This window comes from Prosthecobacter fluviatilis (assembly GCF_055388355.1).
In genome coordinates this window covers 5,109,778-5,167,448 of the sequence record NZ_AP043782.1, presented here as the reverse complement: position 1 = coordinate 5,167,448, position 57,671 = coordinate 5,109,778, and the positions used below count along the sequence as shown (strand labels likewise).

General features: G+C 60.9%; 41 protein-coding genes, 1 tRNA gene and 1 other RNA gene (2 of these 43 only partly in view). 16 read left to right on the top strand and 27 right to left on the bottom strand.

Annotation, left to right across the window (positions count from 1 at the left end; all coding sequences use genetic code 11):
* The 3 genes from ACZ5WW_RS20210 to ACZ5WW_RS20200 all read right to left on the bottom strand — a co-directional run.
* A protein-coding gene (locus ACZ5WW_RS20210) for an alpha/beta hydrolase fold domain-containing protein (RefSeq protein ID WP_377162230.1) crosses the window boundary here: on the bottom strand, positions 1-154 show its start. It extends 704 nt beyond the left edge of the window; only the first 154 of its 858 coding nucleotides appear in the window; it begins with the start codon at positions 152-154; its stop codon lies beyond the left edge, outside the window.
* A gap of 121 nt (positions 155-275) precedes the next feature.
* The gene (locus ACZ5WW_RS20205) at positions 276-566 is read right to left on the bottom strand and encodes a hypothetical protein (RefSeq protein ID WP_377162228.1); all 291 of its coding nucleotides are present in this window, start codon (positions 564-566) and stop codon (positions 276-278) included.
* Between the two features lie 14 nt (positions 567-580).
* Complete coding sequence (locus ACZ5WW_RS20200; protein WP_464694182.1) at positions 581-883, bottom strand: hypothetical protein; 303 nt, start codon at positions 881-883, stop codon at positions 581-583.
* Between the two features lie 197 nt (positions 884-1,080).
* Here ACZ5WW_RS20200 and ACZ5WW_RS20195 point away from each other — a divergent pair, with 197 nt between their 5' ends.
* Positions 1,081-1,386 (top strand): hypothetical protein, encoded by a 306-nt coding sequence (locus ACZ5WW_RS20195; protein ID WP_377162224.1) that lies wholly within the window; start codon positions 1,081-1,083, stop codon positions 1,384-1,386.
* Between the two features lie 414 nt (positions 1,387-1,800).
* A complete protein-coding gene (locus tag ACZ5WW_RS20190; RefSeq protein WP_377162223.1) occupies positions 1,801-3,648 on the top strand; it encodes a serine/threonine-protein kinase in 1,848 nt (615 codons plus the stop codon).
* A 24-nt stretch (positions 3,649-3,672) separates the two neighbouring features.
* Here ACZ5WW_RS20190 and ACZ5WW_RS20185 read toward each other — a convergent pair whose 3' ends face one another.
* The 5 genes from ACZ5WW_RS20185 to ACZ5WW_RS20165 all read right to left on the bottom strand — a co-directional run bounded on the left by ACZ5WW_RS20185 (position 3,673) and on the right by ACZ5WW_RS20165 (position 8,763).
* On the bottom strand, positions 3,673-4,305 hold the full coding sequence (locus tag ACZ5WW_RS20185) for a hypothetical protein (protein WP_377162221.1): 633 nt from the start codon (positions 4,303-4,305) through the stop codon (positions 3,673-3,675).
* A 145-nt stretch (positions 4,306-4,450) separates the two neighbouring features.
* On the bottom strand, positions 4,451-4,603 hold the full coding sequence (locus ACZ5WW_RS20180; RefSeq protein WP_377162219.1) for a hypothetical protein: 153 nt from the start codon (positions 4,601-4,603) through the stop codon (positions 4,451-4,453).
* Positions 4,604-4,765: 162 nt separating this feature from the next.
* The gene (locus ACZ5WW_RS20175) at positions 4,766-4,969 is read right to left on the bottom strand and encodes a hypothetical protein (RefSeq protein ID WP_377162217.1); all 204 of its coding nucleotides are present in this window, start codon (positions 4,967-4,969) and stop codon (positions 4,766-4,768) included.
* Between the two features lie 82 nt (positions 4,970-5,051).
* A tRNA-Ile gene (locus ACZ5WW_RS20170) sits at positions 5,052-5,127 on the bottom strand.
* 114 nt (positions 5,128-5,241) lie between these two features.
* A complete protein-coding gene (locus ACZ5WW_RS20165; protein WP_377162215.1) occupies positions 5,242-8,763 on the bottom strand; it encodes a DEAD/DEAH box helicase in 3,522 nt (1,173 codons plus the stop codon).
* Positions 8,764-8,911: 148 nt separating this feature from the next.
* Here ACZ5WW_RS20165 and ACZ5WW_RS20160 point away from each other — a divergent pair, with 148 nt between their 5' ends.
* The gene (locus tag ACZ5WW_RS20160; RefSeq protein ID WP_377162213.1) at positions 8,912-11,566 is read left to right on the top strand and encodes a DEAD/DEAH box helicase; all 2,655 of its coding nucleotides are present in this window, start codon (positions 8,912-8,914) and stop codon (positions 11,564-11,566) included.
* A 9-nt stretch (positions 11,567-11,575) separates the two neighbouring features.
* Positions 11,576-12,349 (top strand): SWIM zinc finger family protein, encoded by a 774-nt coding sequence (locus ACZ5WW_RS20155; RefSeq protein WP_377162211.1) that lies wholly within the window; start codon positions 11,576-11,578, stop codon positions 12,347-12,349.
* A 65-nt stretch (positions 12,350-12,414) separates the two neighbouring features.
* Here ACZ5WW_RS20155 and ACZ5WW_RS20150 read toward each other — a convergent pair whose 3' ends face one another.
* From ACZ5WW_RS20150 to ACZ5WW_RS20135, 4 genes are all read right to left on the bottom strand, one after another.
* Positions 12,415-15,606, bottom strand: coding sequence for a PVC-type heme-binding CxxCH protein (locus tag ACZ5WW_RS20150; protein ID WP_377162209.1), 3,192 nt, complete (start codon positions 15,604-15,606; stop codon positions 12,415-12,417).
* 147 nt (positions 15,607-15,753) lie between these two features.
* The gene (locus tag ACZ5WW_RS20145; protein WP_377162207.1) at positions 15,754-20,223 is read right to left on the bottom strand and encodes a PVC-type heme-binding CxxCH protein; all 4,470 of its coding nucleotides are present in this window, start codon (positions 20,221-20,223) and stop codon (positions 15,754-15,756) included.
* 89 nt (positions 20,224-20,312) lie between these two features.
* Complete coding sequence (locus ACZ5WW_RS20140; protein WP_377162205.1) at positions 20,313-21,806, bottom strand: sulfatase family protein; 1,494 nt, start codon at positions 21,804-21,806, stop codon at positions 20,313-20,315.
* Between the two features lie 13 nt (positions 21,807-21,819).
* A complete protein-coding gene (locus ACZ5WW_RS20135; protein WP_377162203.1) occupies positions 21,820-22,611 on the bottom strand; it encodes a 3-keto-disaccharide hydrolase in 792 nt (263 codons plus the stop codon).
* Positions 22,612-22,712: 101 nt separating this feature from the next.
* Here ACZ5WW_RS20135 and ACZ5WW_RS20130 point away from each other — a divergent pair, with 101 nt between their 5' ends.
* From ACZ5WW_RS20130 to ACZ5WW_RS20120, 3 genes are all read left to right on the top strand, one after another.
* Positions 22,713-24,035 carry an alpha/beta hydrolase gene (locus tag ACZ5WW_RS20130; RefSeq protein ID WP_377162201.1) on the top strand — a complete coding sequence of 441 codons (1,323 nt, stop codon included), beginning with the start codon at positions 22,713-22,715 and terminating at the stop codon, positions 24,033-24,035.
* 65 nt (positions 24,036-24,100) lie between these two features.
* A complete protein-coding gene (locus tag ACZ5WW_RS20125; RefSeq protein WP_377162199.1) occupies positions 24,101-25,372 on the top strand; it encodes a DUF1552 domain-containing protein in 1,272 nt (423 codons plus the stop codon).
* A 5-nt stretch (positions 25,373-25,377) separates the two neighbouring features.
* Positions 25,378-27,864, top strand: a complete 2,487-nt coding sequence (locus tag ACZ5WW_RS20120; protein WP_377162197.1) for a DUF1592 domain-containing protein — start codon at positions 25,378-25,380, stop codon at positions 27,862-27,864.
* Positions 27,865-27,923: 59 nt separating this feature from the next.
* On the opposite strand, the gene ACZ5WW_RS20115 is transcribed toward ACZ5WW_RS20120, so the two are convergent.
* The 10 genes from ACZ5WW_RS20115 to ACZ5WW_RS20070 all read right to left on the bottom strand — a co-directional run bounded on the left by ACZ5WW_RS20115 (position 27,924) and on the right by ACZ5WW_RS20070 (position 40,221).
* Entirely contained in the window at positions 27,924-28,814 is an 891-nt protein-coding gene (locus tag ACZ5WW_RS20115) for a ThuA domain-containing protein (RefSeq protein WP_377162195.1), read from the bottom strand.
* Positions 28,815-28,873: 59 nt separating this feature from the next.
* Positions 28,874-29,977, bottom strand: a complete 1,104-nt coding sequence (locus tag ACZ5WW_RS20110; RefSeq protein ID WP_377162193.1) for a hypothetical protein — start codon at positions 29,975-29,977, stop codon at positions 28,874-28,876.
* A gap of 15 nt (positions 29,978-29,992) precedes the next feature.
* Positions 29,993-31,291, bottom strand: coding sequence for a DUF1552 domain-containing protein (locus ACZ5WW_RS20105; protein ID WP_377162191.1), 1,299 nt, complete (start codon positions 31,289-31,291; stop codon positions 29,993-29,995).
* 20 nt (positions 31,292-31,311) lie between these two features.
* The gene (locus tag ACZ5WW_RS20100; RefSeq protein WP_377162189.1) at positions 31,312-34,002 is read right to left on the bottom strand and encodes a DUF1592 domain-containing protein; all 2,691 of its coding nucleotides are present in this window, start codon (positions 34,000-34,002) and stop codon (positions 31,312-31,314) included.
* Positions 34,003-34,379: 377 nt separating this feature from the next.
* Complete coding sequence (locus ACZ5WW_RS20095; protein WP_377162187.1) at positions 34,380-34,748, bottom strand: hypothetical protein; 369 nt, start codon at positions 34,746-34,748, stop codon at positions 34,380-34,382.
* Complete coding sequence (locus ACZ5WW_RS20090; protein ID WP_377162185.1) at positions 34,748-35,401, bottom strand: RNA polymerase sigma factor; 654 nt, start codon at positions 35,399-35,401, stop codon at positions 34,748-34,750. The genes ACZ5WW_RS20095 and ACZ5WW_RS20090 overlap by 1 nt, the downstream gene beginning before the upstream one ends.
* A 45-nt stretch (positions 35,402-35,446) precedes the next feature.
* Positions 35,447-36,268, bottom strand: coding sequence for a hypothetical protein (locus ACZ5WW_RS20085; protein WP_377162183.1), 822 nt, complete (start codon positions 36,266-36,268; stop codon positions 35,447-35,449).
* A gap of 127 nt (positions 36,269-36,395) precedes the next feature.
* Positions 36,396-38,768: a serine/threonine-protein kinase gene (locus ACZ5WW_RS20080; protein ID WP_377162181.1), complete on the bottom strand. Its 2,373-nt coding sequence runs from the start codon at positions 38,766-38,768 to the stop codon at positions 36,396-36,398.
* Positions 38,769-38,810: 42 nt separating this feature from the next.
* The gene (locus tag ACZ5WW_RS20075; RefSeq protein ID WP_377162179.1) at positions 38,811-39,521 is read right to left on the bottom strand and encodes an RNA polymerase sigma factor; all 711 of its coding nucleotides are present in this window, start codon (positions 39,519-39,521) and stop codon (positions 38,811-38,813) included.
* A gap of 226 nt (positions 39,522-39,747) precedes the next feature.
* Positions 39,748-40,221: a methylated-DNA--[protein]-cysteine S-methyltransferase gene (locus tag ACZ5WW_RS20070; protein WP_377162177.1), complete on the bottom strand. Its 474-nt coding sequence runs from the start codon at positions 40,219-40,221 to the stop codon at positions 39,748-39,750.
* 171 nt (positions 40,222-40,392) lie between these two features.
* Between ACZ5WW_RS20070 and ACZ5WW_RS20065 the strand changes: the two genes are divergently transcribed.
* The 3 genes from ACZ5WW_RS20065 to ACZ5WW_RS20055 all read left to right on the top strand — a co-directional run bounded on the left by ACZ5WW_RS20065 (position 40,393) and on the right by ACZ5WW_RS20055 (position 44,360).
* Positions 40,393-41,856 (top strand): AlkA N-terminal domain-containing protein, encoded by a 1,464-nt coding sequence (locus tag ACZ5WW_RS20065; RefSeq protein ID WP_377162175.1) that lies wholly within the window; start codon positions 40,393-40,395, stop codon positions 41,854-41,856.
* A 229-nt stretch (positions 41,857-42,085) separates the two neighbouring features.
* Positions 42,086-42,904 carry a helix-turn-helix transcriptional regulator gene (locus ACZ5WW_RS20060; RefSeq protein ID WP_377162173.1) on the top strand — a complete coding sequence of 273 codons (819 nt, stop codon included), beginning with the start codon at positions 42,086-42,088 and terminating at the stop codon, positions 42,902-42,904.
* A 229-nt stretch (positions 42,905-43,133) separates the two neighbouring features.
* Positions 43,134-44,360 (top strand): Gfo/Idh/MocA family protein, encoded by a 1,227-nt coding sequence (locus ACZ5WW_RS20055; protein WP_377162171.1) that lies wholly within the window; start codon positions 43,134-43,136, stop codon positions 44,358-44,360.
* 138 nt (positions 44,361-44,498) lie between these two features.
* Here ACZ5WW_RS20055 and ACZ5WW_RS20050 read toward each other — a convergent pair whose 3' ends face one another.
* On the bottom strand, positions 44,499-45,581 hold the full coding sequence (locus ACZ5WW_RS20050; RefSeq protein ID WP_377162169.1) for a Gfo/Idh/MocA family protein: 1,083 nt from the start codon (positions 45,579-45,581) through the stop codon (positions 44,499-44,501).
* Between the two features lie 211 nt (positions 45,582-45,792).
* Here ACZ5WW_RS20050 and ACZ5WW_RS20045 point away from each other — a divergent pair, with 211 nt between their 5' ends.
* The gene (locus ACZ5WW_RS20045; protein WP_377162167.1) at positions 45,793-46,284 is read left to right on the top strand and encodes a GNAT family N-acetyltransferase; all 492 of its coding nucleotides are present in this window, start codon (positions 45,793-45,795) and stop codon (positions 46,282-46,284) included.
* 166 nt (positions 46,285-46,450) lie between these two features.
* Here ACZ5WW_RS20045 and ACZ5WW_RS20040 read toward each other — a convergent pair whose 3' ends face one another.
* A complete protein-coding gene (locus tag ACZ5WW_RS20040) occupies positions 46,451-48,229 on the bottom strand; it encodes a CocE/NonD family hydrolase (RefSeq protein ID WP_464694181.1) in 1,779 nt (592 codons plus the stop codon).
* Between the two features lie 204 nt (positions 48,230-48,433).
* Between ACZ5WW_RS20040 and ACZ5WW_RS20035 the strand changes: the two genes are divergently transcribed.
* The 4 genes from ACZ5WW_RS20035 to ACZ5WW_RS20020 all read left to right on the top strand — a co-directional run bounded on the left by ACZ5WW_RS20035 (position 48,434) and on the right by ACZ5WW_RS20020 (position 53,128).
* A complete protein-coding gene (locus ACZ5WW_RS20035; RefSeq protein WP_377162163.1) occupies positions 48,434-49,888 on the top strand; it encodes a cytochrome c in 1,455 nt (484 codons plus the stop codon).
* Between the two features lie 11 nt (positions 49,889-49,899).
* Positions 49,900-51,222, top strand: coding sequence for a c-type cytochrome (locus tag ACZ5WW_RS20030; RefSeq protein ID WP_377162161.1), 1,323 nt, complete (start codon positions 49,900-49,902; stop codon positions 51,220-51,222).
* A 146-nt stretch (positions 51,223-51,368) separates the two neighbouring features.
* Positions 51,369-52,607, top strand: a complete 1,239-nt coding sequence (locus tag ACZ5WW_RS20025) for an ATP-binding protein (RefSeq protein WP_464694261.1) — start codon at positions 51,369-51,371, stop codon at positions 52,605-52,607.
* Entirely contained in the window at positions 52,604-53,128 is a 525-nt protein-coding gene (locus ACZ5WW_RS20020) for a response regulator transcription factor (RefSeq protein ID WP_377162156.1), read from the top strand. Before ACZ5WW_RS20025 ends, ACZ5WW_RS20020 begins: the two co-directional genes overlap by 4 nt.
* A 47-nt stretch (positions 53,129-53,175) precedes the next feature.
* Here the strand turns inward: ACZ5WW_RS20020 and rnpB are convergent.
* An RNA gene (gene rnpB / locus ACZ5WW_RS20015) (RNase P RNA component class A) lies at positions 53,176-53,599 on the bottom strand.
* A 111-nt stretch (positions 53,600-53,710) separates the two neighbouring features.
* On the opposite strand from rnpB, the gene ACZ5WW_RS20010 reads away from it, so the two are divergent.
* The gene (locus ACZ5WW_RS20010; protein ID WP_377162153.1) at positions 53,711-54,178 is read left to right on the top strand and encodes an EF-hand domain-containing protein; all 468 of its coding nucleotides are present in this window, start codon (positions 53,711-53,713) and stop codon (positions 54,176-54,178) included.
* A 13-nt stretch (positions 54,179-54,191) separates the two neighbouring features.
* Here ACZ5WW_RS20010 and ACZ5WW_RS20005 read toward each other — a convergent pair whose 3' ends face one another.
* Together ACZ5WW_RS20005 and gcvP are read right to left on the bottom strand one after the other, a co-directional pair.
* On the bottom strand, positions 54,192-55,715 hold the full coding sequence (locus tag ACZ5WW_RS20005; RefSeq protein ID WP_377162150.1) for a sulfatase family protein: 1,524 nt from the start codon (positions 55,713-55,715) through the stop codon (positions 54,192-54,194).
* A gap of 25 nt (positions 55,716-55,740) precedes the next feature.
* Positions 55,741-57,671, bottom strand: the 3' portion of a protein-coding gene (gene gcvP, locus ACZ5WW_RS20000; RefSeq protein ID WP_377162147.1) for an aminomethyl-transferring glycine dehydrogenase. The gene runs 898 nt beyond the window's last position; the window shows 1,931 of its 2,829 coding nt (coding positions 899-2,829); its start codon lies beyond the right edge, outside the window — the gene reads right to left on this strand; it ends in the stop codon at positions 55,741-55,743.

Genomic DNA, 57,671 nt, shown 5'->3' with positions numbered 1-57,671 from the left:
GGCCGTCCGGTGCCGCAAAGAGCACATCGCGATATATGGATTCGCCAGGACGCGCCGGCCCGTAAGTGGTGCAGCCCGCCAAAGCCAAAAGGAAGGCGACGAGGCCGCACAGTCTGCGGAGGCCTGAGGCGGTTTCTCCATTGACCGATGTCATTTGAGTGTCTGGTGCACGTGTGAGATGGAGTGAGATGCAGGCAGACCGGGCACTTGTGGGCCCTGGCTGTGCAGGCTTGCTGCAAAGCTGCCCTTGGAAGCTGTGCTGTGCAAACCTGCAGTCAGCGAACTTTGGGGCCAGTGCTGGATTGCTTCTGGGACTCGCCCTCCGCCTTCTGACTGTTTTGTCCGACCTTGGCCATTCCCAGCACTGCTCCGACACTTTGCTTTGCCGCCAGCGCCCGGTCAGAGGCGTCGATATCGTTGTCAGCATCGATGTCCTGCCCCTCACGATCTTCACCCTCGATACGCCCGTTGTGATCAAGATCGAGCGAGGGATCGTCTGCAAGATCGATGTCGCCATCTCCATCGAGATCGCGTCTGCCATTGGCCGGCTTTCTGGGTTCGGGCATGGCTGAGCGGATCGTTACTTGATGCTGTGCCCCTGCTTGCCAGCGGCCTGTTTGGGGCCGAGGTCCACGCCCTGTGCGGCCAGCGTGTCACGGACACTTGTGATACCGGAGCCGGCTTTTTTTCCGAGTTCCTTGCCTTTGGCAGCGCCTTCCTCCCCAGCAATTGCTCCACCGATGGCACCGCCGATGTTTCCGCCGATACCGCGTGCGTGGTCGATGGCCACATTGGCCGCCTGACCGGCTGCATTGCCAACGACTTTGCCCAGCATCTGGCCCACGGACTTGCCCTTTTCACCCATGGCGGCGGCACCGAGCATGCCGCCCACTTTTTTGCCGAGGCTGCCACCGACATCGAGACCGCCAGCTTCCTGGCCTTCCTGCTTGGCGGCCTGTTCGCGGTGACCGCCGATGACAGGACCACTTTCAAAAAATGGTGAGAAGATGCTTCATGGTCTGGACTTGGATTTTATCATTTGTTCACCGCGTCTGCGCCAGGGCTCGCCCCAGCGGTGGTATGCATAGAGAAGCGGGATGGCCGCAAAACATGCGGCTGCAGCCGCACTGCGCCCGGTACCTAGGCAAGCTCAAGGGCGACCAGGCGAAACTCCTGCAGGATTTTCGCGACAGCCAACAGGCCCTCGCCGCCGCCTTGAAGCCCGAACGCGTCCAAGGACAGGCAAACAAAGTGAATGCCCAGCTCGTGGCCCCAAACACCCCCATGGACGTCAGGAGCGCCTTGAAATCATCTGCCAACGCCGCGCCCTCAAAAACGAAGTCACAAACCAAGCCCTCAGGCACCCGCCCCATCCAGCCTGGATGATGGTGCGGATGTGGACATCGACTCAAATGCTGAAGGGGCCCAGTGCAAGCCGAGTGTGTCGGAGGCGGTCAAGCAGCCCGCCAGCGGTCCCCGCTTCAGTGGCCAGCATGAGGCCCATGAAGGCAGCAACCTGCGGAGCACCTGGAAGCCCGCCACCCCCTCCTCCCCCCAAAAAACCGGCAGTTCGTTGAGAAACTCCGGCTGATCTCGCGCTTCCTTAGCCATCAAAAAAACATTCATCTGCATGATGAGGCACCCCCATGCGCTCTTAAGGAAGGCCTTGGCAGGCAAGCCCGATGCATAAATCCTCCAACAAAAAAGCCCGGCAGGCGGTCAAAGCAAATACGCCACAGCAAAAGTTAAATGACACACCCGCTCAGCGGCTTAAAATAGCCGCTCGCTCCACCCTCTTTCATGGACCTTTCCCACTCCAGCAATCAGGCTTCAGACGCAGCGGCTGATTTTGATCAAACAGTCAAGGTTCGCACTCCCTCTGCAGGTGCTGTTTATTTCAACCGCTACCGCCTGTCCCGCGTTTTGGGACGTGGCGGCATGGGAGTGGTCTGGCTGGCAGACGATTTGAAGCTTGAGCGGCCTGTGGCGTTGAAGTTCCTGCCCAGCCTGATTGGCCTTGATCCGACCGCCATCAAAGAACTCAAAACCGAGACCCGGCGCGGCCTTGAGCTTTCCCACCCAAACATCGTGCGAATCTACGATTTCGTGGACGATGACGATGAGGCGGCCATCTCGATGGAGTTTGTAAACGGCAAGACACTTTCTGAGCTGCGCGCCACGACGGACCATGGGGTGTTCACCACCGAGCAGGTGGCCAAATGGCTACCTGGCGTCTGCGATGCGCTCGACTACGCGCACTTCCAGCGCAAGGTCGTGCACCGCGACCTGAAGCCCTCGAACATCATGGCCATGAGCATGGATGACACGGCCAAGATCGCCGACTTCGGCATCGCACGCAGCATCTCTGACACCATGCAGCGGCTGTCCATTTCCCAGCTCGGTGTCAGCGGCACCCTGCCCTACATGAGCCCACAGCAGGCCATGGGAGAGCGCCCCGCACCTACCGACGATGTGTACTCGCTGGGTGCGACGATCTATGAGCTGCTCTCAGGCAAACCGCCGTTTTACCGTGGGGACATCCCATCCCAGCTCACCTCGAAAATTCCTTCCACCATGGTCGAACGGCGTGAGGAGCTGGAGATCAAGGCCAGCGACCAGATTCCAAAGGAGTGGGAGGCGGTGATTGCCGCCTGCCTTAACAAAGACCCAAATCTACGCCCACCGAGTGCCGGCAAGCTCCTTGAGCTGCTAGGTTTAAGATCTACAACCAACGTCACCACTCAGCCCTACATCCAGCCAGCGGTTCAGCACAAGAGTCGCGTCCCGGTTTATGCCGCTGCGGCGGTCGCAGTGCTGGCAGCAGGTGCCGCATATTATTTCAGATCGACCACTCCGCAGGCTTTACCCGCCACCAGCCCAGCGCTGGCTAGCACAGCAGCGCCTGCCCCCGCTCTCACGCCCCCTCCTCAAACGAATGCACCTGCGGCCACGGTAACACCTGCGCCCCATCCAAATCCAGCTGCTGTCCAGGCAGCGCCTCCCGCGCCTGGGCCTGCGGCGGCCATGCCGACGACAGCTGATCCTGCACCCGCAGTCATCGCAGCGGCCACACCACCTGCGGCAGGTCTTGCACCAGACGCCCCTGCAGCCGCCGCCATGCCGACCCAGCAAGGAGCGCCCGCGCCACCGGCACAACCTGGTCAGCCAGCAGCACTGGCCATGCCTGCAGCGGCAGGCCCCGCACTTGTGACATCACCGGCACCGGGGACGATGATCCAGCCTCCCGTGTCTGAGCCTCCCGAAGGCTACTGGTCCATCGAGCGCATCTTTCCCACTCCGCCACAGGCCGGCTACTCTGAAGCTGGCCGCCGCCACCTGCTGTATGAAGTGCAGCGCATCCTGAAAGAGAAATCCCTCTACAGCTCCACTCAGGACGGCAAGGAAGGCAAGGGCACGCACAATGCCATCATTCTCTACCAGGCCAAGAATGGACTTCTTCCGAACGGCCTGCTGGATGGCCCAACCCTTGCCTCAATGGCTTTGATGGACAAGCCAGATGCGCCGGAATGGAAGTCACCTGCACCGGCAGTGTCATCCACATCCCGCAAAAGGTCCTCTCCAAAAGAAGAGCCCAACTTGTTTCAGCGTGCCGGCAAATCTATCGGCCGCCTGTTCAACCGGGACTGAGCCTCTCGCTCCTGCAGCACTTCCTTACCCCCGCGCAGGCGCAGCGGTTTGACGTGTTGCCTCCCATTCCTCCTGCCTGCGCTCCCACTCAGCCAGCTTATGCTCGTCTGCCAGGGGCGAATTCGCCTCGGCAGCCAGTTTCCAAAAGCTGATGAAGCTCACAAAAATGAGCCTTTCCTTCTCAGGCGGTCGTCCCGATGAAGGTTTGTCGAACCACCCATGGGCGGCCGTTTCGCACTCGGCCAGGGCTGAGGCGAAATCACTGCGGGCTGTGAGCAGATCTCCCAGCCGCCTGTGGAGCTCCAGCAAACGCCAGGCCATCAGCGCCGCCGCATCCTGCCGCTGGCCGCAACGCGAAAGCGCTCGTGCCAGTTCCTTGCGCACCCGCAGCATTTGGTCACGCACCTGCGCTTGGTTTGCGGGCAATGTCCGGTAGCCTGCCAGCGCTTCACGAAGTGCCTTCATCGCGTTTTCCGGCTCCACCTCTCCAAGCCACCTCCATCCCAGGGTGTACAGTGCATGCAGTACCTCCTCTAAATTCTCGCCCTCGGTCTGTTTCAGCAGCTCCCACTGCCGCTTCAGCCAGGGCTGGTTCGTGAAACGCGCCATGCCCGCGGCATAATCGTCTGCGAGCTTGCGCAGCAGCTGAGTGTTCATGCTTGCGAGCGTTGGTGATCAGGTCTTTCAGCTGCGCGCTGACCTGCATTGCCAGGTCGGCCTTGCTATGCGCCTCCAGCATCTGGCGCTGGACCTCCCGCCGCTGTGCCGCCAGTCAATGACACAGCCACTGCCACCGCCGTGCTCACTGCAACGCGGTTTCTGACCAGCCATTTTTTTTGAGCTGGTACGTGATTCCGGGCGGCCCGGCGGACACAGGCTCATTGCGCAGGTAGTGCTGCACATCCTCGGCCAGATTCAGCACCGTCGGGTAGCGCAACTCGCGGTTCTTCTGCAATGCCCGAAGCGTTATCCAGTCCAGTTCGATTGGAGCCTGGCGGCTTGGGCAGGCGCATCACACGCAGGCTGGGCTTTTCGGTTTCGTGGCGCCGTACCTGATCCAGCAGTTCGGACAGAGGCGGTTCATTGCCCTCGTCGGCTGGAATCGGAGTAGTCCCCGTCAGCAGTTCATACAGCAGCCCCCCCCCAGCGCATACACATCCGCGCGGATGTCCACACCATCGCTGTTCAGCCTCGCCTGCTCCGGACTCATGTAGCGCGGAGTGCCCAGTACCATGCCGCACAGAGTCGCATCCTCGATGGCCAGATTAAAAAATCCGACGGCAGTCTTTGGAGTCAGAGGCGTGTCACCAGGGGAGGCCATGAGAAGCCAGATCAGGAAGTGTGCTGCGACGGGGCTGTAACATCATGCATTTTCTACGCCGGCTGGCGCAGGTCTTGTGCCGTGGTGCTCCCGGTGGGATTCGAACCCGCAACCAAGGGATTATGAGTCCCCTGCTCTAACCGTTGAGCTACAGGAGCGTGCGCACGGAGGGCGCACACTATGCATCGCCCTGAGCGTGCGGCAACTGGTGGTCTTGACTAAATGGGAGGGAGGACCAAGGACATGTTCAGGCATTGATACTCCTGATCTGTTTAAACAGTCCGTTCCGCCTCGATATCAAACAGGAAGTCGAAGTCTTCCTTCTGCAGCAGGTTGGTGAAGCCGCCTTCGCCCAGGACGTTGCTGATCATCAGGTTCTTCTTGTGCTGCAGGGTCATGATTTTCTCCTCGATGGTGCTCTTTGTCAGCATTCGGTAGGCCATGACCGGCTGCGTCTGGCCGATACGGTGCGCACGGTCGATGGCCTGATTTTCCACAGCGGGGTTCCACCAGGGATCGTAGAGGATGACGTAGGACGCAGAGGTGAGGTTCAGACCGCTGCCACCCGCTTTGAGGGAGAGCAGAAACACGCTGGCGTTTTCATCCTCCTGGAAAGCTTTGACAATGCCTGCACGGTCAGTGCTGGCCCCGGTGAGCCAGTGATAGGGCAGCTTCATCTCCTCCAGCTTGTTGCGGATGATTTTCAGCATGGAGACGAACTGGCTGAAGAGCAGCACCTTGTGCCCTTCGTCGTGCAGCCCCTGGATGAGCTCCAGCGTGGAGGTGAGCTTGGCGCTCTCCTCATTCTCGGCACTTTTGTCAATCAGGCCGGGGTGGCAGCAGATCTGGCGCAAGCGCGTCAGCGCCTGCAAGATGGCAAACCGGCGGCGGTTGACCATGTCAAAGCCGGAGCTGTTCAGCACCATGTGCTGCGCGCGGGCCAGCTCTTCTTTGTAGAGCTCAGCCTGACGGCCGCTCATTTCGCTGAGCAGGTTTTCCTCGCTGCGGGAGGGCAGATCGCGGGCCACCTGGGATTTTGTACGACGCAGCAGGAAAGGACGCAAACGTGCGGCAAGCCGCTCCGAGGCACGTGGGTCTTTGCGGCGGTCAAAGTGGCGGTGGAAGTAGGCGCGCTCACCCAGCGCCCCAGGCGTGGCAAAGGTCATGAGGCTCCACAGGTCCAGCAGCCGGTTTTCCAGCGGCGTGCCGGTCAGCACCAGACGGTTGTCTGCGCGGATCTGACGTGCGGATTTTGCGGCCTTGGAGTCCGGGTTCTTGATGTGCTGGCCTTCGTCGAGGATGGCGGCAAGCCAGCGCACGGCGGCCAGTTCTCCATCAAAGCCACGCATCTGAGCGTAGTTCATCACCACCACGTCTATCTGGGTCATCACCAGATTGATGTCAAAAAGGTCGCGGTCATGCAGCACGAGCACGCGCAGGTCTGGCGAGCCCTTCTTGAATTCCAGCGCCCAGACATCCAGCACGGACTTCGGGCAGACGACGAGCACGGGCAGATGCGGGCCGTCAGCTTTTTTGCGCGAGCGCAGCCACAGCACCCACGTGATGGCCTGCAGGGTTTTGCCCAGACCCATGTCATCTGCCAGGATGCCGCCAAAGCGGTTTGAAGTGAGGTAGGTCAGGAAATGAAAACCCTCAACCTGGTAGGGGCGCAGCGTGACATTCAATCCCTCGGGCACCGGCGGACGCGCATCCAGCTTCGCCTCTTCCATGCGTTCGACGATCTTGCCCCATGCCTTCGGATTGACGATCTCAGCCGCATTTTCCTGCGCGAGCTGCCTCCAGTGCATGCGGTGCGCCTCGTCGCTGTGCTCATTGAGGTCGATCCCCAGGCGGTCGAGCATTTCCTGCTGCTCTTCACTCAGCTCCAGCTTCACACGGCGCCAGGAGCCGTCTGCCAGACGCACGAAGTCACCTTTCGCAGCGATGAGGCGGCGAATGTCAGCCGGCTTGAGGTCCATGCCCTCGATGTCAAACACAAGCCGAAGGTCCAGCCAGTCAATGCTGCCTGCCTGTGTGGCCTCCAAGCGCACGCGAGCGATGAGCGGATCTGCCAGGATGGTCTGCAGGCTTTCATCTGTCTTGAGGCTCACGTTTTCAGGCAACTGGGCCGCCCAGTTGTGAAACATGTCAGGAAAATCTTTCGCCATGCGCACACGCCAGGCGTCATTTTCCATGTCCCAGGTGCGACGGAGCTGGTTCATGAGCTCCTCGGCTTCCCTCAGGGCACGGCGGTCACGGCAGACGATGGTGTCGTCTCCCTCAGCCGTTTTTTTTTCATCTGCAGGCTGCCAGCCAGAAAAGCGCAGCGTCTCGCGCACCCGGCCTTCGGCATCGACGGCCTCGGCCTTGAAAGTGACGAACTCTGCACCGCTGGAGTGTGAGGTCTTGGCCTGGCAGGCAGCGGAAATCTTCACATGCAGGTCTTCATGACGCACACGGCTTTTGATCGCATCCGGCACCGGAATGTCGATCTCGCGCATGAAGGAGATGCCCTCTGCCGTGGCCAGCGCCTCCAGCGGCATGGTGATGCCCGCGTCAACCCTGGACTCATCATGAAGCCAGACGGGGCCGCTGAACAGGGTGTCAGCGCTCAGGTAGAAGGTCTGCACCCCGCGGAGAATGCGCAGAGGCAGAGGCGCGGGCGTTCCGTCCGGCCTTTCGAGCTGCAAGGTGAGGTTCAGCCCGTTTTCGCTCAGGCGTGCCGCCCAGATCAGAGGCTCAGCCACACGGTGAAACGGGGCTTCATCCAGAGTGATCATTCGTTCCTGAAGAGCCGGCTGCTGGAACAGTGTCGCAAGCCACTGGGCATGGTGCTTGCTCTCCAGACGGAAGGAGTCGTTCCAGTTCTCATCACTCTGAGCCAGACAGGAGACAAACAGCAGCTCCGAACTGCCCGAAGTCACAATGCGTCCGTCGCGATGTTCGCGCCGCAGATTGTCAAGCAGCGCGGCGTCAACCGTGATGTAAGGCGAAGGAATTTCACCTTCCTGACGAAGTTGCAGACGTGCATCATTGACGGTGATGAGCAGCCTGAAATCGCACACGCGTGGCGGCTGGCGGTGGGTGTGACGGTCATCCTGCCGTGCGTCGATGAATTCCCGAATGCGCTTCTGCCAGGTGGGCACAGTGCTGGCATGCCGCCATTCGCGCAGAGCTTCACGTGTGCCTTCGATGTCGGACATGCCGCGAAGAAATGCCGGAACGGCCAGGCCCTTGTCAGCCAGCGCCAGTGCGATGTAGTTCCAGAACTCACGCAGGGACTTGGGGGCTTCCGGCCACAAAGCCACGGGCTCAAGGCTCTGGATCGCCCATTTCGGGTGCAGGCGAACCATGTCCTGGTCAAAAATTTTCCCGGTGAGGCGCACGCGCTCATAGCGCTTCTCCATCTTGCTCAGGTAATTTTCCTCGTCTGGCGTCAGCGGGCGCTCGAGTTTGGCGGTGAGCTGCTGCTCAAAGTCCTCTTCCTCCACTGGAACCATCGGCAGTGTTCCCCGGGCTTCGCGGCGCTGGACTGCCACCAGCGTGGTGCACAGGGCCAGGTTTTCCAGCGTCTCGTCATCATCGACGTCAGTCTCACCGTGCCAGCCATGCGCTCCCCGCAGCCAGCGCACCTGGGCGGGGCGGTCATCCAGCCGGACTTCGGCCATCATTTCATCCTCCAGCAACTCCAGCCCCCTTACGGCATCGTCATCCACCAAGCGCTCCGCCTCCTGGCGGGTGCGGGCATCAAACGGACGGAGCAGGATGGGAAGATCAGTGATGAGGCTGGACATGCGTGGTGAAAAACACCCGCGCCGGATTGCGGCGGGGGAACCGGGACGTTAGCAGGCCGAACCCCGTTGAAAAGCGCTGTTGCGACGTTTTTTTCTGAATCATCGCCGCTTGTGCACGGTAGATCATTCGTCCAGAGAAACCTGCCTCATGTTTGCCCCAGCCCTCACCCCGGAAGGATTTCTCACCTGCGCAGGTGAGGCCGAGTCGGCATCGGTGAGAAAACTCGCCGCAGCGGGCTTGCCAGCCGCCATTTTGCAAATGCTCGGCACCGACCTGCTAACGGCTGAACTGGAGCCGCCGTGGCGCTGGCTGCGGAGCTATGCCGGGCAGTTTTTCACCCGTCTGTGCCAGACCAGGGATGCCCTGGCCACACCGCCGCCCTCAATAGAGGAGCGCAAGGCCTTAATCTCAGCCGCTCCCCCCTTCCCTGGAGCGGAATATCTCACCGCCGAGGGATTGGAACGCTGGTGGCTGGATCTGGCGCAGCACATTGGCCAGCAGTCTGAGGCGCAGGGGGTGGAAACCTGGCTGCGGGAGACCTGCCCAGCGTGGCATGCCGTGGGACGTGTGACCTTCCATCTCGCCGAAAACAAGACGGACACGCAGCGGCCTTTCGCCTTTCTGGCCACCTTTACGGAAAAGCTCAGTGCTACTGGCCAGCCTCAGCATCTCCCCTTGGCGCGAGCCCTCCAGCTTTATGCCGGGCAGAAGGATCAGGCGGCGCTGAACGCCCTGCTGGAGCCGGTGCGTACTGCAGCGGAGAAATCCAAGCTGCTGCGCGAGTGGCTGGAGACGAAGCGGCTCTTTCAGCCCATGGCGATGTCTCCGCAGGAGGCCTTTCGCGTGCTGCGAGACACGGCCGTGTTTCAGGAAAGCGGCATCGTCATGAAGCTGCCGGACTGGTGGCGCAGCGGCAAAGGGCCGCGCCCGGCCGTGGCGGTGACGATTGATGCGCCCAAGCAGGCCTCCCTCCATGTGGGTGCGCTGATGAGCTTTAAGATCAGCGCCAGCATGGATGGCGAGCCGCTGACTGATGCGGAGTGGGAGAAACTGCTGAGTGCAGACACTGGCCTGGTTTCCCTCCGTGGCCGCTGGGTGGAAGTGGACGGTGCACAGCTCCAGCAGGTGATGTCCCACTGGGAGCGGGTGCAGCATGCCACCGGTGAAGGGGGCATCGGCTTTCTCGAAGGGATGCGCATGCTGGCGGGCTTTGATCCGCGACTGCAAGCCGTGGAAGAGGAAAGCACGCAAAGGGTGCATGAGTGGAGCGACATCGTGGCGGGCAAGAATCTCGCAACGATGCTCGAGCAGATGCGCGATCCTGCTGCCTCGCCGCCACCGCCGAATCTCTGCGCCACGTTGCGCCCGTATCAGCTCAAGGGCTTTTCATGGTTGCAATTCATGACGCGACTCGGGCTCGGCGCCTGTCTGGCGGATGACATGGGGCTGGGCAAAACGCTGCAGGTCATCGCGCTGCTGCTGGCACGGCAAAGAGAAGCGAAGGCACCGGGGCTGCTGATCGTGCCCGCCTCTCTGGTGGGCAACTGGAGGGCTGAGGTGGCGAAGTTTGCGCCTGATCTGAGGCTTTTCATTGCACACCCGTCGCAGACCGCCCGCGAGGAGCTGGACTATGCGGTGAAGCGGCCTGCCGAGGCTCTGCGTGGGTATGATGCCATGCTGACCACATATCAGTTTCTGCAACGTAACGACTCCTGGCAGCAGCACGCGTGGAGCATGGTGATTCTGGATGAGGCGCAGGCGATCAAAAATCCCGGCAGTGGCAGCGCGAAGGCAGTGAAGAACCTGCAGGCCCCGGCACGCGTGGCTCTTACCGGCACGCCGGTGGAGAACCGACCGGGCGATTTATGGAGCCTCTTTGATTTTCTCAATCCGGGACTGCTCGGCAGTTCCGGCGCTTTTGCGGATGCGGTGAAGCGATGCGCCCAAAGCAGCGAGGGCTATGCACCCCTGCGGCGACTGGTGCAGCCCTACATCCTGAGGCGCATGAAGACGGACAGGAGCATCATCACCGACCTGCCTGAGAAGATTGAAACGAAGGCCTTCTGCGGACTCACTAAGCGGCAGGCCACCATTTACGCGAAGCTGGTGGATCAGCTGGCCAAGATGCTGGTGGACAAGAGCATGGAGCCCATCAAGCGACAGGGGCAGGTGCTGGGCTTTCTGCTGAAGTTTAAACAGATCTGCAATCACCCCAGCCACTGGAACGGCGATGGTGCCTGGAATCCGGAAGACAGCGGCAAGTTTGCGCGACTGGCGGAGATATGCGGCGAACTGGCGGAGCGCCGTGAACGGGCGCTCATCTTCACGCAATTTCAGGAAACCTGTGATCCTCTGGCGAGATTCCTGGCGAAGATCTTTGGCAGAGAAGGGCTGATCTTGCATGGCGGGACGGCGGTGAAGAAGCGCCCGCAGCTGGTGGAAAGCTTTCAGCAGCCCGAAGGGCCGCCCTTCATGGTCATCAGTGTGAAAGCCGGTGGCACCGGGCTGACGCTCACGGCAGCCAGCCACGTCATCCACTTTGACCGCTGGTGGAATCCTGCGGTGGAAAATCAGGCGACGGATCGCGCTTTCCGCATCGGACAGAAGAAGAATGTGATGGTGCACAAATTCGTCTGCCAAGGGACGATCGAGGAACGCATTGACGCATTGATCGAGAAAAAGATGAGCCTGGCGCATGACCTGATCACCGGGGATGGCGGAGCGGAGAAGCTGCTGACGGAGATGGGAGCCGAGGAACTGCTGGATTTGGTGAGGCTTGATGTGAATGCGGCTGTCGTTTAGAAACAGCTCATGTCCTGGGACTACGAAGATGCGCAGGAGCGCAAAGAGCGGCTGCAACGAGAAATCGAGAAGCGGAAGAAGCGCGGGGAGAAGTTTCAGGCGCTGGAAGCTCCGGCTGGGCAGAAGAAACTGTGCACGACTTTCTGGGGGCAGGCCTGGTGCCGGAATCTGGAGGCTTATCAGGTCTATGAGTCGCGGCTGCCGCGTGGCCGCAGCTATCTGAGGCAGGGCAAGGTTTACAATCTGGAGATCGAGCCCGGAAACCTGAGTGCGGTAGTGGCGGGATCGGAGCTGTATGACACGAGTGTCACCATCAAACCGCTGCCCAAGGAACAGTGGATGCAGATCGTGGAATCAAGCGCCGGACAGGTGGGCTCCATGCTGGATCTGCTGGCGGGTAAGCTGGGCGACGGCCTGATGAAAGTGCTGACGGCTCCTGATGAGGGGCTGTTTCCCAAGCCGAAGGAGATCCGATTTAACTGCTCCTGCCCTGACCATGCGGACATGTGCAAGCATGTCGCCGCCGTGCTGTATGGGGTGGGTGTGCTGCTGGACACAAAGCCGGAGCTGCTTTTCACCCTGCGTGGCGTGGATCAGGCGGAGCTGCTTTCCAATGCCAGCAATGCGGCGATCACCGAACTCTCGGCGGATTCAGGCGAGCTCACTGGAGCTGATTTGTCGGCCATCTTTGGGATTGATCTCGCGACAGAGATCCCCATCGAAGAACCAGCCCTCGTCAAAGCGAAGCCCGCCAAAAAAGCAGCGAAGAAGAAAATGAAGTAACCGGGCTATTCCAGGCCCGTCTCTGCTTCGCCGCTCCATGTCCAGACGGGGCAGGAATGCCTCGGTTACTTGACGAGCATGACTCCGCGCATGATGACCCAGTGACCGGGGAAGGTGCAGAGGTAGGGATAGTCTCCGGGCTCCTTGGGGGCGGTAAAGCGCAGTGTTTCGGCTGCGTTGGGATTCAGAAGCTTGGTGTGGTGGAGGATCTTGTCCGTGGGGGGAATGAAGTCCTTTTTGATGCCTTCGGGATCTTTGGCCATTTCGTTTCCGGCGAGGCCGATCTCCTCCACGCTGCCGGGTTTGCAGATGGCAAGATTGTGCGCAGTGGCGTCGGGGTTGTTGAAGACGAGGCTGACGGGCTGGCCTGCTTTGACGCTGAATTCGGTTTTGTCGAAGAGCATGCGCTCGCGGACGCAGTTGATGGTGATTTTGGCGACGCCAGGTTGTTTGTCGAAGGTGGTTTCCTCGACGGTCTTTTTCTTTTCGAAGGCGCTTCGCTTGTAGCTGGCAGCAAAGGCGTTCATGAACGCGGTGATTTGGGGATTCTCGCCGGCCTTCCAGTGGCGTGAGAGAGCCTCGCTACCGAGCGAAGTGCGCACGGCGTAGGTCAGGTGCTCGCCCATGGGTTTGTCGAGCACTGGCAGAACGGCATCGAGTGCTTCGGCGGTGCCGATGTAGCTGGCGGCAATGACGGCCTCCATGCGGACGAGGGCGTTTTCATCATTCGCACGGGCGCGAAGTTGCGCGATGCGATCTGGCAGATCGACATAGCGCAATTGGGTCGTGGCAGCGGCACGGGCGTGGTGCTCTTCGCAGTTGAGCAACTCCTTGAGCAGACCCCTGTCTTCGGTGCTGATCGTGCGGTTCGTCCACAGCGCCTCAAGCTGATGATGACGGAAACGTGCGTCCTTCGGATCAAGCTTGGCCACCCATGCATCGAGTGCCATTTTCACATCGTGGGCATAGCGCTCATGGAGCTCACGTTTGGCCTGGTAGCGCCAGCGGTAATGCGGGCTCTTCAAAAGTTCCAGCAGCGCCGGAATGGGTGCGCCCGCCACCGTGGGTGGCTCAGCCAGCTTGGCCCCCTTTGGCACGATACGCCAGATGCGGCCGCTGGTGCGCAGGCGGCGTGGATCACGCAGGGAGTACTGAGCGTGGCCTTTGATGGGGTTGTACCAATCGCAGATGTAGAAGTCTCCGCGTGGCCCCACCTTTACGTCCGTGGGGATGAAGCTGAGGTTGGTGGAGAAGATGAGATCGCCGAGCTTCTTTTCCTCATAGTGGTCGTCCATCTCGACCCACTGATGCATCTCGATGTTGTTGGTGGGCTTGTAGCGCGCCTTGATGAATCCTCCCTGAAGCTCCTGCGGCCAGAAATCGAAGTCCACAAACTCCTGGCCGCAGGTGCCGGAGTAAGCAGGCATTTTGCCGGCGCCGGGATGCTGCTCGGGATAGGGCGGATTGGTGGCGTGGAAGGCGCTGGCGAAGATGGGATGGCTGGCCATGTGGTGGCCCCAGTCGTCGAAGGTTACACCCCAAGGATTGGTGCTGGGGTAGCTGCCGAAGGTGCTGAGCTTTTGAGTATCGGTGCGCAGGCGGAACCAGCCGGAGTTGTCCAGACGCACGGGGCCGTAGGCGGTCTCAATTTGGGAGTGGAGGAAAATGGAGTCGCGGATGATGAGATCGCCATCGGGGCTCCAGACAAAGTCATGCAGTGCGTGGTGGGAGTCTTCCGTGCCGAAGCCGGTGAATACCTGACGGGAGAAGTCCGCTTTGCCATCGCCATCGGTGTCCTTGAGAAAAGTGAGGTGTGGCTCGTCGGAAACATAGACGCCGCCGCCTCCAAACTCGAAGGCCAGAGGGATGTAGAGGTTGTCTGCCCACACGGTGGATTTGTCGGCTCGGCCGTCGTTGTCCGTGTCTTCAAGAATGATGAGGCGGTCCTTGGGTTCCTGGCCGGGGTAGAGATGCGGGTAAGCCTGGGAGGTGCTGACCCACATGCGCCCGCGCGTGTCCCAGCGGATCTGAATGGGATTGGCAATTTCGGGGAACTGCTCTTCGCTGGCGAACAGGTTCACTTCAAAGCGCGGGTCCACTTTGAAGGCGGCGAGTTCGTTCGCGGGTGTCATCCATTCATTCGCCCCCTTGCTCTCCTTGGTGGCGGGCATTTCGGGCACGTTGGCATCATCCACTTTTTTGCCGGCAAAGCTCTGACCTTTAGCAATGGCCCAGATGCGCTGGTCGCGATTGGCCACCATGATGTCAAAGCTGCGCATGGCGGGCAGGAAGTCGAGATAGCCGTAGTCCTTGTTGCGATCGCCAGTGTAATAGAACCCGTTTAATGGGCGGTAACGCTGAAAAAACTGCCGGTTGCGATCTGCGATGGCGGCGCGCAGTTCTGGGGTTGTCTCGGGTGCGCTGACATCGAAGGTGGCGCGATACAGAGCCTCGCCAAGCACTGCGTAGCCTGCATCCTCCAGATGAACCCCGTTAAAGGTCAGGCCCTTCATCGCAGGCAGCATGGGCTCAAACACATTGGCAAAGCCCACCTTCTCAGCGGCAGCCACTTCCCCCATCGCCTTGGTGTAGGCGGCGAGGCGTGTGTTGTTCATGTCTGCCGCTGGCACGCCTTTGACATTTTCATTCGCGATCGGTGACACCAGCACCACACGCGGTGCGAACCTGCCATTGTAGGCATGCGTTTTGAGCTCCTGAACAAGAGCGGTGAGGCGCAGTTTGAAGTCTGGCAGTTTTTCCAGACCGCTGAAGGATTCATTGAAGCCAAAGGCGGCGAAGATCACATCGGCCTTCTGCGCATGCAGGTGCTGGTTCAGTGTGCCGAAGTTCGTGGGGCGTGGCATGAGATCAACCTCGTCTGCGGACCATGCCAGGGTGCGAACCACGAGCTGCTTGTCTGAGTGCCCCTTGAGGAGCATGGCCTCAAAATGTGGGAACTGAGCGCCGCGATCAAACAGCGTGTTGCCGATGAACACCACATGGTCGCCTTTCTGCAGCGTGAGAGGCAGCGTCGTGTCTACCGCAGTCGCAACCGGGGGCAACGGAGCGGTCTTTTCCTCCATGTAATATTTGGCCAGCGCCGGATCTTCAGGCGGCGCAGGTTTGCCGGTGTCCGTGTTTTTGGCGTCCAGCGGATTGAGCGCCATGATCGGATTACGGGCCGCCTTTGTGTTTTGAGCTACAGCGCACGTTGAAACAAGTGCGAGGGCGAGAAGGAAAGCGGCTGGCTTGGTCATAAGGCGGATGCAAAGGAACGTGGGACGGCAGTTCTTTTATCTCCCATGAGGAGGTGTGACCGGACAAAAAAGGCGGGCCATTTCTGGCCCGCCTTGTTTCTAGATTCCTGACGGGGCAGCAATGCCCCGATTACTTCCGAGCGCGCCTTACTTCACATGCAGCACACCGCGCATGATGAGGTAGTGGCCGGGGAAGGAGCAGATGTAGGGGTAGTCGCCGGGCTTGGCGGGTGCGGTGAACTCGATCACCTGCTCCTTGCCGTTGTCCAGCAGCTTGCTGTGCCAGAGGATGTCCTTGTTGTCGGGGATGAAACCGGTTTCGAAGCCTTTGGCTCCGAGAGCCATGGCCTGTGTGGCGACTTCATCGGCTTTGCCGGGATTCACCAGCAGGATGTTGTGAGGCATGAAGTCGGGGTTGGCAAAAGTGAGCTTCACCTTCTTGCCGGACTTCACCGTGAGCTCTTTCACATCATACATCATGCGCTCCGGCACGGTGGCGATGCGGATGGTGGTGAGTTCGGGGGTATCGCTGAGGATGCCTGACTTCTTGGCTTTCTCCTCGACCTCGGCGGCGATGACGCCGCCATGCATGGAGGCCTCAACATTGAACCACAGGTGCTGCACCACATTGGCCGCGTTGCGGGCATGCAGTTCGGGGGATTTCTGAAGCTGGCCCAGCAGCTCCAGATTTCGCACGTTGTGCTGCTGATGAATCCACAGCGCTTCGAGCAGGTGATGCGCGTCTTCTTTTTTAGCTGGGTCAAACTGCTTCATCCAAGCCTGCGTGGCAGCGATGACTTCTTTCGTGTCGCGCTCGCTCAGCTCGATGTGGGTGCGATGGCGGATGCTGTCCGTGGGATGCTTCAGGTTTTCCAGCAGCGCGGGAATCGGCTGTCCGTCGATGGGCACGATCTTCTGCAGCGGACGGCCGGTGGCGGTGATGCGGTAGATGCGGCCGTGGGTGTGGTCGCGGTTCGGATCACGCACGTTGTGCTGCATGTGGCCGATGATGACGTTCTGCCAGTCGCTCAGATAGAGCGAGCCATCGGGCGCAAACACGGCGTCGCTGGGGCGGAAGTTTTTGTCGCCGCTCATGAGGAAGCCGCGTGAGGTCTCAGTGGTTTCGCTGCCGTCGGCCTGGGTGACTTTCACGGTGAGTTCATCGCCTGCAGGTTCGCCCCAGACGGTGCCTTTCTCGGCATCGCGCTCGAGGTGGTAATGCTTCACCCCAAGGAAGCCGATGACGTTGCAGATGAGGAAGTCTCCCTGCATTTCATCCGGGAAGTGCGTGCTGCTGACGACCTCGCTCGCGGTCACTGGGCGTACTTCCTTTTTGAGGAGCTCGTACATTTTGAAGCCGCTGCCTTCAGGACGCACCTGGTAGGCGCGACCACCGGTGCCGTCCGTGGCGTACTGGTAGCCCCAGTAGTCAAAGGAGGTGCCATGCGGATTCGGAGAATTCATCGCGTGCAGGGCGATGGTGAAGCGGCGCGGATCGAAGCGATACATGGCCGAAGCTCCGGTGTTCAGCGAGGGGCCCCAGGGGTGCTCGTAATTGTGCTGCATGAAGACCCCGCTCTGCCAGTAGATGCCGCCATCCGGGCCGTAGATGAGATTGTTGGCGCCGTGGTGGGTGTCGGAGCTGTCCAGTCCCATGAGCATGATGGTCTGCACGTCCGCCTTGTCATCGCCATCGGTGTCCTTGAGGAAAAGGATCTCCGACTGACGTGTGACTAGCACGCCGTCGTTCCAGAACTCAAAGCCCAGCGGATTCTGCACACGGGCAAACTCCGTGGCGCGGTCGGCTTTGCCGTCGTTGTTGTCATCGTGCAGGATGACCAAGGCGTCGTTCATCTCCTTGAGCGGTTCCCACTTCGGATAGGTGGGCCAGGCGGCCACCCACAGGCGACCTTTGGTGTCGAACTGCATCTGCACCGGATTGGCGATCTGCGGGAAGCGTGACTCCTCTGCGAAGAGGTGAATCTCGAAGCCCTTTCTAATGGCGATGTTCTTGAGCTCCTCCTCACCGCTGATGTATTTCAGCGTGCCTTCCTTCTGAGCACTGCTGCTCTTGCTGCCGCCGCCCACGTTGGAGATCACGGGAACGGGCTTCGGCACATTGCTGTCGTCGATCTTCTTGTCGCCGCCGTTGATGCGAGCCCACACGCGCTCGTCGCGGTTGGCGGTCATCACGTCCAGCATGGATAGCTCGTGCTGCAGCACCACGGCGTTGTTTTGGTCATTCACAAAGCTCAGCGTGGAGCGGCTGCCCCAGACGTCATTGCCGTCGGAGGCATGGTAGCGGTTGTACCAGTGCAGGTCTTTGTCCATCACGGCTTCGCGCAGCGGTTCCATGGAGGCGGAGGCGCTCACCGGCTTGCCGAGCAGAGCCTTGGCAATCACTTCCGCGAGCTGGCGGTCACCTTCGATGGAAAGATGCACGCCATTGATGGTCAGCGGCTCCTTGGCGGCCTTGAACAGCTCCAGGGAGGGATGGTACAGATCCACAAAGGCCACGCCGGCTTCCTTGGCCGCAGCCTCGGTGGCTTTGGTGTACGCCTCGAGCTGGGCATTGTTTGCCTTGCCGTCCGGCACGTTCACATTGTGCGTGTCCTCATGGGCGATGGGACTGAAGAGGACGATGCGCGGGAAGGTTTTGCCGTTGGCTTTGCTGCCACGAGTCTTTTTCACGAACTCGACGAGCTGCTTCTGAAACTCCTCCGGCTTGTTGTCGTAGGATTCGTTGTAGCCAAAGAAGCCGAAGACCACATCCGCCTTCACGTGGCGAAGGTAGTCGGTCATGTGTGTGGCGCCACTGCTGCGTGGGTAGTTGTTGGGGCGGTCGCCGCTGGTGCTCATGTTGCGGAAGCGCACCTGCAGGTCCGGGAGCTGGCTTTGCAGCAGCGTCTCCATCCAGCCGTCATGCTGCATGCGGTCCGGCAGTGCGTTGCCGAGGATGGCCACGACTTCTCCTTTGCCAAAGGCGAAGGGAGACGGGTCCTTGTAATCTGCGGGCACTTCGGCCAGCTCGGGCTCTTTGACAGCCGGAGCCCCACCGCCACCGGACTTCACCGCAGGTTTGCCGGGCTTGCCGTCGAAAGTCAGGTAGGTCAGCTTGCCACCGCCTTTCACATCGATGGTCATCGATTCTGGTCCAGCGACGTTTTGGATCTCAAACACCGGTTTGCGGGATTCATCGAGCAGCGAAAGCGTGAAGTCACCCAGGCGGTCCGAAAAGCCCTGGCGGCTCCAGAGGTTGACCGTGTCGATGGCTTGGCTGGAGCCCAGGTCCACTTCCCACCAAGGATTCGGCTGGTTCTCTTTCGTATGAGTCTGGCCGCCCTTACCCCAATCGGGGCTCTTGTTGCCATCAAAGGCGCGTTCCGGCACACCGCCATTGGTCGTGGTAGATTGCGAAGCCTTGCCGCCCTTGACCACATTCTTGCCGCCGCTCATCAATTCGATCTCTGCGATTTGCAGGCAGCGTTTGTCTCCCGGAATTTCGATGCGCACGTAACGTGCGGGTTTGCCAGTGGCGGTGGTCACTTTGGCGGCTGCGCCAGTTGTTGCTGCGGCGGGCTTGGCTTCCTGCTTCTTGGCGGGGCCTTTGGTATTGTGGTTTGCGGGGATGACCGAGGCGTAGCCTGCATACATTTCCGGCTTCACGCCACGGGCGTAGCCGCCTCCGGAGAAGGTGTTGGGCTCAAAAGGACCGACGAATGAAACGTCCAGGTCAGGCTTGATGGAGTCCTCAAGGCCGAGCGCCCAGAAGATGCCATTCACCACCATGCGGCGGTAGCCTTCATTGGTGATGTCTTCCGAGGTGCCGTAGAGTGTGGTGAAGACGCGGCCGGTTTTGCCGGAGGAGGACTTGTAGGTGCGCGTCCATTCGCTAGGCATCGGCGGCTTGGTGGTGTCTGCAGGCGAATCCTTCGTCATGCCATTGAGTGGCTGGGCCATGGTCAGGATTTCGCCATCTGTGGGCTTGCCCACATAGCCGCCCGCCTGCACCCAGATGTCCTTCACGCCGCGAAGGATGGGATGGGTGACTTTGTCAGGAACGATGGCGATGCGAGTGCTCTGCTTGTGGTTGGTGCCGTAGTGGCCCACCCAGGTCTGGCCGAGCACCTGATGGCCGAAGCCCAGCTCATAGCCCGGCACCTTGCTGTCGAACGAATACTTCGCGTAGGGATCATCCTTCGTCGTTTTGAAGCCATGCGTGGCGGTGCGCAGACCCACCACGGGGCCTCCCCGAGCCAGGTAAGCATCAAAGTGCTTCATCTGCTCCGCCGGCAACTGCTGAAAGCGCAGGAAGACAACTGCAAGATCCGCCGTGTCCAGCGCCTCCATGCCTGGCATGTTGGGAACCTCGCCTGCTACGATTTCGCCGTCTTTGTTGATGTCGAACAGCACCGTGCATTTGAAGCCCTGGTGTTTGGCCAGCAGGCGAGCGATGGCGGGCAGTGATTCCTCGGAGCGGTATTCATGATCTCCGGCCAGAAAGACGATGTGCTTGCCCTTGCCGGGCCCTTCCGTGCCTTCAAAGACGAGTGGTGCGGCGCTCGCGAAGGTCGCGAGCGAAAACAAGGTTAGGATAAGAGCGGCTGGGTTGGTCATAACAGGTCGGAGCAAACGTGGAGTTGCGGTGTGGTATCTCGCGGTGGGCAGCGAAACCGGACAATATATTTTGGAGACAAGTGATATCCCTACTTGCGGTAGTCCGCACCGGTGAGGCTGTTCAGCACGGACTGCTGCCAGTCGTGAAGTTCGGCCTGCAGCTTTTTGGCGATGTCGGGCTGTTGATCAAAGACGCTGGTCTTTTCAGCGGGATCTGCGGCGAGATCGAAGAGTTCCTGTTTCACTTCTCTGGTCTTCTTCTGCTCGTGCACCACCAGTTTGTAATGGCCATCGATGATCGCACGCGGCCCGAGGTAGTCGCTTTCTGTGATCTCCGGGTGGCGGAAGTTGCTGAAATCACGCGTCGCTTTGCCGCCCGCTTTTTTCGCCAGCGGGGTGGTGCCTTCCTGCAGACTGGGATCAATGTAAGGTTCCGTCTTTTTGAGATGGGAGGTGTCAAACTGCCAGACCCAAATCGGCTTGGGGCGTTCTGTTGTCTTCCCATCAATCACAGGCATGAGGTCGGTGCCATCGATGGGACGGTCCGGCAGCGGCTGTCCGGTGAGGGTGCAGAGCGTGGGCAGGAGATCGCTGGTTGTAGCGCGCACCTTCGTGTTGCGCGGTCTCGGAATGCGCGTGGGCCATTCGATGAGACCGGGGACGAGCACGCCTCCCTCATAGACCTGCCCCTTCACACCACGATGAGGCAGCACGAGCGAGCCATCGGCAGAGGTGCCGTTATCCCCGCAGTAAAAGAGCAATGTGTTGTCGCGCAGGCCGCTGGTGGCCAGGTGCTTTCGCAGCGTGCCGATGGCACGGTCCATGGCGGTGATCTCGGCATAGCGCTCGCGCAGCACCTCACCTTGCGGGCGTGTCGTCGTGCCGCCGGTTGCGTTGGAGGTGAGCCTGACCTTCTTGTCTTTGTACTTGGCCGGCAGATCATCATACAGCGCCAGATCCTCCGGCAGGCCGCTGTAGGGCTCATGCGGCGAGCCGAACCACACCACGGTGAAGAAGGGCTGCTTTTCTTTGCGGGACCGGTCAATGAACTTGATGGCCTCGTCGATGACAACAGCGGAGCTTTCGCCCTGGATGATTTCAGGAGGGCCACCATTGCGTGAGAGAGATGGGTTGATCTCGAAGAAGTTGTCATGCGACACCCACTCGTGAAAGCCCATCGCGCCCGGACTCGTGGGCGACTCCGCCTTCACCGGACCGAGGTGCCACTTGCCGAAATGGCCGCAGTGGTAGCCGGCTTTGGCAAGGATCTTTGCGACGGTGATCTCCTCCGGTCGGACGGAGAAACCGGGATTGAAGGTGCCCATGCGGTTTGGGTGGCGGCCCGTCATGAAACTGGCGCGTGTGGGCGAGCAGCTCGGATGGGCGGCGTAAAAATTCTCGAAACGTAAACACGTTGCGGCCATGTCATCGAGCACTGGCGTCTTCACGTGCGGATGTCCATTGTAGCCGGTCTCCTCCCAGCCATGGTCGTCCCCCATCATGAGGATGATATTGGGCGGTGGCTCCGCCGCGGATGAAGCACCGAGACAGGCAAGAAAGGCGAGAGCGTGCAGGTGTTTCATAGGCGTATGCAGATCACTTCTTGGTGGTCGGTGACAGCACCGGTCCGGTGCCCTGCGGGCTCTTGGTGCGGGGCTTCTCGATTTTCTCCGCACCTGCGGGGAGCTTGGCAGCATCAAAAGGCTGTGGTGCCTCTACCGGCAGCAGCTTGAGGCGGACGTCTTTGATGTGAACGCTGTTGGGATTGCCGCGATGAAGCTGGATGGCAAGCAGACCTGCAAGCGAGCGCTTGCTCTCATCGCAGTCGGTCAGCTCGGAGGTGATCTTGCCATTGATCTTGTGCACCAGGTGGTTTCCACGGGCGATGACGGTGTACTCATTCCACTGCGAGACGTCCACCTTCACCAGCTCATGGGTGGAGAGCTTCCAGAGTGCGCCAGCGGGATCGAGCAGGACATTGGTGCCGTTGAGCCCGAAAATGCCGCGCCCCTTCTCCTCATACGTCATGCCAGTGTGCTCGGTGGCAGGGTGGATGTCGATCTGATACCCGGTGATGACCCATGGGGCTACCTCGGGCAGCTCGCGGCTGCGGTATTGAATGCCGGAGTTGTTGTCGCCCTCCACCCGCACGGTGGCATGAAGTTCGAAATCTTTGACCTCGCCGCCTCGCCAGATGAGGAAGGAGTTGTGTGGCATGGAGTCCGGGCCAGTGCAGGTGCCGATGACTTCCCCGTTTGCCACCTTCCAGAGCTTGGGGTCGCCATCCCATCCTGTGAGGTCTTTGCCGTTGAAAAGGGAGGTGAAGCCGTCTTCAGCGGAAACAGCACTGGCGAAAATGAGGAGGGAAAGAAGCGCGGGAATTTTCATGGAGGAGGTACAAACGGTCGGAAGAGTGGAAACGAGCGCGGCAGGCTGGTTTCTCTTCATGTGTGCAACTTTCTCGGTTCATCCGCTGTAGGTTTGCTCCCATGCGTTCACTTGCCCTACTCTCCCTCCTGGCGCTCACTGCCCCTCTGCTGGCACAGCAGGCTCCCTATGATGTCTTTCCTGCGGCCAATCCGCCCTACTATCGCGTGCGGTATGAGGCTTCGGCAACGCCTGGAGAACTGATCTTTCCCGTAAACTACACCGTGTGGGTGCCGCCGGGCATCAGAAATCTGCGCGGGGTGATCGTGCATCAGCATGGCTGCGGGGAGGGCTCCTGCAAATCCGGCCTCACAGGAGCCTTTGACCTGCACTGGCAGGCGCTGGCCCGAAAGCACGACTGCGCCCTGCTGGCCCCCTCTTATGAGCAGCCGGAGAAGGCGGACTGCCAGATGTGGTGCGACCCGCGCAATGGCTCGGGCAAAGCTTTCCAGAAAGCCCTCGTCGATCTTGGCGCAAAATCCGGCCATCCCGAACTGGCCAAAGTGCCATGGGCACTCTGGGGCCACAGCGGTGGCGGGCACTGGTGCGGAGGCATGACGATACTGCACCCCGAGCGCGTCGCCGCCGCCTGCCTGCGCTCCGGCGTGCCGCTGCTGGAAGAGAACCCCACCCGGCCCACGATCAAGGCCTACAAGCTGCCGGAAGCCATCACCCAAGTCCCCATCATGTGCAATCTCGGCACCAAGGAGGGAGTGACTGTCAAGGAAGGCCGCTTTGCAGGAGCGTGGACGGCCAATGAAAAATTCTTTGCTGAAGTGCGTGCCAAGGGCGGCCTCATCGGTGTCTCGGTCGATCCTCTCACCGCACATGAGTGCGGCAACCAGCGCTATTTTACCATCCGCTGGCTGGATGCCTGCCTCAGCGAACGCCTGCCGGACGAAAAAGGTGGTGCCCTGCTGCCCATGCCGAAGAAAAACGCCTGGCTGGCCCCGCTGCTAGGCAGCAAGGCCGTGCCTGCGGCTGAGTATGAAGGAGACAAAACCAAAGCCATGTGGCTGCCTGGATATTCCGTCGCAAAGGCCTGGATGACCTACACCAAGGACACGGCGGTGAAGGACAGCACGCCACCTCCGTCCCCTGCGGAACTGCGGGTGAAAGACGGCGTATTAACCTGGAAGGCAGAAGCCGACCTCGAAAGCGGCCTGGCTCATTTTATCATCATGCGAGATGGCAAGCAGATCGCCACCGTGCCCGAGCAGCCAAAAAATCCCTTTGGCCGCCCCATTTTCCAAGGGCTGCAATACAGCGACACCCCGGCCAACCCGCTGGTGGAGATGCGCTTCACAGACGGCAAGGCCGAGAAGGGAAAAAAGCACAGGTACAGCGTCATAGCCGTCAACACCGCCGGGCTCAAATCCAAGTAAAAAGGGCGTGTTTCCTGCTGCAACACGGGGGGCTCTGGCTACGTATTAGCCAGCACCCCCAAATCATGAACAGACGCCGTTTTATCCTCCAATCCCTGGGCACCTCGCTGGCCCTGCCAGGACTCCCCTCCCTCATGGCCGCGAATGTGGGTGGTAATTCCGCCATCAAGGCGGCCAAGGGCGCAGGGGCTGGAGCGCGCAGGTTTGTGGCCGTGGGCAATTTGCTGGGTTACCAGACCAAGCAGCTTTTTCCCACCACCAAGGGGCGCGACTATGAGAAGACCACACTGCTGGAGCCGCTGTGGGACATCCGCGATCACATGACGGTCTTTCGTGGCCTCGATCATGGCGTGAAGGGCGGCCACTTCGCCGTGCATTCCTTCCTTTCTGGCGTGTTGAACTCCGAGGCGCAAAACCGCCCGGATGGCAATGTAACGATTGACCAGTATCTCGCCGACGAGATCGGCTTTGAGACGCGCTTCCCTTCACTGACCGTTGGCTCAGAAGGCGGCATCCACGGCGGCTGCCAGATCGCCTGGACCAAGTCGGGCGTACGTGTGCCACCCGTGACCAATCCTTCCCAGTTGTTTGAAAAGCTTTTTGTCAGCGACTCCAAGGAGCGCCAGGCACGCCGCGTGCAGGAAAACCAGGTGCAGGCTTCCATTCTCGACTCCGTGCTGGATGAGGCCAATCGCCTCTCCAAGCGCGTGAACAAGGAGGACAAGGACAAGCTGGATGAATACCTCACCTCCGTACGCGACGTGGAGAAGCGACTGGAGCTGCGCCAGCGCTGGGTCAGCCAGACGAAGCCCAAAGCCCCCTTTGAAAAGCCTGCGAATCACAATGCCGTGGAGGATCTTCCGATCCTGTATGAACTGATCGCTCTGGCCCTGCAGACAGACAGCACACGCATCGCCACGCTGGAAATCGGCGGCGATTTCATGCCTCAGCATCTCGGCATCAAGAAGGACTGGCACGGCCTCTCCCACCACGGCAATGACCCAGAGGCCATCGCCAGCCTCATCACGCTGGAGAAGTACCAGATCGAGCACTTCGGCAAATTCATCACCCGTCTTTCCAAGATCAACGACGGAGACCGCTCTCTGCTGGACTCCACCACCGCGATCTTTGGCAGCGGCATGGGCGATGGCAACTCTCACAAGAACTCCGATCTGCCCATCCTCCTGGCAGGCGGTGGCTACAAGCATGGCGAATTCCGCGAAGTGCCGCGCGAGGGCATCAACAAAGTGCCGCTGTGCAATCTCTTTGTGGACATCGCGCAAAAGATGGGTGTGGAGACGGACTCCTTTGGCAACAGCACGGGCCGCTTCTCGTGATGAGCATGACGGCTCCGATAGTTCGCTCTGGCGCGCTGCTTTCTCTCGCGCTCCTCACCACCGTTCATGCGGCAGACGATGCGCCCAAGCTCGCCCAGCAGTTTCTCGCAAAGTACTGCCTGGAGTGCCATGACGCCGATGTGCAGAAGGGTGACCGTGCGTTTGAGAAATTCGCGCTGCCGCTGAAGTCCGTACCGGACCTCATCGACGCGCGCGACATCATCGACCAACTCACACTGAAGGAGATGCCGCCGAAAAAGGCGGACCAGCCCAGCGATGACGAGCGCATAGCCATGATCCGCGCCCTGCGCGATGGCACGGTGGCGGCCTACGGCAAATTCCAGAGCACGGGCAGCCGCACGGTCATGCGCCGCCTTTCCAGCCGCGAGTATGAAAACACCCTCGCCGTGCTGTTTGGCCGCCGTGTGGACACCCTGGGCCTCACGGCCGACTTCCCGAAGGAAAAGACGAGCCAGCACATGGACAACATCGGCAAGTCCCTGGTGACCTCGGGCTTCCTGGTGGACCAGTACTTCCAGTCCGCCAACCGCCTCGTCGAAACACGTCTGGGCAAGCCCGCCACCGAGCCGAAAAACTGGCATTTCAACAGCCACTTTGTGCAGTACGAAGAGCTGCAGGGCTCCCACAAATCCGCCTTCAACTTCCGCTACCTCTGCCTCTACGAGCAACCGAATACCGACACTCGTCAGGGCGGCTACGGCCATATCGAGGACTTCAAGCAGGGCGTGCCCGTCTCCGGCCTTTACGATATCGAGGTAGAGGCCGCCGCGCTGCATCGAGACACGCACTATGACCCCGCCATTTTTGGCATCGACTTCTCCGAGCCCTTCATCCTCGGAGTCGTGCCGGGAGATGTCACCAAAGGCCACATCCATTATCCGCAGGCCATCGAGCCGCTGCTTGCCAGCGCTGTGGTGCCGGACAACACGCCTACCGTATTTAAATTCCGCGTGTGGCTGGAGGCCGGGCAGACTCCCCGCTTCATCTTCCCCAACGGCCCGTACGAATCCCGCGCCTCGGTGGTGACGATCAACAAACGCTACAAAGACGAGTTCAAGGCAGATGTGGGCTCATCTGGCGTCGGCCGTGCTCATATCCTGCTGGAAGGCAAGCTGCCGCACATCCGCATCAGCGACATCAAGATCAACGGCCCTGTGCATGAAGAGAAAGGTGGAGCCGAGGAGATCGCCGTATTTGGCAAGGACGGCTTTCAAGCAGAGCGCGCACTGGAACAGCTCGATGCCTTTGCAGAGAAGGCCTATCGTCGCCCGCTTGTTGACGCTGATCGCAAACCCATCAAGGCTCTTTATGAAAAGCGGCTGGCTGAAAAAAACACACCTCGTCAGGCTGCGCTGGATGCGCTGAAGCTGATCCTGTGCTCTCCCTCCTTCCTCTACCTGAGTGAGATCACGGAAGAGTCGGCGAAAGCGCTGAGCCCCTATGACCTTGCCTCGCGTCTCTCCTACGCCCTATGGACTGCTCCGCCCGATGCAGCGCTGCTTGCCTCCGCCAAGTCCGGCACGCTGACACAGGACGCCGAGCTGAAAAAGCAGATACAGCGCATGCTGGCCGATGAACGCGTCAGCGGATTTGTCAGCGGCTTTTTGGACAGCTGGCTGAATCTCCGTGAACTCGGCGGCATGCCGCCCCCGCGCGAGGTGGTGCGCTCCTACTATGCGGAGGACCTGCCCTCCTCGATGAAGAACGAGGCCATTCTCTTCTTCCGCGACCTGCTGAAGACCAACGGCTCGGTCCTCCAGTTCATCGACTGCGATCACAGTTTTGTGGACAAGAAACTGGCCAAGCTATACGACCTGCCCGAGCAAAAGACCCTGCGCCTGGCCGATGGCTTCAAGAAAGTCAGCTTCAAAGGCGAGGCTCATCGTGGTGGCCTGCTTGGCATGGCTGCCGTGCTCACAGTAAGCGCGAATGGTGTCGAAACCTCCCCCGTCACCCGCGGTGTATGGGTCACCGAAAACATTCTCGGCGTGCCGCCGCCACCGCCGCCAGATGTGGTGCCCGCCATCGATCCGGATGTCAGCGGAGCCACCACCATCCGTGACCGCCTGGCCAAACACCGCGCCGATGCCGCCTGCGCTGAATGCCATCGCAAGATCGACCCCCTCGGTTTCAGCCTTGAATCCTTCGACCCCGTCGGGCGCTGGCGCACCAAGTACCCGCAGGTGAACAAGAAGACTCCTGCGCCCAAGATCGACACCACCGGCGAATTCCCCTCCGGCGAGACCTACACTGACTTCACCAGCTTCAAGAAGGTCATTTACGACACGCGCGCCGATCTTTTCAGCCGCCATCTCATCCGCCAGGTACTGACCTACACCACAGGACGCACGATGGAGCTGAATGACGACTTCATCATCGACAAGCTGCACGACAAGGTGAAAAAGCAGGGCCTCGGCCTGAATGCGCTCATCGTCGAATGCCTGATGAGCGAGGTGTTTCGCTCGCGGTGATCGTTGGCTGTCTGCAAAGGGAATTTTGCAGACCAATGTCTGAACCAGCCGCAGATTCTCTATTTCACGACAGGTGCTGCAGCTGCCTCAGGCTTCACCTTCTTCGGTGGTGCGACGCGTGGTGTGAGGAAGGAATCGATCAGCGCCTTGTCCGCTTCGCAATTCGCACCTGCGGCTGGAATCTCCATTCCAGCTGACCACAGCATGCCATTGATCACCAGCTGGCGCATACCCGCCTGCTCCCAGGCTCCGTGCGCATCCAGGCCACTGAAGCTGAAGGAACGTCCGCCGCTGGGACGCTCATAAGCCCAGCCCACGATGTCTTTGTCGCCGCCTTCGGGGGAACCAAGCTTCTCCTTGCCTGACCACACCAGCGGAGTGATACCCTTCATTTCAGCCGGGAACTGCAGGTGGTTCAGCCAGCCGTCATTGATCTTCCACGGCGTGACGCCGCTGGTGATCGCATGCTTGGGGAAGGTGTCATGCACGCTGTCCCAATGGCCGCGGCTTGAGAGCCCATTGTAAGCCGCGCCAATCCAGTTCATCGACTGCTGTGCAAAGGCCGGGGTGAATTCCACCGCCTGATGAAGGTTTACCAATCCCACTTTGCCGTCCGCCATCTTCTGCACAGTGGCCACATGCTCCGGCGAGGCCAGATAGGCCTGCTTGCCACCACCATCGGTGTAAAACACGACTGCTGCGGCACCTTCGAAGACTTTTTCATCCGCAGGCCACTCCTCATTCACCAGCACAGCATCCACACCCGGTGTCTGTTTCAGCATAGCCTGCATGAGGCGGCAGCCACCGAGGTAGTCATGATGGCCTACCTTGTCCACCTCCTTCACTTTCCCGGCCACAAGCACGATTTTGATGCTGTCGGCAGCCCAGGATGAAGCAGTGCACAGTGCTGAAACGGTGAGTGAGAGCAGAAAACGTGAGCGGGAGATCATGGCGAGTGGGTGGAAGGCACTCTAAACGCACCCACTATCCTGGATATGTCTCCCAATCGTCACGGCCGGGTGATCTTCCCATCGCGCTGAAAAATCTGCCAGTCGGCGGCATAGTCTGCGTTGATGAGCCAGGAAGCGGAGTCCTTGTCTCCACTGAAAATGGCAAAAGGAGCGATGGGCAGCGTCTGATAACCTCCCGCAACTGGATCCCAGTTCCTCCCGAGAGAGCCACTTTCAAGCGTGAGTGACTGAAGCTTCACAGGGCCCTTCAGCGGATCGGCATCCGAAGGAACGCGGGCGGCAAAGGTGTGGCGCAGGAATGAAAACAACAGAGGCCAGGTTTTGTCTCCTGGCCCGTGGCCAGTCTTGGGCTCCACAGCATAATTCCACAGAGCGTTGTTCTTTTTCCGCATGGCCTCCACGACGCCCATGTTTTCCTCTTTTGAAGGTCGCGCAAAAAAGGCGTCATCCTCGCCAAAGATCACCAGCCCTGGGATCTGCGCCGCGCCGGGCTGATAGACCTGATAGGTCGTGCCCGGTCGCATGGACACCCAGCCCCACACGCGCGTGCTTTCGGCGGGATAGATGGCGGAGAAACCGGTGCCGTTCGAATGCCCGTAAAGAAACAGCGGCGCATTCTCCAGCTCCGCATGCTGCGCCCTTTGGCCAAAGGTTTTGAGCTGCTCATCCAGCAGGCTGCGGGGCCAGAAACCACGCTGCATGGGGTTGCCGTTGAACTTGAAAAGCGCCAGATGCAGCTTCCGCGAGATCTTGCGCAATTCGGGATGCTTGTAGAGCGCCTCCCCGCTGCCATGGCCGGACATGACCACGATGCCCCGTGCCACCGCCACGCCCTCGGGAATCCAGAGGTCAAACTTCACGTCCTCCTTTTTGCCCTCACCCTTTTCCTTCACGGCCTGTCGCCACTGCTCATCGCTGAGCTTCCAGTCCCAGCTCCGCTCCACCGCCTGCTGCGGTGAGGGAGTGCCCCATTTAGCCTCGTCCAGCACGCCATCCCAGTTCTTCTGCCCCTTCACCTGCGTGTTGGCACGCACCCAGCCGATGCTGTGGCACTCGGGCAGTTGGAGTGTCTCGGTCAGCTCGATGTCGGCGGCAGGGAGATTTGCCACCAGCAGTGCTGCGATGAGAAATGATGGTTTCATGAGGTGGCGAAAGGGCTAAGCGATGAGTTCCTTGAGCACGCCGGAGCTGTCACCATGCCGCTCCACATTCACGCCGATGCCATGCAGCAGAGTCAGCCATGCATTGCACAGCGGCGTGTCCTTTGACGCGACGATGTTGTGCCCGAGCTTGACACCCGCTCCGCCGCCGGTGAGCAGCGTGGGGCAGTTGTCCAGGCTGTGTTCGGTGCGGATGTTGCTGCCGTAAGCCAGCGCCACGTGGTCAAACAAGCGGCTGCCATCCGCCTCTTTCGTCGCTTTCAGCTTGTCGATGAGGCCGGCCAGCAGCTCGCTCTGTGTCAGGTCGCGCTGCTTGGAGGCCTCCAGCTTTTCACCCATCGTCGAGTGGTAATGGCTCATGTCGTGCGGAGCCACTTTGATGCCGATGCTCGTCAGCAGCGTGCTCACGGGCTGACGATAGGTGAGCACGCGCGTGCTGTCCGTCTGCATGGCCGCGATCATGATGTCATACATGATCTTGATCTCCTCCTTGCCAGCCAGACCGGGAGCAGGCTCGGGGATCGGCGCCTTGGGCTGTGGCACGCCAATCCACTGCTCGTCCTTGCTCAGGCGCGTCTCGATGTCGCGGATGCCCTGGAAGTATTCTTCAAGCTTGCCCTTGTCCGTCTTGCCCAGCCCGCGCTGCAGAGTGCGCGCGTTTTCCATCACCGTGTCCAGCACGCTGCGCTTCTGCGCCAGCATGGCTTTTTGCTGCTCGATGGGGGTGGTGTCTTTGGAAAAAAGCCGGTGGTAGGCCTCCACGGGGCCTTTATGGCCGCCGATGGGTTTGCCGCTCACGTCCCAGGCCATCGAGAGTCCAGGTCCGTGACCGGAGGCTTCCGCATTTTCGCCGCCATTGAGCTGCAGGGACGCAAAGCGCGTGTCCAGACCCAGCTTTGCAGCCGCCACCTGGTCTGCGGAGATGCTGTTGTGAAAATTCTGCCCAGGCTCGCCAAAGCGGTTCGCCCCCGTGAGCCACATCGTGCTGCCCCAGTGGCCGTCGTTGCTGTATTTGTTCCAAAGACCCTGCACCACGGTGAAGTCCGCTTTGTGCCGTGCGAGGGGCTTCAAGCCTTCAGGCAGAGTGTAGTCTGCGCCCGGCTGCTTGATGTCTGGGAACCAGCTCTCCGTGGTGATGCCCCAGCCAAAGCCCAGAAACACCAGACGCTTTGGCGGTGCCGCCGGAGCAGCAGCCGAGGCAAAGCGGCGAAATCCGAAAGACTCCAAAGCCGGCAGTGCGATGAGCGCCGTGCTGGATTGCAGAAAGTGGCGGCGTGAGACGGGAGAGGTGCTCATGGTGATTTTTCGGTGAGAGATTACTTCGTGTGGAACTCCTGACTTGCGACCAGTGCGTGGATAAACTCGCGGATGGCGAGATTCTTTTTTCCAGCCTGCTGAACCATGCTGGCAAGGAGAGGCTCATCGCGGAAGCCTGGCGGTCGGCCCAGGGCAAACTCCAGCAGCGCCTCGCTGAAGCCGCGGGCGAAGGCGTCTGATCTGGAGGCGATGATGTCTCGCAGCTCGAAGTAGTCCTTGAACGCAGGTCCTTTGTAAAGCGCTGCCGCAGCCTCGATCGTCCACGTCTTCTTGGTCTTGGGGTCGGCTTTGCCGTTGGCATCCACGGCCATGTAGCTGTCCTCGGTGCGCCACTGTCCGGCAGCATCAAAATTCTCCAGGCCAAAGCCGATGGGGTCGATCTTGCGGTGGCAGCTCGCGCATTGCGGATCCTCCTGATGCGCGAGCAGGCGCTCATGGGTGGTGAGAACCTTTCCAGCGAGACGCGTAATCGCGGGTACGTTTGCCGGAGCAGGCGGGGGTGGGTCATGCAGCAGCTTGCGCAGCACCCAGGCGCCGCGCTCCACAGGACTGGTGCGCTCGCCATTCCCACCCATGAAATGTATGCCAGCCATGCCAAGCAGCCCGCCACGGGGCGAATCCTTGGGCAGCATGATCTTTTCATACCCGTCTCCCTTCACGCCCGGAATGCCGTAGTAGTGGGCGAGCACGCGGTTGATCATCACATAGTCAGCCTTCAGCAAGTCGCGCAGGCTGGAATTTGTCTGCATGACATGCGCCATGGTCTCATGAATCTCAGCTTTCGCGGCCACCTTGGTACCTGAGTCAAAGCGGGGATAGAGCGTGCGATTGACCTCAAAGAAATCAATCCGATCCAGCCCCAGCCACTGATGCGTGAAGGCTTCGAGGAAATTCCCCGAGCGCGGATCATTGAGCAGGCGCTCCGTTTGGGCGGCCAGCACTGCGGGCTTCATGAGTTCACCGCTTTTGCCCAGCTCACGCAGCGCGGCATCGGGTGGTGCGCTCCAGAGGAAATAGGCCAGACGTGTGGCGAGCTCCGGGCCCGTCAGAGCCCGGTGCTTTTCATCAGGGATCGGCTCTGCCAGATACAGAAACATCGGTGAAGACAGCACGACGGCGAGCGTCTCCTTCAGAGCAGCGCTGTGTTTGTCGCCAGCTTTTCGCCGCACCTCATAGAGCCTGACCAGCCTGTCGATATAATCTGCCGTAGGCGCGGTCCCGCGAAACGCCTCCGTGGCAAAGCGCTCCAATCCTGCGCGAAGTTCTGGTGGCGTGGGTGCGGGGGACTTTTCATCCAGCGGAATTCCCAGTGCTGCGATGCCCGGCGGTTTGGGCTTGGCGGCATCCGGCACGCGCTCCACCTCGATCCAGTCCACCCACAGCGTCAGCTCCGGGCCGATGCCGTTGCGCTTCACTGCCTCGGCGCGTTTTCGTCCGCCTTCCTCATTGGTGTCCCAGCTCCCCTTTTCGCGCACAAAGAGCAGGCGGTTCTCCCGCGTCATGTTGCTGCGAGTCAACGTCAGCGGAATCTCGATCACCTGTGGCTTTTCAATGCTGGCGGTGATTTCATGTGAGGCCATCACGCGGCCGGTGCGTGCATAGATGCCGAAGTCAAGAAAGCGCCGCTCGGGCGGAGCATCCTTGGTCGCGCCGGCGCAGACGCGCACCACGTAATTTCCCACCGGCCAGTCAAAAGGCACCAGCAGCTCGATGTAATTCACATTCAGCTCTGCCGGGTGCCTCGTCTGCGTGCCCAGGTAGGCTCCTTTGTCCACCGCAGGCTGCGAGATGTAATACTGGTGATACTTCAGCCAGCCAGCGCCCAGGGAGTCATTGGCCAGATCGGCGTCGTTCTCGCCCTTCTTGTCAAAGCCAAAGCTACGTGGGTTCGGCGCGCCAGGAATACGCGCCCACTCGCGGCGAAAGATTCCGTCATTCTTCGACTCCTTGCGGATCTTGGCCACGATGTCCTTGTTCTCCGGCTTCGCTGCAGCCTCTTCGACTGCCTTCACCCAGTTCTGCGCGCGCTTTTGAGCGTCGATCTGGTAGTCTACAAACTTCCGAACCACTGGCGTCGTCGTCTCACCTTCATAGTGCAGCTTTTTCTCGACGCCCGCCGCAGCCTGCCACGCAAAAGCCTCTTCCATGGCCTCGCGTCCGATGAGCTGATACTGCTCAAACTGGTTCGCAGACATGAAGAGGTTGGCCCCCACGGTGTCAAATCCACCGCCGCCGTCGGCAGGCAGGTCCGAAACATTCACGTCCACCCCAAGCAGCTCGCGCAGCGTGTTCTTGTACTCACGCCGGTTCAGGCGGCGCATGGTGATGACTCCTTTTTGATCTCCCAGGCTACGGCGGGCCGCCACCATCACATTGGCCAGATCATCCAGGAAGTCCGCCTTAGCTTCTTTCGCGGGCTGCTTTTCATCCTCCGGAGGCATGTCGCCGGAGTTCATTTGATTCAGCACCTTCTGCCACTTCTCCGCAGTTTCCAGGTCCTTGATTTCAAACGATAGATCGTCCACGCGAAACTTCCCTTTCTGTTTCTCAGGGCCGTGGCACGAAACACATGTCTCCTGAAACAAAACCTTGTGGCGTTGATCCATCACGGCATGGCCCGGAGCCTCAGTGGTCTGTGACAAGGCATCGGTGGACAGCAGAATGGCTAAAAACAAAAACGGGCGAATCATCGGAAGGAAAAACAAACGCATGAAGATGCGAAATGTATCTCCCCTCCTGAGCCAGAACCGGACGAACAAAAATCATCCGGGATGATCCGAAAAAACGGGACTTGATGCGCGACTCAGATTTTCCACATCGTCCTGCGAGCTTGCTTTTTACGATGGCACGCAGGCATGAGCCGGCTAGCACCACATGAAGGAGGAGGGTGCCGGTATCAGCAAGACCGTCTTCAGCCTGCCCAAGCTCAATGCCAGCGGCAGGAAGAGAAGCGTCCAAGCCAGCGACATGGCGGAGTAATGCCAGCAACTCTTTGCCAAGTCCCACATGTCTGGTTTTATGGAGCGCGTCTCACCGACGTTGTCGAGAGATTATGAAGAGGTGCGGCTCATGGTTGGAGAATGAGAAGCCGCTCTGTGCCATCCGGAAGTTTGACGAGTGCCGCCGGGGTGTCCTTTAGCAAGGCAAAAAGCTGGGCCTCCCCCACCTGCCGCAACACCAGAGGCGGTGCTCCGAAAGATTTCGATGCCAAGGCCGCGGATGGCGTCTTCGGCGGCGGTGCATAGTAACAGAGCATGGCGACCAGCATGCAGGCCACGCCTGCCGCCATGGAGATATGGACGCGCCTCCGCCGCCGTCTGCTCTCCTGCCGCAGCAGTCCCAGCACCTCAGTGCAGGTGGGACCGCAATGCCCGGACGCCGGGGAAAGCACTGCATCCAGCAGTGGCTGAAGGTCTTTGGACTCTTGGGGGGTCATCAGGGGAAATGTTGAAGTTCTTCCGCGATCAGCCGCCGCAGCCGTTCCCGGGTGCGGGCGAGCCTGCCTTCAATGGCGCGTGTGCTCAGGGAATGCCGGGCGGCCGTTGCAGCCAGGGGTTCTATGGAAAAGTAGCGGGCTTCGATGATGTCCCTCTCTGTGGCGCTGAGCCGGTTCAGCGCGGACTCAAGAGCTGAGGTCAGTTTGTCTTCGGCATTTTCGGCGGGCTCAGAGGGGGCAGGCCGCCACCATCTGGCAAAATGCGCCAGCACACGGAAATACCGGCCACCTTTCCGCCGGAGATCGGTCGCGGCATGCCTTGCGGCGCATGCCGTCCAGTTCCATAGCGCGGCTTCGTCCGGCAGAGTCCGAATGTGGCGCATCAGTCGCAGCCACACCGATTGCGCAATCTCCGCCGCCAGCGTCTCGTCACCCGCCGCAAGGGCGAAGCAGTAACGGTAGATCCGCTGTGCCCACGCACGGTGCAGCCATGCAAAGGCCTCCTCTTCACCGCGCTTCAGCGCTGCGCTCAGCCGTGGAACTGCGGCAAAGCTGAACACCTCCGCTGGCGGTGCCGTCACCACCTCATCCACATCCGCCATGGCAGGCCATGGCTGCGGTGCTGGCAGGGATTCTGGCGCAGGAAAGGTCACGACGTTTTTTGTTTGGGGTGGGTGGAAGGGACAGTGGCAGGCACCTCAGGGCTTGCCTTCGCCTGCCATGCGTGGTTCAGCCTCTTTGTTTTCCTTCAGCGCCTTGATCACCTGTTCCACAATCTCCTGCTGGGCGGCGTTGGCCCTGACCACCAGCACTTTTGACTTCGCGTGCAGCATGAGATCTGGTGGCGGCACTGATTCCAATGTCTCCAGGGCGCTGTGCATGATTTCCAGGAAGGCTTGCTCATCGCTTGTACTGTAGCTCCCGGTATCCCCGCGTTTGATTTCATCTGCGGACCTCGAGCTCATGGAGGAGCCCAAGGCGTGGACACGAATGAACCGCCTGCTGGTATCTACTGGCGCTTCCTCCCGCCGGCTGGAAACCGCTGTTTCAGCCGGGACCGTGAGGGGGACCTGGCCCGAGTCTGAGCCGGCTGTCTTGTTGCGGATGATCCGGTAGCCAATGGCAGCCTGTGCCATGGAATGTCCTCCCGTTGCCGGCGTCGGGTCCAAAATCGGCACCAAGCTGCAGTCTGCTGCAGCTGCGGCCAGCGCCACCGCCTGCAAGGGCGAGACATGGTGCAGTCTCAGCGCCGGCACCTCAATATCGCTCACTTCCTGTGTCATCAGGATGTTGGGCATGTGCCCTATGTGGTCCCTCCACTCGGGCATCAGCTTCACCTCAATGTAGTCATGTATGAGGTGGCCCAAGGTGTCTGGCGGCAGGAAGATGTTGTCATCAGCATCTATGCTGGCGGAGGCCGCTGGTGCTGGCGGTGAAGGTTTGGTGGCGGGGGTCTGTGCCGGCAGCGTTTCTGCACGGACAAGCAGCATGACGGCGATCAGAAAAAGATGTGTTTTCATTGGAACAGATGAAGGCATGGGTTTGATGGAAGATGAAGTTTCACCTGTATCACGACGGCGGAGTCGAAAACCCACGCAGGGCTGGCATTTTTGTCCGCAAGCCTCTTGCCGGCGGGGCACGAATTTCTCACGGCTGTTTTTCATCCCACCAAGGAGGCAGGCTGCTGAAAAGATAGACGGGCGCCTGTTCCGGACTCCCGCCTTTGCGTTCGGGTTCGATCATGATCATGTACGAACTCTGAGGCGCTCCCTCAAATGACACATCGCAAAAATGCTTCACTCCAAAGCCCAGCGAGAAACCAGGGCGCTCAGTGAGACGTTTCAGCGGGTAGCGGTTCCACTCGCGCATGAAGCGCTTCAGAGCCTCGCTTTTGCCAGGCCAGTCGCCCCGAAGACGGGCCACCCATGCAGTATCGGGGATGCCGCCCATCTGATAGTCCTGAAACTCCTTGCCGCCAGTCTCATGCTTCAACTGCGCCAGCACGCCCGGCGAGAGCAGGGAGTCGAGGATTTCCGGCGTGTCCTGCACGGCGCAGGCGTGGAAAAACGAACGTGCCGTGTGCATCACTGTGTCGCGCGGATATTCGATCACCAGCGGCGGTGCATCTGACTGGCTTCGCTGCATCAGGTCCGGCCAGTCCATGACGGTGATGAAGGTCCGCACGCGGGTCATGACCGCCTGTGTCGCCTTGACGATGATCTGCTGGTCGTCCCCGGTCGTCCTCGCCTCACCGCCCGCGCCTGCGGCTATGATGCCGCGCAGTCCGCTGTCCAGAATCGCTTTGGCAGAGGCGTGCCGCAGGGGGAAAGTGCACGTGGCATCTTGCATGGGCTGACCTGAAGCCCCTTGCATGCTCGGATCCAGCGCCTGGCGCAGCAGCTTCCACCGCACCCTGATGCCTCCCGTGCTGTCCGCAAAGCCGGTCACCTGCAGCAGGCCGATGTGGCCCGCGTGAGTCTGAAACAGCACCGGTTTTGGCGTCCCATCTGCATCCAGTGCGGGCTGTTGAAACGGCACCATCAGCGTCGGCTGGGAGGAGCCGGCACTGCCCGCTGCCACACCTGACGCCGCTGCCAGGGAAGCAGCCTCACCAGGCTGCAGCTTGGCAAAGGAAAGGCCGGGAAACACCAGCCTGCTGCCAAAGAATACCAGTTCGATGTGAGGATCGGTCTTCAGCAGCATGATGTCCGCCCCCGTGTCTTCCGCCCACTGCCGCAGTTTTTCATCCGCAGCCGGCGGCGGCCTGCCCTGCGTATGCAGTTTCACGGCCTCCAGCACATCCTCCGGTGCCGCCACAAACTTTCCCGACTCCAAATCGAGAGCGTATTGATGTGAGGCTGCGCCCGGCATCCGCAAAATTCCATCCACAATGGGGGCAAAGGACGCAGCCTGGCGCCCTGCATCGACAGGCGGTGCCTTGCCGCGCGATGCCAGATGGATGCTGACCATGAGACCAAGGGCCACCAGCACAATCACACCCGCAATGACCAGCAGTCGGATGCAGCCATGCCTCTTTTTATCTGTGGGCTGGCGCGCTGGTGGAATGGCAGGAGGACTCACAGCCGCCTCGACCTGCGTGCGGAATTCAGCCGCCGTCTGATAGCGCAGCTCCGGTGTCTTTTCCAGCGCCCGCAGCACGATCTGGTCTATGCGCACGTCCACCTGCACACGCTTTGAAGGCATTTCGATTTTGCCTTTCGGCCGCTGGCCGGTGAGCATCTCGTAGAGCACGACCCCCAGAGAGTAGATGTCTGCCCGATGATCAGCGGTACCATTGGATTGCTCGGGCGCTGCGTAGTCAGGGGTGCCGAAAGGGAGTGATGCGGGCGCACTTGTCCGCAGCTCAGGGTCGCAAGCACAGGCTCTCTCCCTGGCACCAATCATCTTCGCGATGCCAAAATCCGCGATCTTCACCGCACCCGCCTTGTCGATGAGCAGGTTCTCCGGCTTGATGTCCCGATGCACGATGCCGTGATCGTGCGCGCATTGCAGGGCCTCGCAAACCGGTGGCACGATGCTCAGCGCCTCCCTGGGCGTGAGCCGCCTGGCTTGCATCAGCTGCCGGAGATTCACCCCGTCCACGAATTCCATCAGCAGGTAGAAGAACACGCCCGACTGCCCGAAGTCATGCACGGTCACGATGTTCGGGTGACTCAGCTTTGCTAGCGCCTGTGCCTCCCGCTGAAAGCGTGCGGAAAAGTCCGGCTGCCCGGCGAGCTCCTCTGGCAGGATCTTCAGAGCGACGAAACGATCAAGCTGCGGCTGGCGTGCTTTGAACACCGCCCCCATTCCGCCGCTACCGATCAGCCCGGTCACTTCCAGATGAGGAAAGGCGGCACGCACCGCCTCCAGGGAAGGCGGCGCATGCAATTCTGCGGAACCTGCTTCTGTGGGTGCCAGCGCCCTGGCCAGCACACAGCGGGGACAGAGGCCGTCGGCGGCGTCTTCCGGAATGGATTGTCCGCACTGAGGACACGTGGGGGATGCATTGGTGCTCATGCCTGTACCTTGAGGTTGCGCCGTCAAAAGTTACAGCGTCATCTAACCATGCACAGTGCAAAGATAGCGCAGCTCATCCTCCACATCCTGGTCTTCATCCAGCGTCTGGGAGATCTCCTGCCGCAGCAGTTCGCGGAAGCGTTTGCGCAGGCGGTGCACTGCCACCTTTACAGCCCCCTCACTCGTGCCCAGCCTGCGTGCCGTCTCGGCGTGAGATGCAGCTTCGTCCCCCATCAGCCAGGGACGCAGCGCTTCAAACTGTGCCTTCCGTTCATTTGAATGCTCTGCTGCGAGCGCAGCCACAGCGCGGTTCATCACGGCCACCGCCCATTCCCGGTCAAACACCTTCGTCATCAGCGCCGCCTTGGGATCATCAATGGCGATTTCACCCGAGTCTTCAGCGTCCAGGGACTCATGTTCCACACCACCACCGCGCTTCTCCCTGCGCGCACGCTGCAGCAATCCGCTGACAAAATATTTCACCGCGCCCAGAAGATAGCTGCGGAATTTCCCGCGCTCTGGCTCAAGCTTTGGAAAACCCCGCTGCAGCAGGTGTGCAAAAAACGAATGCGCATGATCGCGCGCCACATCCTCGTCAAAACCGCTCCGCCTCAGGAAGACAAACACGGGCTTGTAGTAGGCGGCGCAGAGATCACTCAGGGCTGCCCTGCCTTCCGGCGAGGCCTCGTTCGCACGCAGCACCAGCGTCCAGCGTGTGGACATGAAACTGCCGGAGGCTTGAGCGGGTTGCATGCGGTTCTTGTCAATACCTTGGCGATGTGACCGCCAAGGTTACACTGGAAACTTCAAGATCGTGCAAATCCGTTTCTCGGACAGGCCGGCGGGAGATCGCCCTCTCGCTGATGTCCCCGTCAGTCATAAAGGCTGACTCCGCTAGCAAATGGCAGGTCCAACGTCCTCGATGACCACAACCGCAGCTCAACGCTAAAGTGGGCGTGCAGAGGGCCATGATGAAGCGCTATTCCAGCGACAGTTCCCTCGCCTCCAGCTTCAGCAAAAACGCCTTTGCCTCCATCCCGCCAGCAAAGCCCGTCAGCTTCCCGTTCGAGCCGATTACACGGTGACAAGGCGTAATGATCGAGATCGGATTCCTCCCGTTCGCAGCCCCGACCGCACGCACCGCATTGGGATTCCCGATCTGCTCCGCCACCTGGGCATAGCTGCGTGTCTCTCCAAAGGGGATCGTCAGCAGCGCCGCCCACACCTGTTTCTGAAACTCAGTCCCCTCAAAGTCCACCTCCAGCGAAAATTTCTCCAGCCGTCCTTCGAAGTAATCTCTCAGCTGTCGCTCCGCCTCCACCAGCACCGGGTGCTCTGCATTCTCCTGCAGCGTCCCCAGCCGCACGCGCTTCGGGTCATCATCCTCCCACAGCACCGCAGCCAGACCACGGTCGCTGGCCACCAGCGTGAGCTTCCCCACCGGCGAAGGCATGGTTTTGCAATAGTAGTGTAAAGATGTCGGGATATTTTTCATGAGACAAAGATGACCTGCCTTGGCATCAGACGCTGGCCGTTTTAGGACATGAAAATAAAATAACTCCATGTCCGAAAACGGCCAGTCAGCGTAGCTCTCTGACTCTAGCATGCACCATCTCCGACTGCCATGAACCTCATTGATGACGATGCTGCCTACAGCGCCCTGAAGTCCCACGATCCGCGTTTTGACGGCGTCTTCTACGTCGGCGTCACCTCCACCGGCATCTACTGCAGGCCCGTCTGCCCGGCCCGAGTGCCCAGGCGTGAAAACTGCCGCTTCTTCACCAGTGCCAGCGCCGCGGAAAAAGCCTCCTTTCGCCCCTGCCTGCGCTGCCGTCCGGAGCTGGCCCCCGGCCATGCGCCGATGGATGAGGCGCACCGACTCGCAGACCTGATCGTACAGCGCATGGACGAAGGTCTTGCCGACGAAGGCGCGGGATTGGAAGAAATCGCCGCGCATTTCAGCCTCAGCTCACGCCAGCTCCGCCGCATCGTGCAGCAGGAGCTCGGAGTCTCTCCCATCGAGCTCATCCAGACGCGCCGCCTCCTCCTGGCCAAGCAGCTCCTCACCGACACCAGGCTCCCGGTCATCGAGATCGCTTTTGCCAGCGGTTTCTCCAGCCTGCGCCGGTTCAATGACGCCTTCAGCACGCACTACCGCATGCCGCCCACCAGCCTTCGTCGGGAGGCCGCCACGCATCCGGCAAAACTACACGCCTCCGACACATCCACCCTTCAGCTCGGCTACCGTCCGCCTTACGACTGGGAGTCCATGCTGCGCTTCCTCGCCGGGCGCGCTATTCGCGAGGTCGAGTTCGTCTCCGACAGCACCTACTCCCGCACCATACGCCTCGGCAGCCACACCGGCTGGATCAAAGTCTCCCAGGCCCTGGACAGGAATGCCCTCCAGGTGGAGTTCAGCCATTCGCTTATCTCCGTCCTCCCTGCGTTGCTCGGCCGCCTGCGCCATGTGTTCGATCTCACCGCCCGGCCCGACGTCATCTCCGACCACCTCATGCAGGATCCCAGGCTCAAAAAGGCAGTCGTGCAAAAACCCGGCCTGCGCGTGCCGGGCGCGTTCGACGGCTTCGAGATGGCCGTACGCGCCATCCTTGGCCAGCAAATCACCGTGCAGGCCGCCACCAAAATCGCCTGCCGCTATGCCGAAGCCTTCGGTGAGGAAATCGAGACACCTTTTGCCGAACTCACACGGCTGACACCGCTGGCCGCACAGGTGGCCCACGCCAGCCCCGATGACATCGCCCACCTCGGCATCATCCGCACCCGCGCTGCATGCATTCTTGCGCTGGCTCAGGCCTTCCACTCAGGGGCTCTCCAGCTCGAACCCGGCGCTGATCCGGAGCATGCCGTCGCACGTCTGGTGGCACTTCCGGGCATCGGTCCGTGGACCGCGCATTACATCGCCATGCGTGCTCTCCGCTGGCCGGATGCCTTTCCCAAAGAAGACATCGTGGTCCGCAACAATCTAGGCGGCGTCAGCGCCAGGCGTGCCGAAGAGATGTCCCAGCCCTGGCGACCCTGGCGTGCCTATGCGGTGATGCATCTGTGGAACAGCCCGGCTGCCAGATAGCCCGCCGACCGTCTGCGCACGCAGCTCTGGCAGCAGGCCGCCCGCTCAAAAATGGCACACTTTGGGCAAGAAACAGCCGGCTCTAATGGAAACCACTATGCCAAAATTGCGGTGCTTCACAGGGTCATCTTGCGGTGGTTCATGACGGCACGTACCGTATCGGCTGACAATATCGCAAATCCCGCATGAGGGCATCATAGCAGCCGTGAACACAAAACACGAACGCGCTATGAACCACACCATCGCACCCACCACTCCCCGTCAGCGTTTCATTCAGAACCTTGCCGAAAGCGAGCTCTTCCAGCATTACCAGAAAGCCTTTCACACCCTGACCAGCCTGCCCCTCGGTTTGGAGGCATCCAAAGAAGACGAGCACATCGAAAGCATCGTCACCCGCAAAGGCGTGGCTGGTGTGGTGGAAACCCAGGTCCCGGTGCGTGTGGGGAAAAACACCATCGCCGTCCTGCTCACCGGCGGCGTGCGCCTCCAGCCTGCCAATGCAGACACCTTTGCCCCCGTGGCCAAGGCTCTCCTGGATGACGGGCACTCCGCCCCGGAAATCCGTGGTGCCAAGGTTCACTTTGAGCACGCCCCCATCATGGAGCCCGCTCGCTATGAAGCAGCCCTCGCCATCCTTCAGTCTTTTGCGCTCCAGCTTGGCGAAAGCGCGCACCGCATGCTGTTTGCCACCGCCACACATGAACCCGAGGCCGTGCGCAACGCCAAAACCTTCATCCACGCCCATCTGGCAGAACCGATGTCTCTCGAAGCCGTCGCCAGCGCTGTGAACGTGAGCCCCTTCCACTTCTGCAAGCTCTTCAAACGCGCCACCGGCCTGACCTTTACCGACTTCGTCAACCGTGCCCGCGTCGAAAAGGCCAAGCGCATGCTCATGAAGCCTGCCGCACGCATCACCGAAGTGGCCTACGACGTCGGCTTCCAGAGCCTCTCTCACTTCAACCGCAGCTTCCGCCGCATCGCGGATGAATCCCCCACGGAATTCCGCAGCCGCATGAAGCACAGCGGGCCCGCACTGATGGCCGCCTAAAATTTGTCGCCATGCGCACCGCACCGCGGTGTTTCGACGACAGCAGCCCCGGAGAGGACGCCTGAGCGCGTTGGGCCATCCTTTCCGGGGTTTTTTGTGCCCGGATGCCACCCCCGCTCTGCGTTTCATCATGCCGCAGATGCACTTGACCCCCCGCCCCCTCTGCGCACACTCGCCGTTCACTCTTCCCAACCCTGAACCGAGAACCTAGAACCCCGAAAACTTGTTTATGAGCCGGAAAATTCGTTATGGCATGATCGGCGGCGGACGCGGCGCCTTCATTGGCGGCGTCCATCGCATTGCAGCATCGATCGATCAGCAGATTGAGCTCGTCTGCGGCGCTTTTTCCTCCGACCCCCAGCGCTCCAAGGACAGCGGCGCTGATTTCTTCCTGCCCGCCGAGCGCTGCTACGCCAACTACGAAGAAATGATCCGCACGGAAGCCGCCCTTCCGGCCGACAAACGCATGGACTTCGTCTCCATCGTCACCCCGAACCACCTGCACTTCCCTGCTGCCAAAGCTGCGCTGGAAGCCGGATTCCACGTCCTCTCAGACAAGCCCGCCACCTTCAACCTCGCCCAGGCCAAGGAACTGGCGGGCATCGTCAAGGCCACCGGCAAACTCTACGGAGTCACTTACAACTACACCGGCTATCCGCTTATGCGACAGGCCCGCCAGATGATCGAAGAGGGCAAGCTCGGCGAAATCCGCAAAGTCGTGGTGGAATACCCTCAGGGCTGGCTGGCCACCATGCTGGAAAACACCGGCCAGAAGCAGGCCGCCTGGCGCGTCGATCCCGCCATCTGCGGCGCCGCCGGCTGCATGGGAGACATCGGCACCCACGCCATCAATCTCGCCGAATACGTCACCGGCCTCCACATCAAGGAATTGGCCGCTGACCTCACCATCTTCCTGGCCAAGGAAGGCCGCCGCCTGGAGGATGACGGCAACGTGCTCCTGCGCTTCACCAACGGTGCCAAGGGCGTGCTGCACTCCAGCCAGATCAGCATCGGTTGTGAAAACAACCTCAGCCTCCGCGTCTATGGCTCCCTGGGCGGCATCGAGTGGTCCCAGTTGGATCCCAACACCATGATCGTCACCTCCCTCGACAAGCCGAAGCAGATCTACCGCACCGGCCTCGGCTACCTCGGCAGCGCCGCTGGGGCTGCCACCCGCACCCCTTCCGGCCATCCTGAAGGTTACCTGGAAGGCTTTGCCAACATCTACCGCAACTTCGCCAACCACGTGCGTGCCGTCATCAACGGCACCACCCCCAACCCGCTGGACATGGACTACCCCACCATCGAGGAAGGCGTGGCAGGCATGGCCTTCATCGAAGCCGTCGTCGCCTCCTCCGCCAACAACGCCGCCTGGACTCCCCTGGACTACACGCCGACCACACGCGCGAAGTATGGCGATGCCACGCTGGCCAGCGACCGCGGCGGCCTGTCCTAAAACGCACGGAAAAATCTTTGAGCGATGCCAGCGCTGCTGGCATCGCTTTTTTGTGCCTCCGGCAGCCACGTTTGCAAAACAAAACGGGGAGAACAAGCCTGTGCCCGTTCTCCCCGCATCGTTGAATCAACCACCTAATCAGATCTTCACCGGCTTGCCTGTCTTGGCGGAGGCATACACGGCATCGATCACCTGCATCAGGCGCAGGGCCTGTTCCGGGGTGTTCAGCGCAGGAGCCTTGCCTTCGATGGCATGGATGAAGTTCGCGGCGGAGCCGATTCGGCCCATGTCCTCGCAGGCCGGCACCGTGATGCTGCGGTTCACGCTGTTGCCGTTTTCCTGCACGTAGAGTTCGCAGCTGTCGATAGCGGTGTTGTCCAGGCCGTCGATGCCGAAGAGGCGCTCCACCTTGCCGCCAGCCTTGGTACCCTGGAAGACGACGGACACTTCCTCGCGCTTGATCATCTCAGCCCACGAGACCTGAAGGCTGAGCACCTGGCCTGTCTTGAACATCACAAAACCATGCGCCGCATTTTCCACATCCGTCGTGCCACCCACCTTGTCGGGGATTCCCCAAGGGCCTTTGAACTGCTTGTCGTGGATGAAGTCCTTGAAGGTCTGCCCCATCACATAGGCCGGCTCGGGGTAGCCCATGAAGTACATGGCCAGATCCACCATGTGCAGCAGGTCGATGAGCGCGCCGCCACCGGCCAGCGCCTTGGTGGTGAACCAGCCGCCAAAACCGGGGATGCCCGTGCGGCGGATCCACTTCGCCTGCGCGGAGTTGATCCTGCCCGCCACGCCATCATTGATGTACTTCATCATCGCCTGGGATTCAGGACGCGCACGGTTGTTGAAGTTGAAGAGCACCTTCTTGCCCGCCTTCTTGGCAGCGGCGATGATCTCCTGTACTTCCTTCGCGTTCAGCGCCGGAGGCTTTTCGGAAAAAACGTGCTTGCCGGCCTTCAGGCACTGGATGGCCAGCGGCTTGTGAAACTTGTTCGGCACGATGACGCTCACCGCCTGGATCTCAGGGCTGCCCTTCAGCATCGCCTCCACGGACTCGTACGATTTGGCGACGCCATATTTCTCCGCCGCCTTGGCGGCTGCTCCGGGAGCCGCATCCGCCACGGCCACGATCTCCGCGCCAGCCTGGCGGAACCCCGCCGCGTGATACTGCAACATGCCGCCTGCTCCGATGACTCCGACTTTGATACCCATAATAAATGTGTTCGTTAAGTGATTGGTGAATTTTTTTACCCGAAGGCGCGAGAATGGAGATTCCCTGCCTCAGAGTCAAGGTTTGAAAACACTGCCGCATTCCGGCACGCACCGCCCTTACAAACCCCTGCCGCCCCCCGTTCGTCATTCTGATTTAGACATTCGTCATTTGGACGCTTTCATTCGCTTCATCCTTTCTGCTTCCTGCCCCATGCCTGCCACCCTACGTCCCGCCACCGTTGAAGACCTCCCGGCTATCAACGCCATTTACAATCACTACGTCGAGCACAGCACCTGCACCTACCAGACCGTGCCCAGCACCGCTCAGGAGCGGCAGGACTGGTTTGACGCCCACGGACCGGAGCACCCCGTCATCGTCGCCGAAGAAAACGACACGATCATCGGCTGGGGCTCCCTCAGCCGCTTCCACCCGCGCCAGGCCTACTGCCACAGCGTGGAAGACTCCGTGTACCTGCATCATGAACATCAGGGCAAAGGCATCGGCAGCCTCATCCTTGGCGAACTCATCGTGCTCGCCAAAAAAATCGGCCACCACACCGTCCTCGGCGGCATCGATGCCGATCAGGCCGGCAGTATCGCCCTGCACGCCAAATTCGGCTTCGTCAAAGTCTCCCACCTCAAGGAAGTCGGCCACAAGCATGGGCGCTGGCTCGATGTGCTCTGGATGCAGAAAATGCTGTAGCCAAGTTCTACGGCGGCGGCGCAACTGGATCGGGAAAGCTCCGCTTCACGAAAGCACACACCAGGGTCCGCGGCCCGTGCCCATGCTTCGCGGCCCCTCCTTCAGCAAGCCCGCAGGGGTCTCCCCAGCTCAGTTGCACGCGCCTGTACGCCTCTCTCCCTGCCTGCTATTCAGCATCTGCCGTCTTCCCCACCACCGGCACAATCAGCCGCGACGGATGCTCCGCATCGCAATAAATGCGGTTCGTCTGCTTCACCTTCTCACCTTCCTCACTCCACGGCTCTCCTGTGCCCGGATTCACATCAAAGCGCGGGAAATTGCTGGAGGTGATCATCACACGCACCCGATGGCCGGTGTTGAAGATGAGGCTGGTGGACCAGCAGTCCACGGTGACTTCCTCGATCTGCCCGGGCGTCAGCACCTCCGGCTTCTCCCGCGACTTGCGGTAGCGCAGGCGCTGGATGCCCTCGGTGATGAGCATGCTGCGTCCGTCGGGATACACATCGCAGATTCGCACGGAGAGGTCGGTGTCCGCCGCGCTGGATGAGATGAAGATCTTGGCCCAGACACGTCCGGTCACCTCCACAGGCTTGTCCAGCGGCTCGCTGGTGAAGACCACCGCATCGTCACGCCCCTCCACCTTGCGCTGATCCATGGGCCCACGCGCGATGGTGAGATTCTGGCCTCCGATCGTGGGGCAGGGATTCGTGGGGTCAAAAGTGTACTCGTGGAAGGAGCCCGCCTGCTCCGGAGCCTGCAGCGCTACCTTCTTCTCGGCGGTCAGATACACAGGCGTCTCCTTGGCGGGGATCGGCCAGTCGTTCGCGTAGCGCCATTCATTTCCAGGCGCTCCTGGCGTGCTCGTGTCTCCCATCACGTAATAGGCCACGGCAGGCTCCTTCTCCACGCCGTTGTGAACGCCGCCCAAATAATGCTCAAACCAGCGAACAGGGTCATACTTGGCGGGCACACGATTCGCATCTGGAAACGTAAGCTCACCGGCCGGCATCTTGCCAATCGCATGCTGCCATGGCCCCATGATGAGTTTCTGTGTCCCCTTGGAGCCCTCCCCGCCCTGGTGCTGCCGGCCGATGAACTGGTCGATCGTCCCCTGCGCAAACATGTCAAACCACCCGCCCACATTCACCGCAGGCACATTCATCAAGGCAAAGCGTGTGTGTGTGTCATTCGCGCGCCAGTAGTCATCGTAGGAAGGATGGGCTCGGTGGATGGCAAGAGCCTTGGGATCAAACTTGTTGCCTGCAGTCCAGTTCTCCACATCTGCTTTGCGAAAGGCGCTGCCGATGTAGCTCGCGTCTGAATACATGTCCGTGGGAGCCACCAGAATGTACTGCGCCTTCAGCCCCACAGGCGCTGCGCCCGCCAGAAGATTCTGCGTGATGCCGCCGGCCGAACCTCCAATGGTGGCGATGCTGCCGTTGCACCACGGCTGCTTTTTGATCCACTCGATCGTGTCCACACCATCCTGATGCTGCCCCCATCCGCAGCCGATGAAAGGCAGGTTTTCCCCCTCGGACTCATAGCGCCCGCGCATGTCCTGGTTCACAAACGCATAGCCCGCCCTGGCAAAACCCGGCGCGCTTTCGTTGTGCTTCACGCGGTTGTACGGCGTCCTTGCAAGGATCACCGGAAAAGGTCCCGAACCGGGCGGCAGGCAGATGTCCGTCGCCAGCCGGACACCATCTCGCATCGCGATCTTTTCCGTCTTCATTTCCACCGGCCGTGTCGCATCGGCCACCTGCTTCAGCCAGGCTTCAGTGGACACGGTTTGGTCCGCGGCAGCAGCACCGGAAAGCATTCCCTCGATCTGCCTCGCCCACTGTTCACCGTACGTCCTCTTCACATGCTCCACCGCCTGCACCTGCTCCGTGGTGGACAGCACGCCGTCCCGGTCTCCGTCCGCCTTCGGAAAGAGGGCCCTCATTTTTGCGGCCAGCGCATCGTCCCCTGACGCAGGGAAAGCGACGAGGGACAACAAGGCGCTAAAAAAAAGGAGGAAATGTTTCATGGAGAAAATCACATCCGCTGTGTGTCTCAGAGCAACGGCTGATATGACAATGACCGGCAAAAAATGCTGCTGCGGCATTTCGCCACATTTTCAATGTCCCGCCAGCGACGATGGCATGGCATGGATTTCCCATCTTTTTACATGGACCACCTCGCCGGAGGCCGGCTCATCATCGGTCTCATTGCCAGTCTGCACGTGCTCATCAATCACCCCCTGGCCGTCGGCGCCTATCCTCTCCTCACATGGATGGAATGGTGGGCTCATAAAAACAACCGGCCGGATATCGACCGCCTCGCCTACCGCATCACCTTCATCGTTTTCATTGTCACCACGACGGTGGGCGCGATGACGGGCGTGGGCATCTGGCTTTCCACCTCTCTCTTCGCCCCCTTTGCCATCGGTTCGCTGCTTCGCGTTTTTTTCTGGGGCTGGTTCATGGAGTGGCTCGTCTTCATCAGCGAGGTCGTCCTCATCTGCTGGTGGTTCCTGAGCTGGAAGAAGGCGGACACGCCGGAGAAAAAACGCAAACACATCAGGATCGGCCTGGCGCTCAGCATCATGTCCTGGCTCACGATGGCTCTCATCGTGGCCGTGCTCGGCTTCATGATGAAACCCGGGGAGTGGAGCCAGACCCGCACCTTCCTGGATGCGATGACCAATCCGCTCTACGCACCCCAGCTCGGCTTCCGCACCTTCATTGCGCTGATGATGGGCGCGGTGTTCGTGTGGTTTGCGACCTTCTTTTTCACAAGACAAAAAAGTGGCCTTGACCACGAGCCCCGCCGTCTGCGCAGCTGGGTGGTCTACCGCATGTCACATGTGGTGCTGGTCAGCCTGCTGGCCACCTACCTCTTCGGCACCTGGTACTGGGGCCGCATACCTGAGACCATGAAGGCCAACAGCTCCGTGGCGCTCCTCACCCAGGAGTTCATGAGCTGGCACGGCCAGTTTCAGACACTTCTCGGCTGGACCATCCTGGTATTTGCCGCCATCGGCCTCGGTGGTCTGGGCAGCAGTTTTCTCATCCCGCGCTGGGCCCTGCTCATCCCCAGCTTCATGGGCATCTGGCTGCTCGGGCACTTTGAGCGTGCACGCGAGTTCATGCGCAAGCCCTGGGTCATCGGCGAGTACATGTACTCCAATGGCGTGCACAAGGACGAGCTCGCCTTCCTCCAAAGCGAAGGCATGCTCAAACATGCCACCTATGTGAAGCACCGGGAGGTCACTGCGGCCAACAAGGTGGAGTGCGGCCAGGACGTCTTCATGCTTGCCTGCTCCCGCTGCCACAGCACCACCGGCCTCAACAGCGTGCTGGACAAGTTCTCCGCCATGTACGGCACGGACAAGTCTTGGGACAGCGCCGGCATGGCCCTCTTCATCAAAGGCATGCACCAGACCCGCACCTTCATGCCCCCCTTCCCCGGCACAGACCAGGAGGCCGAGGCTCTCGTCGCCTACATCCAGCAGCTCCGCCAGAAGCCTGAACCCCTCCACGGCGTGCAGACCACCGGACTCACCGTCGCCCTTCCCGCCCCGGCCCCGCTGAAGACCGCCGAGGCCCAGGCCCGGAACTGATTTTCCACACCATGCACTCCTTCCTCGCCACCACCCCAGTCCCGCGTGATCTCCCTCTGCCGCTGCCAGTGCCAGAGTGGCTGCTCGTCGGCTGTCTCGTCATCTTTTTCCTCGTCCACATTCTCTTCGTCAATCTCATGGTCGGCGGCTCCATGCTCGTTGTCGTCCTGGAGTGGCTGGGGCTGAAGGACAGACGCTGGGATGCCCTGGCGCATGAGATCGCCCAGACCATAACGGTCAACAAAAGCCTCGCCGTCGTCATGGGCATCGGCCCCCTGCTCTGCATCAATCTGCTTTACACCATGCAGTGGTATTCCGCCAACGCCCTCACCGGCCACGCCTGGCTGCTCATTGTGCCCCTCGTCATCGCCGCCTTCCTGCTCACCTACCTGCACAAGTACACCTGGGACACATGGACCACCAGTGGCAGAAAGACGCTTCACCGGCTTGTCGGCATCACTGCCGCGCTGCTCTTCCTCTTCATCCCGCTCATCTTCCTTTCCAATGTGAACCTCATGCTGTTCCCCTCCGAGTGGGAGAAGGTGAAAGGCTTCCTCTCCAGCCTCAGCATCGGCAATGTGCTTCCTCGTTACCTGCATTTCATGGCCGCCAGCCTCGCCATGACCGGTCTCTTCCTTGCCGGATGGTTCGGCCGTGCAGGCTCCGACCTCACACATCTGAAAGGCTTCACACGCCCTGAGCTGCGCCGTTTCTTCTACAAAGTGTGCGCGCATGTCACACTCGCTCAGTTTGTGCTGGGGCCGCTGCTGCTCTTCACGCTGCCTTCCGTGGGTGTCACCGCTCAGGTTTATGTGATCATCTTCACCGGAGCGGCCCTCGGCCTGCTGACACTGCGGGTGCTCTTCGGCGAGCTGAAGCGAACGGATGCCACCATCGGCAGCCGCTACTGGCTCATTGTTTTCCTCTTCTCCTTCGTCGTGCTCGGCATGGGCAGCGGACGCCACGTCTACCGCGAGGCTGCCCTGGCCTCGCACAAGGCCGCGATCAAGGAGCACACACAAAGCTACCACACTGCACTGGAGGATTTTAACAAGGCGCATGCCGCCATGCCTCAGGCTGGCGAACTGAGTGCGGAGCAGCTCTTCATGAACTGCGCTGCCTGCCATGCGCCCAATGTCAGGCTCGTCGGTCCGCCCCTCACAGAGATTGCGCAGATTTATGCGGGCAATCCTGGCGGCATCGTCACCTGGGCGAAAGCTCCCGGCAAAAAACGCCCCGAAATGCCCCAGATGCCCCCGATGGCCCATCTCGGTGAGTCCAGTCTTCTCAAGATCGCCAACCTGATGCTGCAGAAAGGTGCCGCCGCCAAGTGAGCTGCTCCCGCCCAGGCTGTGCAGCAGCAAAGTGCCGCGCCTGTTGGACAGACGGCCTGGCTGGCGCACTGTGGGGCATGCCCGCTCACGCTTCACATCCCTCTTTATCACAGCCGCGTTGGCAGCGCTGGCTGGGCTTGAGCGAAGTGTGGGCCGGTGGTGCCCTGAGCGCACGCGTGCTCGTGCTTCTGCGCTGGATGGCGGCTGCCGGCCAGGGGCTCACCCTGCTTATCGTCTCAGGCATGGGTGTGGAGGTGCCTTGGGCAGCCTGTGGAGGCGCGGTGCTTGTGACCCTCGTCACCAATGCCCTGCTCGAATGGTGGCTGCGGCAGATCGGCTGGCAGTTGAAGGAGGGTTTTTTTCACCTCGTCGTCTGGGATGCGCTCACGCTGACCTTTTTGCTGCACTGGACAGGCGGGCTGCAGAATCCCTTCGCTCTTTTTTACCTCGTTCAGCTCACACTGGCGGCGGTGGCGCTGCGGGCTTCGGCGGTCATCGGCCTCGGTCTGCTCACCACGCTGGCCTGCGCATGGCTCTGGTGGAAGGCGGTGCCTCTTCACATGGCGGATGGCTCGCATGTGCCCGAAACACTGCTCACACAGGGCATCTTCGTGGCCCTGGTGCTCGCCGGCGGCTTTGTCCTCGCTCTGCTGCTCGCCCTGCGGCGGCGCTCCCACCGGCTGCAGCGGGAGCGGGAGCGCCTGCGCGCAGAGCTGGACTCCCGCGAGCGCTTTCTCTCCGTGGCTGCCCTGGCCACCGGCTTTGCCCATGAGTTGAGCACGCCGCTGGGCACCATCGCACTAGCAGCGGAGGAAATGCGCGCCCACCCGGATGCCGCCACCGCGGCCGTCATCGCCCATGAGACCACCCGCTGCCAGCAGGTGCTCCAGCGTCTGCGCGAGCTCGGGCAGGAGGCCACAGGACTCTCCGCCGCCCCCTGTGCGGTCAGCCAGGTCGTTGAAACCGCGTTGAACGAGTTGCCGCAGGCCCAGCGCTCTCGGGTGCAGGTCAGCCTGAGAGCCACCGGCAGCCTGGTCGCCTGCGCCGGCCTGCGTGAGGCCCTGCTCGTGCTCCTGCGCAACGCGCTGCTCGCCTCCGCAGACGCAGACACCGTCAGTCTGATCGTCTATGAGCAGGCGGCGCAGCTCCGCTTCATGGTCGAAGACCGCGGTGCCGGTTTCAGCCCCGAAATGCTCCGCCACTGGGGCGAGCCCTTCCGAACCTCGCGCGATCCCGGCATCGGCATGGGCCTCGGTTTGTTCTTCGTCCGCAGGCTCGCCGCTTCCATGCATGGCAGCGTGGAGGTGGCAAACCAGCCCGAAGGCGGCGCGCGCGTCACGCTGCTGCTGCCCCGCCATTCCCCCCAAGCCCCGGCCGCCTCATGAATGTGCTCCTCATCGAAGACGACGAAAGCTTCCGCACCACGCTGGCACTGGCTTTGAAACGCCGTGGCTGCGACGTGCTGCAGGCATCAGGCAGGCACCAGGCCCTGGACCACGCAGACACTGGCCACATTGACGGTATCGTCCTCGACATGCGTCTTGGTTCTCTCGATGGCATGAGCCTCATCCCCCTCCTGCGGCAAAGGCTGCCCCACGTGCGGCTCATCGTGCTTACCGGCTACGGCAGCATCCCCGGCGCGCTCGAAGCCGTGCGCACCGGCGCGGACGACTATCTCTTGAAACCCGCCAGCGCCGACCAGGTGCTCGCAGCTTTGCAGGGCCGCTCGGCCTCCCCGTCACGCCCCTCCGCCGCCGACGTGCCCAGCCTGGCTCGCCTCGAATGGGAGCACATCCAGCGTGTCTTGCACGACTGCTCCGGCAACATCTCCCATGCCGCAGAAGCCCTCGGCATCGACCGCCGCACCCTCCAGCGCAAGCTCGGCAAAATGCCGCCGGAGGAGTGAACTCCCCCCCAAAAGGCGAAGGCGCCGGGATCTCTCCCGACGCCTTCATGTGGATCAGCCCTCATAAGCCGGATTCTGTTTCCACACGCCTTGCGACGCGCGGTCATGATCATTTATCTGTCAGGCTGGAGGACCAGCCCGCCCCTGCTTGCGCAGTGGTGCGACTATTACCCGGAGCTATCCATCCCTTTCGGGACTTGCGGCCAGGCGGGCCGTTTCTCCTGTTCTGTCTTGCACCGCATGAGGTTTGTCGTGCCCCCTTCCTCGCGGTCGGGGCGGTGGGCTCTTACCCCGCCTTTTCACCCTTGCCCTCGCTTTCGCTCAGGCGGTTTGTTTTCTGTGACACTGTCTGTGACTGCGGCTTGCACCGCAGCCCCCACGCTTTCACGTGGCATGCTGCCCTGTGGTGTCCGGACTTTCCTCCAGCGCCCTGCCTTGCAGCAAAACACCAGCGATCACTCCGGCCGACCCGCCGTCAGAGTAAAGGCTCCTGCTAAAAGGGCAAGCCGGGCCGCATGGAAAGATGACGCGAAACTTTCCCGCCCCTCCCTCTGTTTAACCCCCAAATCCACCCCACCCGCCATGAAAGCACTCTCCGCCTTCCTGCTCGCCATCACCGCATTTACCTCTCTGACCCAGGCCGAAGACGCCCCTGAACAGCGTCCCGGCACAGCAGGCGCAGGAAACGGAGAAGGCAGGGGAAAGATCCGGGAAATGCTGGTGCAAAAATTTGATGCCAATAAAAACGGCACGCTGGACCCGGACGAAAAAGCTGCGGCCATGAAAGCCATGCAGGAGCGCAAAGGTGGTGGCCCCGGAACCAAAGGCGCCCCAGGCAAAGGCCCCATGCAGGAGGTGATTTTGCAACGCTTCGACGCCAATAAAAACGGCGTCCTCGACCCCGATGAAAAAGCCGCCGCCATGAAGGCCATGCAGGAGCGCAAAGGCAAATCAGGAAGCCCTTCATTCACTCCCGGTGCCCCTTCAGAAACCGGCAGCAAATTCCGTCGCCCACCAGAAGCCCCCAAAGAAGGCGACGCTGCCAAGTGATCGGCCGCCACTCTCACTCTTCTGCGCTCTTCTTGCCTCTCGGAGCCTCCGGCAGCGGCACGCCACGCTGCTTTGCTTCCCACTCCGCATACCCCTTCTTGCTGCGGTTCCCGAGGTACTTGTAGGTGTCAAAGATGGCCTCATTGCCCAGCACGCGCGGGTCCTTTTCCTCTTTGAGCATCGCTTCCAGCTTCGCCCTCAGTTCCTGCTTCTTCGCGGCATGCTGCGGATCCTTGGCCAGGTTCTTCAGACACTCAGGGTCTTTGGCCATATCGTAGAGTTCCTCCTCCGGCCGGTAGTTGAAGGCCAGATCAAAGAAGAGTCCCTTGTTGTCCACGATCCACGACTTCGTGGGGCCGTCGTCAACATTGCCGTAGCCCGTTTCAGGATTGCAGGCGGGCCAGCGCTCCGGATGGTAGTTGTGGCTGTAGAAAAACTCAGGCGTGCGTATCGCGCGCACAGGATAGCCCCAGTCGTTTGGCCGCCCCAGATCATGCCTCTCCTTGCCCGCCAGCATGACCTTGCGGTCTTCCACAAAGCCGCTCTTCTCACTGCGCAGGATGTTCACCAGGCTGCTGCCGCTCATCTGCTCATGCTTCGGCAGCCCGGCCAGTTCGAGGTAGGTCGGCGCGAGATCCCGCACATTGATGAAATCCTCCACCACGCGCCCGGCCTTGATCCCCTTCCCCCAGCGCATCGCCAGCGGCAGGTGGTAGCCGTCCTCATAGATCTGTCCCTTCACGCGCGGAAACGGCATGCCATGATCCGAGGTCACAATCACCAGCGTGTCCTCCAGCAGCCCTGACTTTTCCAGCAGACCCAGTGCCTGCCCGATCTGCCTGTCCCCCCACTCCACCTCGATCGCGTAGTCCGCCAGATCCCCGCGCACCGTTTCGTTGTCAGGCAGGTAACCAGGCACTTTCACCTCCTCCAGTTTCTTGCCCAACCTCACCCCGGAGTCGAGTTCGTAGCTGCGGTGCGGCTCCTTGAAGCCCATCCAAAAGCAGAAAGGCTGCGCCTTGTCACGCTGCGCCAGGAAGGCCTCAAAATTGCGCGGATAATCCGTGGTGGCGATCCCCCTGGTCGGCGGCTTCTGGGTGAACTGATCAAACGCCGGCCCCGCAGGATTGCGCGTGCGGCCCTCCAGTTTGAACTCGCCCGGCCCCCAGCCCTTGCCCGTAAGCCCCACGCTGTAGCCACCCTTCTCCAGCAGGTCCGGATACACCGCAAACTTCGGCGGGAAAAGACCGCCATGGCACACCGCCTCCTCAAGCTGCCAGGAATTGCGCCCGGTGAGGATCGTGGCCCGGCACGGACTGCACTTCGGGTTGGACGTGAAGGCATTCTTGAACAGCACACCTTCCTTCGCCACCCGGTCAAAGTTCGGCGTCTTCACCCACTCGCAGCCATACGCACCTGCATGCTGCCAGCCCCAGTCATCAAAGATGATGAAGAGAATGTTCGGACGTGGCGCATCCGCAGCACGAATGCCGACAGCGAAGACAAGAGCCGCAAGGACGGCCAGATGGAATTTCATGCGCCGTGAAACGCATGAGAAATCCTCAACTTGCAGCCGCTTCTTCCACACTCACACACGTGCACACCAGATGGCGGTCCCCGTACACATTGTCGATGCGTGAAACGGGCGGCCAGTACTTCGACTCCTGCACCCACGGCAGCGGGAAGGCGGCGGCCTCTCGTGTATAGGCGTGCGGCCAGTCGCTCTTCATCACCGCAGCGGCGGTGTGTGGCGCCTGCTTGAGCGTGTTGTCCGTGGGGTGGCACTTGCTGCTCTCCACTCCGGCCATCTCCGCGTGAATGCACTGCATCGCCTCGCAAAAGCGGTCGATCTCTGCCTTGCTCTCGCTCTCCGTGGGCTCGATCATCAGCGTGCCCGCCACGGGCCAGCTCATCGTTGGCGCATGGTAGCCGAAGTCCATCAGCCGCTTGGCCACATCCTCCACCGTCACCTTGTGGAAATGGCTGAAGTCCAGGATGCACTCGTGCGCCACCAATCCTTTCGCCCCCTTGTAAAGCGTGGGGAAGTTCATCTCCAGTTTCTTGGCGATGTAGTTCGCATTCAGAATGGCGTACTTTGTCGCATCCACAAGACGCGGCCCCATCATGGCGATGTACATCCACGAAATGGTGCAGATGCTGGCGCTGCCCCAGGGGGCCGAGCACACCGCACCTTCACGCCGGTCCGCCTGCCACGTGTGGTGTCCCGGCAGGTGCGGCCGCAGATGCGCCGCCACAGCAATCGGCCCCACTCCCGGTCCTCCGCCCCCGTGCGGGATGCAGAAAGTCTTGTGCAAATTCAGGTGGCACACATCCGCACCGATGCGCCCCGGAGAGGTCAGCCCCACCTGCGCGTTCATGTTCGCACCGTCCATGTACACCTGCCCGCCATGCTCGTGCACCAGCTGGCAGATCTCGATGATCGACTCCTCAAACACGCCGTGCGTGGAGGGGTAGGTCACCATCAGCGCGGCCACCTTCTCTTTGTGCGCCTCCACTTTGGCCTTCAGGTCTTCCACGGAGATGTTTCCCTGGTTGTCACACGTCACGGGCACCACCTTGAATCCGCACATCACGGCGCTGGCGGGATTGGTGCCGTGCGCGGAGGTCGGGATCAGGCACACGTCACGGTGCTCCTCGCCACGCGCGGCATGGAAGCGCTTGATCGCCAGCAGCCCTGCATATTCGCCCTGAGACCCAGCATTTGGCTGCAAAGACACCGCATCAAAACCCGTGCATTCAGCCAGCCATGCCTCCAGGTCTCCAAACATCGAGTGGTATCCCTCCGTCTGGTCCGGCGGCGCAAAGGGGTGCAGGCCGTTCACCTCCGGCCAGCTCAGCGGCATCATCTCCGCCGCCGCGTTCAGCTTCATCGTGCAGCTACCCAGCGGGATCATGCTGCGGTTCAGCGCGATGTCCTTCGTCTCCAGACGGTGCAGGTAGCGCATCATCTCCGTCTCAGAGTGGTAGGAGTTGAACACCGGATGAGTCAGAAACACAGACATGCGGTGGTGGCGTGCAGAACAGTGCAGCGGACTGTCCCCGTCCAGCACCGGAGGCTGCTGCGCCTTGGAAATGCCAAAGGCCGTCAGCAGGTTCAGCAGTTCCTCTTCCGTCACGCGTTCATCCAGAGCCACCCCCACAGCGGTCGCATCGATCTTGCGCAGGTTGATGCCAAAGATCAGCGCACGCTTGAGCAGGTCATCCGCGTTGGGCACCCGCACGCTCAGCGTGTCAAAAAAATCGTCGCTCAGCACATCCAACCCCGCGCGCAGCAGTTCGCCGGCCAGCCATACCGCAGCACCATGCACCCGGCGCGCAATGGCCCGCAGCCCCTGCGGCCCATGATAAACCGCATACATGGAGGCCATCACCGCCAGCAGCACCTGCGCCGTGCAGATGTTGCTGGTCGCCTTTTCACGGCGGATGTGCTGCTCACGCGTCTGCAGCGAAAGACGGTAGGCTGCCCTGCCAG

Excerpts from the sequence above, each read along its gene's own strand:
- ACZ5WW_RS20010 (WP_377162153.1), top strand. The coding sequence starts at position 53,711 with ATGAAAGCACTCTCCGCCTTCCTGCTCGCCATCACCGCATTTACCTCT.
- ACZ5WW_RS20130 (WP_377162201.1), top strand. The coding sequence starts at position 22,713 with ATGCGTTCACTTGCCCTACTCTCCCTCCTGGCGCTCACTGCCCCTCTG.
- ACZ5WW_RS20070 (WP_377162177.1), bottom strand. The coding sequence starts at position 40,221 with ATGCCTTCGCCGGTGGGGAAGCTCACGCTGGTGGCCAGCGACCGTGGT.
- ACZ5WW_RS20095 (WP_377162187.1), bottom strand. The coding sequence starts at position 34,748 with ATGACCCCCCAAGAGTCCAAAGACCTTCAGCCACTGCTGGATGCAGTG.
- ACZ5WW_RS20120 (WP_377162197.1), top strand. The coding sequence starts at position 25,378 with ATGACGGCTCCGATAGTTCGCTCTGGCGCGCTGCTTTCTCTCGCGCTC.
- ACZ5WW_RS20065 (WP_377162175.1), top strand. The coding sequence starts at position 40,393 with ATGAACCTCATTGATGACGATGCTGCCTACAGCGCCCTGAAGTCCCAC.
- ACZ5WW_RS20160 (WP_377162213.1), top strand. The coding sequence starts at position 8,912 with ATGTTTGCCCCAGCCCTCACCCCGGAAGGATTTCTCACCTGCGCAGGT.
- ACZ5WW_RS20150 (WP_377162209.1), bottom strand. The coding sequence starts at position 15,606 with ATGACCAAGCCAGCCGCTTTCCTTCTCGCCCTCGCACTTGTTTCAACG.
- ACZ5WW_RS20110 (WP_377162193.1), bottom strand. The coding sequence starts at position 29,977 with ATGAAACCATCATTTCTCATCGCAGCACTGCTGGTGGCAAATCTCCCT.
- ACZ5WW_RS20140 (WP_377162205.1), bottom strand. The coding sequence starts at position 21,806 with ATGAAACACCTGCACGCTCTCGCCTTTCTTGCCTGTCTCGGTGCTTCA.
- ACZ5WW_RS20020 (WP_377162156.1), top strand. The coding sequence starts at position 52,604 with ATGAATGTGCTCCTCATCGAAGACGACGAAAGCTTCCGCACCACGCTG.
- ACZ5WW_RS20125 (WP_377162199.1), top strand. The coding sequence starts at position 24,101 with ATGAACAGACGCCGTTTTATCCTCCAATCCCTGGGCACCTCGCTGGCC.
- ACZ5WW_RS20145 (WP_377162207.1), bottom strand. The coding sequence starts at position 20,223 with ATGACCAACCCAGCCGCTCTTATCCTAACCTTGTTTTCGCTCGCGACC.
- ACZ5WW_RS20055 (WP_377162171.1), top strand. The coding sequence starts at position 43,134 with ATGAGCCGGAAAATTCGTTATGGCATGATCGGCGGCGGACGCGGCGCC.
- ACZ5WW_RS20075 (WP_377162179.1), bottom strand. The coding sequence starts at position 39,521 with ATGCAACCCGCTCAAGCCTCCGGCAGTTTCATGTCCACACGCTGGACG.
- ACZ5WW_RS20165 (WP_377162215.1), bottom strand. The coding sequence starts at position 8,763 with ATGTCCAGCCTCATCACTGATCTTCCCATCCTGCTCCGTCCGTTTGAT.
- ACZ5WW_RS20040 (WP_464694181.1), bottom strand. The coding sequence starts at position 48,229 with ATGAGGGCCCTCTTTCCGAAGGCGGACGGAGACCGGGACGGCGTGCTG.
- ACZ5WW_RS20190 (WP_377162223.1), top strand. The coding sequence starts at position 1,801 with ATGGACCTTTCCCACTCCAGCAATCAGGCTTCAGACGCAGCGGCTGAT.
- ACZ5WW_RS20185 (WP_377162221.1), bottom strand. The coding sequence starts at position 4,305 with ATGAACACTCAGCTGCTGCGCAAGCTCGCAGACGATTATGCCGCGGGC.
- ACZ5WW_RS20035 (WP_377162163.1), top strand. The coding sequence starts at position 48,434 with ATGGATTTCCCATCTTTTTACATGGACCACCTCGCCGGAGGCCGGCTC.
- ACZ5WW_RS20175 (WP_377162217.1), bottom strand. The coding sequence starts at position 4,969 with ATGGCCTCCCCTGGTGACACGCCTCTGACTCCAAAGACTGCCGTCGGA.
- ACZ5WW_RS20080 (WP_377162181.1), bottom strand. The coding sequence starts at position 38,768 with ATGAGCACCAATGCATCCCCCACGTGTCCTCAGTGCGGACAATCCATT.
- ACZ5WW_RS20085 (WP_377162183.1), bottom strand. The coding sequence starts at position 36,268 with ATGAAAACACATCTTTTTCTGATCGCCGTCATGCTGCTTGTCCGTGCA.
- ACZ5WW_RS20105 (WP_377162191.1), bottom strand. The coding sequence starts at position 31,291 with ATGAGCACCTCTCCCGTCTCACGCCGCCACTTTCTGCAATCCAGCACG.
- ACZ5WW_RS20155 (WP_377162211.1), top strand. The coding sequence starts at position 11,576 with ATGTCCTGGGACTACGAAGATGCGCAGGAGCGCAAAGAGCGGCTGCAA.
- ACZ5WW_RS20195 (WP_377162224.1), top strand. The coding sequence starts at position 1,081 with ATGCATAGAGAAGCGGGATGGCCGCAAAACATGCGGCTGCAGCCGCAC.
- ACZ5WW_RS20060 (WP_377162173.1), top strand. The coding sequence starts at position 42,086 with ATGAACCACACCATCGCACCCACCACTCCCCGTCAGCGTTTCATTCAG.
- ACZ5WW_RS20100 (WP_377162189.1), bottom strand. The coding sequence starts at position 34,002 with ATGATTCGCCCGTTTTTGTTTTTAGCCATTCTGCTGTCCACCGATGCC.
- ACZ5WW_RS20200 (WP_464694182.1), bottom strand. The coding sequence starts at position 883 with ATGCTCGGTGCCGCCGCCATGGGTGAAAAGGGCAAGTCCGTGGGCCAG.
- ACZ5WW_RS20045 (WP_377162167.1), top strand. The coding sequence starts at position 45,793 with ATGCCTGCCACCCTACGTCCCGCCACCGTTGAAGACCTCCCGGCTATC.
- ACZ5WW_RS20115 (WP_377162195.1), bottom strand. The coding sequence starts at position 28,814 with ATGATCTCCCGCTCACGTTTTCTGCTCTCACTCACCGTTTCAGCACTG.
- ACZ5WW_RS20205 (WP_377162228.1), bottom strand. The coding sequence starts at position 566 with ATGCCCGAACCCAGAAAGCCGGCCAATGGCAGACGCGATCTCGATGGA.
- ACZ5WW_RS20030 (WP_377162161.1), top strand. The coding sequence starts at position 49,900 with ATGCACTCCTTCCTCGCCACCACCCCAGTCCCGCGTGATCTCCCTCTG.
- ACZ5WW_RS20135 (WP_377162203.1), bottom strand. The coding sequence starts at position 22,611 with ATGAAAATTCCCGCGCTTCTTTCCCTCCTCATTTTCGCCAGTGCTGTT.
- ACZ5WW_RS20050 (WP_377162169.1), bottom strand. The coding sequence starts at position 45,581 with ATGGGTATCAAAGTCGGAGTCATCGGAGCAGGCGGCATGTTGCAGTAT.
- ACZ5WW_RS20005 (WP_377162150.1), bottom strand. The coding sequence starts at position 55,715 with ATGAAATTCCATCTGGCCGTCCTTGCGGCTCTTGTCTTCGCTGTCGGC.